Origin of the sequence: Flavobacterium sp. Sr18 (assembly GCF_011064265.1) — a bacterium.
Taxonomy (GTDB): Bacteria; Bacteroidota; Bacteroidia; order Flavobacteriales; family Flavobacteriaceae; genus Flavobacterium; species Flavobacterium petrolei.
This window is the reverse complement of sequence record NZ_CP049329.1, coordinates 1,557,126-1,614,796: the sequence shown is the minus strand read 5'-3', so window position 1 is coordinate 1,614,796 and position 57,671 is coordinate 1,557,126. Positions and strand designations below refer to the sequence as shown.

The window sequence follows — 57,671 nt, the reverse complement described above, 5'->3', positions numbered from 1 at the left end:
GGGAGGCGGCAATGAGCCAATGGGAGCAAGTTATGGCAAATTAATGATGTGGTTTTTTATCGTATCAGATGCTTTAACGTTCTCTGGATTTCTGGCGGCGTATGGTTTTTCTCGATTTAAATTTATTGAAACATGGCCATTGGCTGACGAAGTGTTTACACACTTTCCGTTTATGCATGGAGTATCTGCTCCGATGTATTATGTGGCCTTAATGACTTTTATTTTGATTTTCTCATCAGTAACAATGGTTTTGGCTGTTGATGCAGGTCATCAAATGAAAAAAAACAAAGTGATTTTGTACATGTTCTTAACCATTATTGGAGGTTTGATTTTCGTAGGATCTCAAGCTTGGGAATGGAAAAATTTCATCAAAGGTGAATATGGTGCTATTGAAACAAAAGGAGGTAGTTTACTTCAATTTGTGGACAAAGATGGACATCGTGTAGCATTAGCTGATTTTGCTGCAACTTTACCTGAGGAGAGAGAGCAACTAACAAGAAACAAGGCGAAATGGTTTATGAGTGAACCAGCGCTACCATCGTACTCTGTTGCAGAAGTTCAAGCGGGTTTCAAAGCTCATCCTGAACTTTTAATCAGAACTGAGGTTGTTACTGCTGAAAAACAGAAAACAATTTTATCAAGAGCAGAATCTGAAGCAAGATTGAGTCAAGCTCATTATGTGGTGGAAGGTGCTAACTTGGTTAGAAACGAATACGGCAGTAAATTATTTGCTGATTTCTTTTTCTTTATTACTGGATTTCACGGATTTCACGTTTTCTCTGGAGTGGTGATAAACATTATTATCTTTTTTAATGTGTTAATTGGAACTTATGAGAAAAGAAAAAGTTATGAAATGGTAGAGAAAGTTGGTCTTTATTGGCACTTTGTCGATTTAGTTTGGGTTTTTGTATTTACAGTTTTCTATCTAGTTTAATTTTCAAATAGTAATTATCATGTCACACGAACACGTATCTAATATAGGTAGAATCTGGAAAGTTTTCGGAATATTGTCTGCCGTTACAGTAGTAGAAGTAATTTTAGGAATTTTGAAGCCTGAAGCGCTACACATGAACAATCTAATGGGTTTGAATTTACTGAACTGGATATTCTACGCTCTTACTGTTTACAAAGCGTATTATATTGTTTGGGCTTTCATGCACATGGAGGGAGAAAAAAGCACTTTAAGAAATGCAGTTGTTTTTCCTCTGATTTTTCTGATATTATATATACTCTTTATTCTCTTGACTGAAGGGGATTATATTTATGAGGTTTTTAAAAATTCTACTATAAAATGGAATTTTTAACAAGATATTAATTCAAAAAGAGGGTACGCATTGCGTACCTTTTTTTATTTTTGTACTATAAAAGTATCATTACAATGAAAAAAAATATTGTCCTTTTCGTTCTTTTTATTTTGCCTATAGTTGCCTACCTTTTTTTTGCTTCTGGCGTAAATGGGTTTACTAAATTACCAACATTAACTCCCAATACTGCTGATTTTGGCAATTGGCAATCTTTAGACGGACAAAAAGTTACTTTGAATGGAAAAGTGACTATTTTGGGTTTTATGGGAACAGAGCTATTAAAAAACAGAGGAAATCTTTTCAATTTAAATCAGAAGATTTATCAAAGATATCACGAGTTTAAAGATGTTCAGTTTGTGATGGTTTGTCCAACCGGAACTGAAAAAGATGCGAAGAAAGTGGTGGATGCCTTAGGAGCCTTTACGGATGTTGCACAATGGCGCTTTGTTTTTGCTTCTCCTGTTGAAATTCAGGCTTATTACAATCAATTAAAATTAGTAGAGAAATTAGACGATAAATTGGGAACTCCAAAGGTATATATTGTTGATAAGAAGAGAAATCTTCGCGGTAGAAAATTGGTAAAAGATGCTAAAGAAGGATATAGTACATTTCACCCAGCGGAGTTGAGTAACGAAATGCTCGATGATTTCAAAGTGATTCTATATGAATATCGTGCAGCACTTAAAAAGAACAATAACGCCACCAGAAAAATATAATAGTTTATGTTTAAAAATAAATCATATATAGGTATCTCTTTTATTATTTTGATTTTTGGAATTTATGCTATTCCAAAAATTGTAGAAAGAATTAAAAATGATAAGGTGGTTCAAGGCGACAGGCTCGATAGTGTTAATCCAACAACTACAGAAGAAGGTGAATTAATTAAAATAGGCCCTGCGCCGAAATTTGAATTAATCAATCAAGACAGTAAGAAGGTGACCAATGAAACATACAAGGGTAAAGTATATGTTTTGGAGTTTTTCTTTTCAACTTGCCCAACGATTTGTCCGAAGATGAATGCAAGTATGCTTCTTATTGAGAAAAAGTTTTTTGGAAATCCTAATTTTGGAATCGTCTCCATCACTATCGATCCGGAACATGATACTGCAAAAGTATTAAAAGAACATGCCAATCTTCTTGGAGTAAAATCCACTAATTGGAATTTCTTGACTGGTGATAAAGCCTACATATTTAATCTTGCTAATAAAGGGTTCAATCTTTACGCAGGTGAAAATAAAAAAGTTGCAGGTGGTTTTGAACATTCAGGATTGTTCGCCTTGATTGATAAAAATGGAAATATTCGTTGCAGAAATGATGAATTTGGAAACCCTATTTTATATTATGACGGTTTAGATAAAATGGGAGTAAGAAACTTACAACAAGATATTAATATTTTATTAGAAGAATAAAAATGGAAAATGTTTCTCTTGAAAAAAAAATGAACAAATTTATAATAGCAGTATCCATCATAATACCGGTTGCAGTTGCTATTCTTTTTGGTGTCAAACTAAAAGATCTTGGATATAATGTAGCGCCTCTATCTTTTTTACCTCCTATTTATGCTACTACTAACGGAATTACGGCTGTTTTATTAATTGCTGCCGTTATAGCAATTAAAAATGGTAAAAGGAAACTTCACGAAAGATTAATGACTGGCGCAATCGCCTTGTCTGTTGCTTTTTTGGTGATGTATGTGGCATATCACATGACTTCTGTTTCTGCAGTTTTTGGTGATGCAAATCATAATTTAATATTAGAGGATTCTGAGAAATTAAACATAGGATCTATGAGGATCTTTTATTTGGTAATTCTCATTACGCACATTATACTATCAATTGCCATAATTCCGATGGTTTTAATAACTTATGTTAGGGCTTTGGCACAAAATTTTGACAAACATAAAAAGATTGCGAAAATTACATTTCCAATTTGGTTGTATGTTGCTGTTACCGGAGTAGTTGTTTATTTAATGATATCGCCTTATTATGTATATTAAATCCAATAAAAGCTCAAAAGCGGGCCATACATTTAAGAGGTTAAGTTTTTTTATATTTCTTTTTGTTTGTAGTGTTTTTACATCAACTGCAAATGCACAATGTGCTATGTGTCGCGCTGCATTAACAAGTGAAGGCAATGCAACGCAGGCAGCGGCGGTAAATGACGGAATTGTGTACCTGATGGTGATTCCTTATATTTTGGTTGCAGGAATTGGGTATGCTATTTATCGAATGAAAAAGAATAAATCGTAATAGATACTATCAGTATCAAAAGGGAAGCGATAAAACAGCGTACTTAAGTTTTAAATATGCAGTTTGTTGATCATTAAAAACTGATGACGGAACAATTCTACTTCAATCCGTCAACGGAAACACTTACAGTTCCTTTTACTTTTATAAAGGCAATTATAGCCTGATTCGTTAATTGGATTTTTTGAAATTGAATGTCTTCCATCTTTCCATTTACAAAAACACCTTGCATTGGAGAATAGTTTTTTAAATAAGTCAACATACTTTTTTGACCTTCTTCTAGGTTTGGTTTTATAGAATAACGACAACTTTGTTCGATTTTTTTGAGCACCAAACCTTGGGCTAGCCAATTTGCAGTTCGCATCAATTTGTTTTTTGTATCTAAAGCGTAATCCAATTGATCAAAAAATACTTCCTTAGTTTTTTCGTTATACTGGGGAAATCCGGCTAAATAGATAGTTCCATTCACAGACCCTAATACATCTAACGCAATTATCATTTTTCCTTTTTTGTGCCAAATTGCTACATTTTGAACTTTTACTTTCTTTGAGCCGGAACCAAATTCTTGACCGGCAAAATTTTTGGTCATGATTTTTGATGCTTCCTGATACGTTGAAATGGCAACAATGTTGGCCGTAATGTCTTCAGGAATTTTAGTAACGGGTTTTAAGATAATTTTGGATGCATTAAATTTAGAATCCGGTTGTTTTCCAATTAAGGTTTCCATGTTGCATTTCATTCCCATATCTAATACAAAAGTGTCATTTTTCAGTTTCGCGTTGGTCGAATAAATTTCTAGTGGTACTATTCTAAGCCAGCTTTCATATGTGTCATTCATTAGAAAAGGAACGCAGATTTTCTCTAAGGCCGCCAGAACATTTGGTTTAAAGTCCAGTGATTTTGCAATAGCATCGTCAATTTTCCTTTCAATTTTTGATTTAAATAGTTTTACGGCAGGATTAATTAAATAAGTAAGCGGAACGTTTTTTCCAAAAACGGTCATCGTAGGACTCTCATTCCAATCCAATGATTTTAGTTCCGTTTTTGTGTTTAGTTTCCAATTGATCAAGGTAACATCACTTACTAAAGTCACAACTCCATCAAGATGAAATTCTCGGGTATCGTACATTTCGATTCCCAATTTTTTAGTGCCAATTCGATATTTGACAATAGCCTTTAAAGGTAAAATGGTTCTAATTTTTTCTCCTTTTTCTCCAATATCATTTTTGATCGTAATTGGAGCGAGTTTCCAAACCTTCATTTCGATGTCATCGTCTTCAATATTATTGTCTTCGTAAATCAATCCGCTCAACAATGCATTAGTTTGGTTCTCAATATCCTTTAGTTTTACGCTAATTGGCATATTGATAAATGAAGGAGTGTTTTCATAAATCAATGGGGTCGCATCATCTGGTTCTGGTTTCAGAGCACCTATTTTACTTGTTGTAGCACAGCTTGAAACAAATAGAATCGAACAGATTATTAATAGATTGGAAGAGAATTTAAGCATTTTGACAGGAGTTAGAAAAACAAAATTAACAAAACTATTCTTTTTTTATGAATTTTTGTAACAAATGCTAATTTCTAAAGTCTAATTGTTTTATAACGGATTTATGAACAAAATATTTTTTATTAATTCATAGATTTTTAGTAGAAAAAGTTAAATTTGTTTGCAGCTATGCTGCGCTTTTATTCAAAAATATATGGAAAAAAGAAGTTTTCTTAGTTTAATGGTCATGCTGGTTTGTTGCGTAACAGCTCAAGCACAATCAAAAGTTTGGACCTTAGAGGAATGCGTGAAATACGCCATTCAAAATAATATTTCCATCAAGCAGTCTGAATTGGATTCAAAAACAGCACTTATTGGTAAAAAAGATGCTATCGGGAATTTCCTTCCTTCTCTTAACGCTAGTGCTTCCCACTCTTGGAACATAGGTTTGAACCAGGATATAACTACGGGTTTATTAAGGAATCAAACAACCCAGTTTACTTCAGCTGGCGCTAATGTAGGTGTTGATATTTATAAAGGATTGCAAAATCAGAACACGCTTCGTAAAGCCAATCTTTCGATAGTAGCTGCCAAATATCAATTGTTAAAAATGCAGGAAGATATTGCCTTGAATGTTGCCAATGCTTTTTTGCAGGTTCTTTTTAACAAAGAAAACTTAAAAGTACAGAAGGAACAATTGGGAATTAATGAAAAGCAATATGCGCGTTCAGAAGAATTAGTTAAAGCGGGATCTATTCCTCGTGGAGATTTATTGGATATAAAAGCGACCGTAGCGCAAAATAATCAGAATGATATAGCTGCGGATAATGCTTTATTAATTTCAAAATTAAGTTTAGCGCAGTTGCTACAGCTAAAAGATTTTGAAAATTTTGATGTTGTGGATGACACAAATATGAGGGATGAGAATAATATTATGGCACAAACTCCAAGTGCTATTTATGACAAGGCGGTAGAAGGCAGAACAGAATTGAAAATTGCCCGAACTAATTTAGAGATTGCTCAAAAAGATGTGGAAATTGCAAAAGGAGCTTTTCAGCCTACTTTGCAGGGTTTCTATAGTTTTAATAGCAGGGTTTCATATGCGGATGTTCCTGTTTTTGATAACATGGGAAATATAATTGGCACCCGAAATTCAGCGCCGTTTTTCAATCAATTTGGCGACAATAAAGGACAATCTTTTGGTGCACAATTATCTATTCCAATATTTAATGGGTTTTCAGTTAGAAACAATGTAGAGCGTTCCAAAGTAAGTTTAGAACGATCAAAAATTGCTGTTGAGCAACAAGATTTGGATTTACAAAGAAATGTTTTTACTGCATTTACAGATGCCAAAGGAGCGCTTAACGCTTATGAATCATCAGTTGTTGCGCTTGAAGCCAGACAAGGAGCGTATAATTATGCTAAAGAAAGGTACGATGTAGGTTTGATGAACTCATTTGATTTCAATCAGTCGCAAACCTTATTGACCAATGCACAATCAGAAGTTATCAGAACCAAGTACGATTATATTTTCAAAATTAAAATCTTAGAATTCTATTTTGGAATTCCTCTTATCAAAAACTAATTTATTATGTCTAAAAAAACAATTTATATTCTAATAGGTGGGGCAGTTGTAATTATTGCGGCTCTAGTGATACTTTCAAAATCTGGCGTTATCGGTAATAAAGATAAAGGAACTGAAGTTGAAATAGCCCAAGTTAATCCATCTACAATCGTTGAAACGGTTTCTGCAACAGGAAAGATTCAACCGGAAATTGAAGTGAAAATTTCATCGGAAGTATCCGGAGAGATTATTTCTTTGAATGTAAAAGAAGGTCAAGTGGTAAAAAAAGGAGATTTATTAGTTAAAATAAATCCGGATTTATATACATCAGGTTACAACCGTTCGGTTTCGAACTTATCTGGAACAAGAGCAAATTTGAGCCAAGCAGATGCCTCTTTCAAAGAATCAAAATCCAATTATGACAGAAATAAAACTTTATTTGAAAAAGGAATTATTTCAAAATCGGACTGGGATAAAGCAATTGCATCCTATGAAGTAGCTAAAGCAGCAAAGCAAACTGCTTATTTTAATGTTCAAAGTGCTTCGGCAACAGTAAATGAAGCCAAAGACAACTTAGGAAGAACTACAATTTACGCACCCGCAGATGGAACTATTTCTATGTTGAACGTAGAATTAGGAGAACGCGTTTTGGGGACACAACAAATGACTGGAACAGAAATTTTGAGGGTAGCTAACTTGAACAATATGGAAGTTGAAGTGGATGTGAATGAAAATGATATTGTAAAAATTAAAGTAGGAGACGAAGCAAATGTTGAAGTAGATGCGTATTTAAAAAAACAATTTAAAGGAACTGTAACCAGTATTTCAAATTCGGCTAGTTCTGCCTTGACAGCGGATCAAGTAACTAATTTTAAAGTTAAAGTAAGAATTTTGAAGGAATCGTACCAAGATTTATTGGAAGGAAAACCAGATACATATTCGCCTTTCAGACCAGGTATGACGGCAACTGTGGATATTATTACTGAAACAAAAAGTAATGTATTATCAGTGCCAATTAGTTCTGTTGTCATAAAATCTGACACTGCCGCTGTAAAAGAAATTGTTGTAGTTGATCCTAAAGACGAGCAAAAAGGAGCAGCGCCTAAAAGCGATAAAAAATTCGAGTGTGTATTTGTAAAAGTTGGAGATAAAGCTAAAATCAGAGTCATCAAAACAGGTATTCAGGATGATACTAACATTGAGGTTTTGACCGGTTTGAAAAAAGGAGATGTGGTAATTACAGGACCTTATTCAACGGTGACGAAAGATTTGAATTCTGGCGACAAAGTCATGCTAAAAACAGATAAAGATAAAGGAGAAAGTAAAAAGTAACCTATATTAGCAACTATTTTGAAATCACAATCATAAAATCTAATTTTGTGATTGTGATTTTTAATTTAAAATAAATTCTGAAATTGAGCTATATACTAAACATTGAGACGGCGACCAAGAATTGTTCTGTCGCTCTTGCAAAAGATGGAAAAACAATTCTTTGCAAGGAAATTGCAGAAGAAGGATATTCACATGCGGAACGACTTCATGTTTTTATTGAAGCAATAATAAAAGATGCCGGAATTGCTCTTCAAGATTTATCTGCTATCGCAGTAAGTCAAGGTCCTGGCTCGTACACGGGATTGCGAATTGGCGTTTCTGCAGCAAAGGGATTGTGTTATGCATTAGATATCCCTTTGATTGCGGTGGATACTTTACAAGCTTTGGCGGCACAAGTAACTATTTCGAGCGGATTGATAATCCCTATGATTGATGCGCGAAGAATGGAAGTGTACAGTGCCATTTTTAGTCCGACTTTAGAAAAAAAGCGAGAAGTGCTTGCCCAGATTATCGATGACAATTCATTTGAAGATAGACAGGAAACACTTTATTTTGTAGGTGACTGCGCCGACAAATGCAAGCCGGCTTTAACAAAGGAAAACCATGTTTTTTTGGAGGAGATTATATATCCATCTGCCAAAGAAATGAGTGCTATAAGTTTTGAAAAATTCAAAATAAACGACACAGTTGATGTCGCTTATTTTGAACCGTACTATCTGAAAGATTTTATGATCACCGCTCCAAAGAAATAGAGCATTCCTGAATGTATTGATTATTCCAGCTGTTCAGTTGGGTTATTTTTTTTAGAAGATTCTTTGACAAATGGCTGAATGACAATTCCTGCCTCATCAAAAGCTTGTTTGCAATTTTGTAGTGTATCAGCATAAACACCCCAGAAATCCTCATTTTTTGCCCATGGTCTTACAGCTATTTGTATAGCACTATCAGTAAGGTTTTTTACAGAAACTTCGGCAGCTGGTGTTTCTAATATTTTTGGATTATTCTTTAAAACAGCAGTAATAATGTCTTTCGCTTCTTTAATATTTGTGTCGTAAGAGATGGCAACAGTCAAATCAGCTCTTCTGATTTTTTCCAATGAATAATTGATGATGTTTCCGTTAGATAGGGAGCCATTTGGTATAAAAATAGTTTGATTGTTGGCTGTAACTAATTTGGTTACAAATATTTGTATTTCACTCACAGTTCCTATTACACCTTGTGCTTCGATAGTATCACTCATCCGAAAAGGTTTAAAAAGGATAATTAACATTCCGCCTGCAAAATTAGATAATGAACCTTGCAGTGATAAACCTACTGCGAGTCCCATTGCACCAAGAATGGCCACAAATGACGATGTTTCAATCCCAAGTTTGGAAATAAAGGAAACAAACAAAATTATTCTCAAAACCCAAAGTAAAATATCAGCCAGAAAACGGGTCAGTGTAGGATCTAGATTTCGTTTTACCATTATTCGTCGGATAAACCTGTTGATAAGCCTGATGATATAAAGACCTGCAAAAAGAATTATGAATGCAGAAATTAATTTTGGAGAATAGTCAATTAACACTTTGATAAAAGTATTGGCGTAATCAGTAATTTGCTCTGGATTTAAATTCATTTTTTTTAAATAAAAAACCTTCTCAAAGGAGAAGGTTAAGTTTGAAGCACAAAAATACGAATAAATTATTTTTCTATAAATTAATCTGCGTCTTCTTCTATTTTATTTGTAGTTTCTTTAGCAATTTTTTTCGCTTCTTCTTCGCCGTCTTCTGCAAATGAGCTTACTTTTTCAGAAACATTTTCAACAACATCGGTAGTTTTTGTTTTAGCTTCATTGACTAAATCTTCTACTTTTTCAGCTGTCGTTTCTGATTTTTCTATTACGGTTTCTACTGTGTCTGAAACGGCAGTTTTGGCTTCGCTGGCTAAGTCTTCTCCTTTTTCAACTGTTGTATTCGATTTTTCTTTGACACTTTCAATTGTGTTTTCTAAAACATTTGTTGCTTTTTCGGAATATTCACCAGCAGTTTCTTTAGCATGGTCTGCAAAATTTTCTACTTTTTCGATTATTGGTGCAGCCGTTTCTTTTATTTTATCAAAAGTATCTTCGGCAAAAATCTCTGCTTTTTCAAGATAAGGTGCTGCGGTTTCTTTTGCTTTTTCAAATGTTTCTTCTGCGAAATTCTCTGCCTTTTCAAGATAAGGTGCTGCAGTTTCTTTTGCTTCTTCGAAAGTTGTTTCTGCTTTGTCCGCTAATTCACTAGCTGTTTCTTTGGCTGAGCCAAATAATTTTTTAAAAAATGAAGATAGTCCCATGGTATTTTTATTTGATTAGTCCTACAATAATAGTCAATTTTTTTTAAGATTACTTCATTAAATCATTAATAATTTGTTGGTAATCAGTATTTGGGATGAGGCAAGTTTTGTTTTGACAGAGATAAAACAGTGTTTCCAGGTTTGAATAACGAGAATCTAAAAATGGAAGTGTTGATTTATTCTGTGATCCAGCGATAACAACATTAGGAATATAAAGACTGTTTATTTTTGTACAATACTCCAAAGCTCGTTCGCCACAAACGGCTAATTCTTTATTTTGTTCCGAGTAATTTAATGCTAAATCCATCCAATTTGAGAAAGCAGATGGATAATCAATTCCAGGTAGTATAACCAGCAACATTTGATGGCTGACTTGTTCATAATAGGAATTATTATAGTAGATGCTCATTTGCAATAGGTTTTTTGCCATCACTGAATTTGAAGCTGGAATCACATTGTCTTCGGTTTCGTAATGTGTTGTAATTAACGCTTCGTCTAGATTTGACGTAAAAGCAAACAAGGATTTTTTATTGTCATAAAAATGGTCCAGACTATAGTCCATAAGTAGTTTCGCATCGTGAAGCCATTTTTCATTCAAAGTTGCTTCATAAAGGGAAATGAATGCTGCAATCACGAAACAATAATCTTCCAGATACCCATTGATGCTGCTTTTTCCGTTTTTATAATTGTGGAATAAATTCCTTTCACTAGACCAGAGATTTTTGATTATAAAATGGGCATTTTGTAGTGCGATATCTAAATATTTTTGGTTTCCCAAAGCCTTGTACGCATCAACATATCCTTTCAACATTATTGCATTCCAAGAAGTCAGACATTTGTCATCGAGTCTTGGTTTTTGTCGTTTTTCTCTTTCGCTATAAAGCAATTTTTCCCAAAATATTTTTTTACTTTGAAGTGCTGAAACGGGAATCTTATTATGTTCCGCAATACTTTCTAAAGTTTGGTTTTGAATTAAAACGTAGTTTTCGTCTTCCCACAATCCAAAAGTATTGCAATTGAATACTTGACTGAATAAATCAAAATCTTCTTTTAGGATTGCCTTTAATTCTGGAATTTTCCAGACATAAAAGGCGCCTTCCTGAAGTTGATTATCGGAGTTTAAACTATCTGCATCCAGTGCTGAATAAAAGCCGCCTTCCGGATTCATTAATTCTTTCTCGATAAAACGAAGTGTTTTTTCGATCACTTCTTTATACGACAGGTTTTTGGTTAATTTATAAGCATCACTGTATAAAGAAACTAATTGGCCGTTATCATGCAACATTTTTTCGAAATGAGGAATATGCCACTTCATATCTACAGAATAACGCGAAAAACCACCGTCAACAGTGTCAAAAAGCCCGCCATACGCCATTTTTGATAACGTTAGATTCACGAAGTCCAGCAAATCGGTATCTTTCGTTTGATAGCCATACCGCAACAGAAATTGGTAATTATTAGGCATCATAAATTTTGGTGCTCTGGCTATTCCGCCAAATTCCGAGTCGAAACTTTTTTTCCATTTTTCGACTAAGGGTTTCAGTCTGTTTTGGTTTACTTCCGTTTCTGTGTTATCGTTTTGAATTAATCCAATTTCTTGAATTCCCTGATGTAATTTTTCGGCATAATCAATCATCTTTTCAGGGGCAGATTGATAGAGTTCCTGTAATTGGTTCAGAGATTCTATCCATTCTTCTTTTTTAAAATAGGTTCCGCCCCAAACGGGCCTTCCATCAGGAAGCGTCACTATGTTCAGAGGCCATCCGCCGCGACCGGTAATGATTTGAATAGCTTTCATGTAAACAGCATCAACATCTGGGCGTTCTTCCCGATCGACTTTTATGGGTATAAAATGTGCATTCATTACCTGAGCGACTTCTTGATTTTCAAAACTTTCGTGTTCCATTACATGACACCAATGACAAGCGGAATAACCAATACTTATGATGATAAGTTTATTGTTTTCCTTAGCTGTTGCCAATGATTTTGGATTCCAAGCTTTCCAGTGTACAGGATTACCGGCGTGTTGCAATAAGTATGGGCTGGTTTCTAAATGTAGTTCGTTCATAGGGTCGTTTTTAGCCCCGGTAGTAGAGGAAATCCTTTCTGGTCCTGAGCTTTTTCAGGGCAGGAAAGATTGCAACGGATGACGGGAAATAGCTTCTAAAAAAAAAGCGTCTCGAATGAAACGCTTTGATTTGTTTTTGTTAAGTTCTTTATTCGAGTTCGAAAGTCAATTTGAGATTTACTCGAAATTCCGCAATGGCACCATCACTTACTGTTGCACTTTGTTCATGAACATAGACAGAACGGATGTGTTTTACGGATTTTGACGCTTTAGCAACTCCTTTTCGAGCTGCATCTTCCCAACTAATTTCTGAGCTGGAAAGTATTTCAATTACTTTTAATATTGACATGATTTCTATTTGTTAAGTGAAACATAAATTTACCAATTTTTTTAAATAGAACATTCAAAAACGATAAATATTTAACGTAACATAAAGGTTTTCAAGTAAATAGTATTTATTTTATGCGTTTATTGCTTCAACTTTGATGCTTTCGTCATTAAGCATACTTTTCAACATGTTTTCGATACCGCTTTTTAATGTAAAAGTAGAAGAAGGGCAACCACTGCAGGCACCTTGCAAAATTACTTTTACGGTTTTGTCATTTTCGTTGTAAGAGTCAAAGGCGATATTTCCGCCATCGGCTTGTACGGCAGGCTTTACATATTCTTCTAAAATATTGATGATTTGTTGCGAAGTTACATCCAGATTATCAAATTCTTTTGCCTTAACTGTTTCTTCTGCGGTAACTGCAGCAACATAATTTTCATCTAAAACGGTTCCTCCGTTTTCAATATATTGTTTGATGAAACTTCTTAGTTCTAAAGTGATTTCTTGCCAATCATTGATTTCATATTTGGTTACAGAAATGTAGTTTTCATCAATGAAAATTTCTTTTACGTAAGGAAATTTGAAAAGTTCTTTGGCTAAAGGTGAAGCAGCTGTTTGATCAATGTTTTTGAACTCTATCGCATTTTTAGTTAGCATTTTACTTACTACAAATTTTAATGCTGAAGGGTTTGGAGTAGTTTCACCATAAACTGTGACAGGCTGTTTCTTCGTTTTATTTTCATCTATAGTGATGATTGTTCCACCATCGTTGACAAATTTTTCCATTTGTTCTGCAACAGCATCTTTGACATCGTCCCATTCTACGATACTGTATTTTTCGATTGCGATAAAATTCCCGGATATATAAACTGTTTTTACAAACGGTAAATAAAACAATTGTTGTGCTAATGGAGACGTTTTTGCTTCGTCGATATTTTTAAATTCAAAACTTTCATTTTGAGTGATGAAATCTTGAAATTCAAACTTTAATATCGTTGGGTTTTGTGTTTCTTTTGTAGTAACTTTATTCATGATTTTTGAATTTTTTACAAATTTACTAAAGTTATTTTCTATGAATAACTATATTTGATTTTTTAATGAATAAATTAACTTTAGTTTAGTTTTTAAAGTGTGGAAATCATTATCTTAAATATCTTAATGTTAATTTGGAATTATTCATTTTGCTTAAAAATATTTCAATGTATCATAAAATTAAAATTCTAGTGGCACTCTTATTTACAACACATTATTCTTTTGCTCAAGAAGGAATCCCTGTGTATTCGGATTATTTATCAGACAATTATTATCTGATACATCCGTCTATGGCTGGCGCTGCAAATTGTGCTAAATTGAGGTTAACCGGTCGTAAGCAATGGTTCGATCAAAACGATGCTCCTGAATTGCAAACATTAAGTTTTAATGGAAGAGTAGGGGAAAAAGCAGGAGCTGGAATTATACTTTTTAATGATAAAAACGGTTACCATTCCCAAAAAGGAGTCAAATTTACGTATGCGTATCATCTTATGTTTTCCAGAGATGAAATTGATTTAAATCAATTATCTTTTGGTATGAGTGCTGGTTTGATTCAAAGTCAATTGGACGAAACGGAATTTAGACAATCTGGTGATTTTGATCCAATTATTGATGGAACTGTTGTGCAAAAGGATTCTTACTTTAATGTAGATATTGGTGCTTCGTATAATTTTCTAGATTTTTATGCGCATGCAACCGTGAAAAATGTCATAGAGACCAGAAGAGATATTTATACAGAATATGAAAGTGATAATTTGAGGAAATATTTATTGAGTGCTGGTTACATTTTTGGCAATAGAGACAAAATATTGTGGGAGCCTTCTGTTTTATTTCAAATGGTTGAAAAAACAAATGAAAAAGCAATTGACATTAATTTGAAAGCCTACAAAAATCTAGATTTTGGAAGAGTCTGGGGCGGTTTGTCTTACCGAAGAAGTTTTGATGGTGCTGAATACATTGATGGAAATACAATTTCCAAGCAAAAACTACAATACATCACACCTATTGTCGGTGTAAATTTTGATAAGTTTATGTTTGCTTATACCTATTCTCAGTTGTCCGGAGCCGTAAAGTTTGATAATGGAGGCTATCACCAAATCACTTTAGGAATCGATTTGTTTTGTAAACCTGTAAAATACGATTGTAATTGTCCGGCAATTAATTAACTCATATCATCATGCTAATAAAATCTGTTAACGGCAAATCGCCTTCAATTCCTGAGGATTGTTATGTTGCCGAAAATGCCACTATTGTAGGCGATGTCTCTTTTGGTGCAAATTGTAGTGTTTGGTTTAACGCAGTAATTCGTGGCGATGTCAATTTCATCAAAATAGGTGATAAAGTAAATATCCAAGATGGAGCTGTTATTCATTGTACCTACAAAAAACACCCAACTATTATAGGAAATAATGTTTCTATTGGGCATAATGCCATTGTACATGGATGTGTTGTTCACGATAATGTACTAATAGGAATGGGAGCAATTGTGATGGATAATTGTGTCATCGAAAGTAATTCGATTGTGGCTGCCGGAGCTGTAATAACTCAAAATACAGTGGTAACATCAGGCTCAATTTGGGCGGGAGTTCCTGCCAAAAAGGTAAAAGATATCAATCAATCTGACTTTGCCGGTGAAATTGAACGCATTTCTAATAATTATGTAATGTATTCGAGTTGGTTTAAGGAAGGGGAGTAGCTGTATTCTTTTAGAATTCTTTCTGTAAAACTGTATATTTATATTCTAAAATTTCACTTAAAACTTTGGGATTTGTATTGGTATAAAAAATAGTCTGCTTCTCCTCAAGGGAAGCGAATCCTACTTTTTCCCGAAGTATATGTTGCGTTTGCTTAGCTACAGCTTCACCCGAATCAATAATATGAATGTGTTCCGGCAGTATTTTTTTTATCTGCGGAATCAAATAGGGATAGTGGCTGCAACCTAAAACTAAATAATCAATATTAGCTTTTATCATAGGTTCTAGATAGGAGTGAAGCAATTTAGTCATTTCTGGCGAATTGATTTCTCCATTTTCAATTAGCTGAACTAATCCGTGACCTACCTGTTCTATTATTTTAGTGTCTTGGTACTTTTCAGTAGTTTTATTAAAAAGTTCACTATTCAGCGTTCCTTGTGTCGCTAAGATTCCTATAATCTGCGTTTTCGAATGTGTGACTGCTGGTTTTATAGCCGGTTCTATTCCTATAAACGGAACGTTATATTTTGCTCTTAATTCCTGAATTGCATTCGTGGTTGCGGTATTACAGGCTACTACTATTAATTTACAATCCATTTCAAGCAAGAAATCGGTATTTTTCATGCTCAGTGCGACAATTTCTTTTTTAGATTTTTGTCCGTAAGGTGCATTTTTACTATCTGCAAGATATATCGTTTTTTCATTTGGCAACAATTGATGAATCGCTGACCAAATGGAAGTTCCGCCAATACCTGAGTCAAAGATTCCTATAGGTTGATTATTGCTATTCATAAAAACAAAGTTACATGCTACGATTTAAATTTCCTATGATTTGTTTTAAACAAAAAAAACTGCTCAATCCCTTCTTAGGGTGAGCAGTTTTTAGTACGATTAATGATTTTTTTTAGAAACCTAAATCTTTCTTAACATCCATAGTCAAGTTTGGACCATCAGCTAATAAAAGAGAAGAACCATCAAGAACATATTGGAATCCTTTTGCTTTTCCTACTTTTTGGATAGAAGCTCTTACTTTTTCCATTAATGGTTTTACGATATCAGATTCTTTTTGTTGTAATTCTTTTTGAGCATTGTCTCTGAAATCAACAATTCTTTTTTGCATATCCTGCACTTCTTTAGAACGATCTCCGTTTATAGCTTCAGTAACAGTTGCAGCTTCAGCTTCGTATTTTTTTAATTTTGCTTGGTATTCTTCAACCATCTTTTTGTAATCAGCATCATAAGTAGTACTCAATTTATCTAATTGTTTTTGAGCTTCTAACATTGCTGGCATTTTTGTCATAATTTCACTTACATCAACATGAGCTGTTTTTGCTTGTGCATTCATTGTTTGATTTGCTCCTAACATTAAAATTGCAGCAATTAGTAGAGTTTTGATTTGTTTCATCGTTTTTAAAATATTAAGTAATTAATTATTGTTTGTTTTTTCTTTTAACTTTTCTTCTTTCGCTTTCCTAGCCGCTTCTCTTTCATCCAGAATTTTTTTTCTTCTTTCTTCTAAAATCTTTTTGCGGTCTTCCAACACTTTTTTACGGTCTTCTAATGTTTTGGCTCTTGCTTCAGCTTGATTTTGTTTCACATCATCTGCAATTGCTGCAGCCTCATTATTTTTAGTTAAACTTGTTGGTGCATCTTCTTTTTTAACATTTGCAGAAACCGTGCCATTTTTTTTAGCTTCTCTGTCAGCTTGAATTTGTTTTCTTTTGTCGTCAAATTCTTTTTTCTTTTGCTCTTGAAGTAATTTTCGGTCTTCTAGAACCTTCTCTCTTGCTGCCTTTTTATCATCTAATAGTTTTTGGCGTTCAGCCAAAGCCGGATTATCATCTAATGCATCTTCTTTACTTTCTCTTTCTTCCGCTTCTTTTTGCTGTTTTTTGGTCAGTTGCTCTCTTTTTTCGGTACGGTTTAAAACACGTAAAACCTGATCGCTAATGTCAAATCTTTTGGCTGCAAAAAGCATTGTCAAGTCGGAAGTTTTATCAAATATGAAATCATATTTTAATCGTTCTGCAATATCTTGAACTGCTGTAAAAACTTGGTCTTGAATTGGTTTTACCAAAACAGATTTTTGAATGATTAAATCTCCGTTAGCACCAAAACGTTTCTGTTGGTAATCTAAATTTTCATTTTCAAGGAAACTGATTTCGGTTTCTCTTTCGTCTATCAATTCTTTAGTGAGCAACGCTTTTTCTGCTTTTAAAGCTTCCTTTAATTTATTGATTTCAATTTTTTTAGCATCAATTTCAGATTTCCATTTTTGAGCTTTTTGCTCCAATTGAATTTTTGCTTCAGTGTAGTCAGGAACATTTTGTAAAATGTATTCCATATCAATGTAGCCCAGCTTATTTCCTTTGGTTTGCGCATTAATTGTTTGCATGGCAATTAAAGCTAAAAACACATATAAAAATTGTTTTCCCATAACTATACTATATTAGAAAATCATAAACCAATTTTTTAGAATTGTTGCCCAATGATAAAGTGGGTTTCCCATCCATTAGCTTTCGCTTGTCCCGGTAATGCGTCAAATCCATGTCCAAAATCGATTCCTAATAAACCAAATGCTGGCATAAATACACGCAGACCAACTCCGGCAGAGCGACTTAATGCAAATGGATTATAGCTTTTGAAATCACTAAATGATGATCCTGCTTCCATAAAAGCCAAGGCGTATATTGAAGCTGATGCTTTCAATGTAATTGGATAACGCAATTCCATTGAGAATTTATTAAATACTGTAGCTCCAATTTGTTCTCCAGCACTATTAACAGGTGTCAACGAGTTATTAGGATATCCTCTTAACTGGATCGTCTCTCTACCATCCATCGAAAAGTTAGCTAATCCATCACCACCAAGGTAGAAACGTTCAAAAGGAACGGCTCCTCTTTCTTGATTGTATGAGCCTAAGAAACCAAATTCAGCTAATGCTCTAAGTACTAGTTTACCATAAATTTTGGTATACGTGTCAGCTTTGAATTTAACTTTATAATATTCTAACCAATTAAATCGCTTTTGATCGACTTTACTTACGTCAGCTGCCGCTAATGAAAAATTAGAAACCTTATTACCATTCGTGTCTATGTAATCTCCTATGTTTACAATGTTTCCATTGGCATCCGGAACATTTTGTCGGTCCACGGTGTTTTTTAATTTATATTCCTCTTGGTCTCCTAACGTGCCATAATCTACACCATTAAGTAAAGAGTAAGGTGGAGTTAACTTTGCTGAAAGACTGAATTCAGAACCATAAGTAGGGAATATTGGATTCAATCCTTTGCTGTTTCTTGTAAGTCCTATAGTATATGCTAAGTTTCTGGAAGTTCCGTTTCCAAATGTAAACAGACCTGTATTATAATTGTTTAAGGCATAATGCTGATAACTGATCGATTGTGATAATACAAAGAAATCATCTGGAACAGTAAGTCTTTTTGCCAGACCAACAGATAACGTCAAGATGTCAAAACTTTTTGTTTTATCTGCACGCTGAGTAATAAAGTTGTTTAAAAACTGCTTACTGTATGAAATAGAAGAGCTAAATGATACTGGTTTTTTTCCTCCAAACCATGGTTCTGAAAACGATACGCTATAGGTTTGGAAAAAAGTACTAGCTTGTAAACGCAAGGATACTTTTTGACCATCTCCCATCGGCAGTGGTTTGTAAGCATCTTTATTTAACATGTTTCTAGCTGAGAAGTTGTTAAAAGAAAGCCCAAGCGTACCAATGAAACCACCACCGCCATAACCTCCTTGAAGTTCAATTTGACTGGAACCTTTCTCTACAAGATTGTATTCAATGTCAACAGTTCCGGCTCCTGAATCTACATTTTTAAATTTAGGATCGATTGCTTCTGGATCAAAGAATCCTAGTTGACCAATCTCACGAATGGTTCTTACTAATTCTTCTTTACTATATTTCTCTCCCGGTTTTGTTCTTAATTCACGGTAGATTACTCGGTCATTTGTTTTGTCATTTCCTACAACTGTAATTTTGTTGAAGTAAGCAATTGGACCTTCTGTAATTCGTATTTCAAAATCTATGGTGTCATTTGCAGTTTTAACCTCAACAGCATTTACATTAGAAAATAAATAACCGTTATTTTGGTATAAATTGGTAATGTCTTCTGCATCTGGTTTAGACTTATCGGCAATTCTTTTTTCAAGAAGAACACCATTATAGGTATCTCCTTTTTTAACGCCTAAAATTCTACTTAAACCCTGATCGGTATAAACGGTATTTCCTAAAAACTTAATGTCTCCAAAATAATATTTATTTCCTTCTTCAACATTAATTTTGATGTTTAACGCATTTTTATTCTTATCATACGTTACAGAATCCGAAAGTATTCGTGCATCTCTGTATCCTTTTTCTTTATAAGTTGCAATAACTTTCTCTAAATCAGTTTTGTATTTATCTTTTATAAATTTAGAAGCTTTTAAAAGTCGAATAGGATTTTTTTGTTTCGTTTCTTTCATTGCTTTACGCAACGTCTTGTCGGATAATTTTGTATTTCCAGCAAAATCAATACTCTGAATTTTTACTTTATCGCCTTTGTCAATAGCAACAAGCATATTGACCTGGTTTACCGTTGCAGTGTCTTTAACGGTATTGATGTTTACTTTTGTGTTGTAGTATCCGTCTTTTTTGTATTTGTTTTCGATGTAGTTTTTAGTAGTCGTAATCAAGTTTTCATTAACTACTTTTCCTTTGTTCAACGAATTATCTTTGATTAAACCTTCCGTTTTTGTTTTCTTAACACCTACAAATTTCACCTCGTTTAATTTAGGTAATTCGATAATGTTTAAGTCAAGATAAATACTATCATTCTGTATTTTATTTATATAAAAAGAGATTTCATCAAAGAGACCTAATTTACCTAATTTTTTTATAGCAGCACTAATTTCCTCGCCTGGAACAGTTATTTCTTGACCTTTTTGCAAACCAGAAAAAGTGACAACGGTTTGCGAATTAAAACTGATATCTCCCACTACGGCTACATCGGCAAGAATGTATTTTTTACCTTGATCAAAAGGAACTCTTTCTTGAGCTTTAACTTGTGTAAAACTTCCGAAAATCAAAACGGTAACGACTATTTTTATGCTTTTATTTAACACTAAAAAATTATTTAATTTGTTCACTTGTTTTTCCAAATCTACGTTCTCTTTTTTGATAACTAATGATAGCCTCATATAAATCTTGTTCTTTAAAGTCTGGCCACAATATGTCAGTAAAATACAATTCTGAATAGGCGATTTGCCACAACAAAAAGTTACTTATCCTATGTTCTCCACTTGTTCGTATTAGTAAATCTACGTCAGGTAAATTTTGCGTGTAAAGATGCTCATTAATAATGGAATCGTCAATACTGTCTATTGAAATTATATTATTTTTAACTTTACTGCAAATGTTTTTTACCGCACTGACAAGTTCCTCTCTAGAGCCGTAGCTTAACGCCAAAGTTAGCGTCATTTGTGTGTTGTCTTTAGTCTTGTCAATTACATCAAGAAGCTCTTTTTGTGCGGATTTTGGTAGTTTTTCCAAATTACCAATAGCATTAAGCTTGATGTTGTTTTTTTGTAAGGTGGTAAGTTCCTTTTTCAAGGAGTTGATGAGTACCTTCATTAAGGTCTCGACCTCTAGTTTTGGTCTGTTCCAATTTTCAGTGGAGAAAGCGTAAAGCGTAAGGAATTCAATGCCTAATTTAGCACTGGATTCTATGATAACCTTCACTGATTTTGTTCCGCTTTCATGTCCCAAAGCCCGTAAAAGTCCTTGCTGCTTTGCCCAACGTCCGTTGCCATCCATTATTATGGCTAAGTGTTTGGGTAATCTTGTCGCGTCGATATGCTGTAGTAAATTCATTTTTTTATTCTCCGCAATAACAGGGTTTTTCTCCAAAAGTATACGTTAAGGTAACTCCTGAAAAAACATACCAATCATTATTATTTATATTTCCAAATTGTTGATTAAAACTTCCGTCTATATTATCTGTCAAAGTATATCTGGCTCCCGTTTCTACTGCTAAAACGAAACTTCGTGTTATGTTTGACTTGATTCCTATACCCATAGGTATTGCTATTGATTTTTTTCTTTCTGTTCTACCTTGTACGGATACATCTGCTTTAGTATTTGTTAAGGTATATTTACTTGAAAAATAATTTACACCAGAAAAAACATAGGGAGTTATTTGAGTACTCAATTTATGAAGATTAAAATCGAAAAAGTTGAATTCAAGACCTAAAGATACTTCTTTTAAGTTATTTTCAAAACGATACCCTCTTTGGTTTCTACTAGCTTCTTCTGAATCTAAATCATTCGATGTAATGTCAGATTGAATATAGGAAAATCGATAAGCGTGTCGGGGACTTTTATTCCATTTGTACAACAATCCAAAAGCAGGCTCGTTTGGCGCAATATAAGTTGTCGGACCTATATCACCAATGTAGTTGCTCCCGCCTAGAAAAACTCCGACCTCATGGATTTGGGCTTGGGCCATCATCAAAGGGAAAAAACAGAAAAATAAGTAATAGATCTTGTTCATTAAATCAAAAATTGCGTGCAAATATAATAATTATCAATTCGATACAATACCCATTCTGTTAAATGTGTGTTTTTTTAGGAATTAGAGCTATAACTAACACTAAATAAGTATTTGTTTCATTAAAACGGGAAAAATCGATAAAATCGTATAACGCTTGAGTAAAATGATTTAATTCCGTTTGTCTTCTCCCCAAAGTAATTTACTTCGAAGTGTTTTTAAAAAGGTTTCTTCGGGAATTTCAACCATATTAATTTGAAATGGGGTTTTCTTTAAAGTCAGTATGGATTCATTTTTTACCGAAGTGACTCTGGAATCTAAGGAAACCAAGTAATTTTCCTCTCGTCCCGAAACTTTCAATCTGATTTCAGTTTCATCCGGAACTACCAGTGGTCTGGCGGTGAGATTGTGGGGTGCAATAGGGGTAATAACTAAGCTTTTTACATCCGGTGTCAAAATTGGGCCTCCACAACTTAAGGAATATCCCGTAGATCCAGTTGGTGTAGAAATAATTAAACCGTCAGCCCAATAGGAATTCAAAAATTCATCATTCAAATAGGTATCAATCGTAATCATCGATGTGGTATCTTTTCGGCTAACCGTAATTTCATTCATCGCAAAATTGATTTCGTCAATCGATTCATTGGGTGGTGAACAGGTTAAGCTTAGTAATGCTCTTTTGGAAATTGTATATTTTTTGTCAATCACAAATTGCATAAATTCAGCAATGTTCTCTTTTTGAACGGTTGCCAGAAAACCAAGTCTTCCTGCATTTATACCTAATATAGGAATGCCGGAATCTCTAACTAATGTTGCTGCTCTTAATATTGTTCCGTCTCCGCCAATGCTGATTAGCATGTCAAAACTGGAGTCGAGTTCCGTATGGGAAGTGAAAGTTTTGTATTTATTTTCGACAATCTTCCTTTCATTAAGCATCAACAAAAAATGAGACTCGATAATCATCTCCACATTGTTTTTGTTAAAAAAAACAAAGATGTCATTTATAATAGGTTCTGTGCTGTTTTGATAATATTGACCGTAGATCGCTACTTTCATCTTTTTTTAATCGTTAATTTGATTATTGGGTTGTTTGAGATGGTGGTTGCAATAACCGAATCATCAAATCTCCGAATAAGCGGTTATATGTTCAGGTATTTGTCTAAATAATCAGACCGTTCCTTTAAGTTGTTAATATAATTGTCTTCTTGATGTTCTGATATGATTTCATAACCGTATCTTCTAAAAGTTTGGATTATTTCGTTCATTGCTCCCAAAGTTATTTTCATAGTCACTTCCACACTATCCACATCGGCTTCTGAAATGAATAAACCCAAAAGCTTGCCGTTATTGCTTTCTACAATTTGAGTAATCTGACTCATCGAATAATCTAAAATTGGTTTTCTGACAATAATAATTCCGCCTGGTTCTTTTAAAAAGGGTGTTTCATGAAAAAATTTCATGATATCTTCTATTTCATAATACCCTACGTACGTATTGTTTTCGTCCAAAACGGGAACTAAATTTGTATGGTTTTTTGCGAAAACTTCTAAAACATCCAGCCAAATCGTATTCGTTCTGGCAAAAAATCCCTCAAGCGTAAAGCGGTAATCGGCTACTTCTTTGTCACTGTCGAAGGTTTCAATATCTTCCGATGCAATACTGCCAATATAAACGCCCTCTTCTACAATTGGAAAATGGGAAAAGTGTAAGTCGCTAAAAAAGTCTTGAACGGCCGCAATAGAATCATGGCTGTCAATCGCTTTAAAATCATTGGTAATATATTCTGTAATTTCTGTCATAAATCAATCGGCAATATTTCATGCAAAATAATCAAAAATAAGCAAAATCTCCTAAGTTTTACTTTGTATTTTTGTCCTGACAAATACAAGTATCAAAATCAAAAAGTGTTCTAATGACAAAATTAAGTGTAAACATCAATAAAATAGCTACTTTGCGAAACGCTCGTGGCGGTAATGTTCCCGATTTATTAAAAGTGGCTGCCGACATTCAAAAGTTTGGAGCCGAAGGAATAACCATACATCCGCGTCCGGACGAGCGCCACATTCGCTATCAAGATGCCCGCGATTTAAAGCCTGTGGTTTACACCGAATATAATATTGAAGGAAATCCAGAGAAAACATTTATCGATCTTATCTTGGAAATAAAACCGACACAGGTGACTCTAGTACCAGATGCGATTGATGCCATAACCTCTAATGCAGGTTGGGATACTATAAAACACGCGTCTTATTTAACTGAAATCGTTCAGGAATTTCAACGCAACGGAATCAGAACTTCCATTTTTGTAGATCCAGTTCTGGAAATGATTGAAGGTGCAAAGAAAATTGGAACAGAAAGAATCGAATTGTATACCGAAGCATTTGCTCATCAATACAGTTTAGGAAATCAAAAGGGAATTTTGCCGTACACTGAATCGGCAATTTTGGCTAATGAACTTGGACTAGGAATCAATGCAGGTCATGATTTGAGTTTGGATAACATTCAGTTTTTCAAACAAAACATTCCAGGATTATTGGAAGTTTCTATTGGTCATGCTTTAATTTCCGAAGCTATCTATCTTGGATTGGATAATGTGGTAAATATGTATTTGCAAAAATTAAAATAGTTTTTTAAACCATTAAGAAATTAAGATAGATTAAGTGTAAAGCTTAATAACCTTAATTTCTTGATGGTTTGTAATTTAAATTATAACGTTAAAATCTAAAATTATATGCTTTTTTCAAAAATAGAGGGCTCAGAAAAACCACTTTTAATTCTTCACGGATTTCTGGGAATGTCAGATAATTGGAAAACACTCGGAACGCAATTTGCGACTGATTTTCAAGTTCATGTTCTCGATTTACGTAACCACGGACGAAGCTTACATTCAGAAGAGTTTAGTTATGAAATCATGGCGCAGGATGTTTACGAGTATTGCAAAGCTCATAACTTAGAAAACATCAATATAATAGGACACTCGATGGGCGGGAAAGTAGCGATGCTTTTGGCCACTACTTACCCGGAACTAGTAGATAAATTAATTGTGGCTGATATTGGACCTAAATTTTATCCGCAACACCATCAGGATATTTTGGCGGGATTGAATGCGGTAGATTTTTCTATAAAGCCAAGCCGAAGTGATGTCGAAGAAATTATGGAAAAGTACATTCCTGATTTTGGAACCCGACAATTCTTAATGAAAAATTTATATTGGCAAGAGCCGGGACAATTGGCTTTCCGATTTAATTTGGCAGTTTTTAATACAAAAATGGATGAAATAGGAATTCCGTTACCAGAAGGATTTATTTTCGAGAAACCAACATTATTCATTCGCGGTGGAAATTCAAAGTATATTTTAGACAGCGATTTCGAAAACATAAAACAACATTTCCCAGATTCAAGCATCGAAACGATTCCTAATGTAGGGCATTGGCTTCATGCTGAAAACCCAGCCGATTTCTATCAAAAAGTTATTTCCTTTTTGAAATAAACGAATCAGATTTAAATTTTTCTTACATTTATTAAATCTTAAAATAAAAAACCATGAATTTACTGATCAAAATTCTTATTACTTCTGGCTTAGTATTGCTTATAGCGAACTTTATGCCTGGCGTTCATGTGGCTGGATTTACTACAGCATTAATTGTAGCCATTGTTCTAGGGTTGCTGAATATATTTATCAAACCAATATTGGTAATTCTTACATTGCCGGTTACTATCCTAACTTTAGGATTATTTTTGTTGGTCATAAACGCGCTTATGATTTTATTGTGCACAAAAATAGTAGGCGGATTTAGCGTGGATACGTTTTTGACGGCTTTGATTTTTAGTGTTATATTATCAGTTTTGCAGTCTATAATGAATGGAATATTAGGAGAAGGAAAGTAAAATATTGTTTTAACACGCATTTGTGATTGAATCAATTTACAGTATTTCTTAATTTTATACCTTTGTACTTCTAGATCAGATAAACAATGTCTAAAAAGTTTTACATAATGTTATTGGTTATGCTTGGTTTCTTTATGACACCGAGCGTAGCTTTTGCATGTGCTACAAAAACGGAGAAGGCATGTTGCAAAAAAGAATCTTCTTCAAAAAAGGACCAGAAAGACTGTTGCAAAAAAGAAAAAAAATCGGATGAAAGTTCGCATGACGGCTGCAAAGGTGCTTGTAAAGATGTTACTTGCGGCAGTTCGACAATTTATTTAGGGTTGACTTCGGCGTTTTATACCGAATTAAACAACCAAGTTTTTAGTTTTTCTACTGAAAAACAAAATTATTATTACTCGGAAATGTTTATTTCTTCCCATTTTCGTTCTATTTGGCTTCCACCTAAAATAAGCTAAATTCTTTCTATGACAGCCTGAAAACTGTCTTTTTCAAAGCAAATTATGCTTTAACAATCATTAAGTTTTAGTCGAATACAAATTGATATGTAGCGGAATATGCTATTTTTTTTAATGCTTTTTGCGACTAATTCACCTCAAATTATTCATATAATGAACTCAATAAAAAAAATATTGATGGCAATAATCCTATTGCTTTCAGTTACAATCGCAAGCGCGCAAATTAAAAATAGCAAGACAGAAACCGTTAAAATATATGGAAACTGTGATATGTGTAAAAGCAAGATAGAAACTGCCGGAAACCTAAAAAAAACAGCAAAAGTGGAGTGGAATAAAGATTCCAAAATGGCAACTCTCACATATGATTCCACCAAAACGAGCCAAGACGAAATTTTGAAACGCATCGCTTTAGCCGGTTACGACAGCGATAAATTTCTTGCGCCGGATGCTACTTATGATGCATTACATGGATGTTGTCAATATGATAGAGAAGCAAAAGTTGCCGTTTCAACAGAGATGAAAATGGAAACTACTAGTACAGAAAATCATGCAAACCACGTCAATCATTCTGATGCTCCAGTTGCAAAACAACAAGTGGATACTAAATTAAAAGTTGTTTTTGACACCTATTTCTTATTGAAAGATGCTTTGGTGAAAACTGAAGGAAAAGCTTCTGCTACTGCAGCGAAAGACGTTCTGACAGCTTTGAATGCAGTAAAAATGGACGAGCTTGCTATGGATGTTCACATGATTTGGATGAAAGAAATGAAGGGTTTAATGGCTGATGCCAAGAACATTTCGGAAACTCAAGATATCAAGCGTCAAAGAGAATTTTTTATTCCTTTTTCAAAATCGATGTATGAATTGATAAAAGTGGCTAAATATGAAACTCCGGTTTATCTTCAGTTTTGCCCAATGGCAAACGACGGTAAAGGTGCCAGCTGGTTGAGTAAAGAAAACGTAGTTAAAAATCCCTATTACGGTTCTCAAATGATGACTTGCGGAAAAACAGTCGAAACGATTCAATAAGCGATTCATAGGAATATAACATGAAAAAAATAATGCTGCTATTCAGTTTAATAATCAGTATTTCAACTGCATCCGCCCAAATGAAAATTGGAGACAGTTTGCCTGATTTAGAACTCAAAAATAATAAAGAGACAACCATAAATTTGGCTTCTCTGAAAGGGAAAACGGTACTGATTGACTTTTGGGCTTCTTGGTGCGCACCTTGTAGGCTGGCTAATAAAAAATTGGCTCCTTTATATAATGTGTACAAAGATGAAAACTTCGAAATTGTTGGGATATCGCTGGATACGGACAAAACCAAATGGATGAATGCCATTCAAAAAGATAAATTAGCGTACGGGCAATTAATCGACGCTAAAGGTTTTGATGCGAAATCTGCACTGCTTTTTGGAGTTGAAGAATTACCTAATTCATATCTATTTGATGCAGCAGGAAAATTAGTTGCCATCAATCCAACGGAGGAAGAAATAATCATGCAAATAAAAAATAAAGTAGAATGAAAAATATAAATTTAAAATTCATTGGTATTGCTTGTTTGGTTTTAATGACAAGTGTACAATCCTATTCTCAAATCTCAAAAGCTGAGATAATGGCGACTGGTTTAACCTGTTCTATGTGTTCCAATGCGATAAACAAACAACTGAAGGCAACCGTTGGTGTGGATAGCGTGAGTACTGATTTGAACACGAATACCTTCACGGTTTATTTTAAAAAAGAAAGTAAAATTATGCCAAGAGTATTGAAAGAAGGTGTTGAAAAAGCAGGTTTTTTTATCGGTTCATTAGTAATTACAATGCCTACAGAAAGCTTAAAAACCGAAGGTGATAAAACCATTTCGGTAAACGGTTCCACTTTCGTTTTATTGAATGGAGAACTTAAAGACAGTAACGGAGAAACAAAAGTAAGGATTTTTGATAAAGGATATGTCACTCAAAAAGAGCATAAAAAACTGCTTAAAACGTTTTCAAAAACTGCGACATATTCTTTAAACAATGATGACGATTACCATATTAAAACTGTATTATAATGAGAAAATTTTTAATCGTATTTACGCTTTTTCTTATTCAAGGAATATCGGCTCAGGAGCTTTTTGTGGTTACTGATCCGGCAAGTAATGTTCCTGCGGGTTCATTAGGAGTTCGTTTGGGACAATCCATTTTTAAGGAGCAAATGCAATCACGATATAATTACCATGTCATGCCCGAAGTTACTTTGGGAATCAATAAAAATTTGATGGTGAGAACATCCATGTTTGTCAGCAATAGAAGCAATCAATTGGTAACTGAAGGCGCCAGTTTTTATACAAAATATCGTTTCCTTTCCACGGATGATTTGCAGAGTCATTTCAGGATGGCAGCATTTGGAAGATTTAGTTTTAATAATGCCGATATCCATCAGGAACAGATAGAAATTATGGGACAAAATACTGGTTTTGAAACGGGAATTGTAGCTACACAGCTTATAAAAAAGGTAGCCATTAGTGCTTCGGTTAGTTTTGAAAAAGTATTCGATAATAATCCGGATTACAAATTTCCTACAGCGCAAAGTGATAACGCCACTAATTACACGTTGTCGTTTGGAAAACTGATGTATCCAAAAAAATACACTAATTTTAAGCAAACAAATATCAATACAATGGTGGAGTTTGTTGGACAGACATTAAACGAAAATGGGAAATCGTATTTGGATATTGTGCCTTCCATTCAATTTATCATTAACAGCCAAGCACGAATTGATGTTGCTTACAGGCACGAATTATACAGTTCTATGTTGCGGTCTGCGCCAAATGGATTTTATCTAAACTTAGAATATAACTTTTTTAATATCATAAAATAAATTGTACGACTTGAATTTAGGCAGTGAATAGCTGATTTAAATAGAAGTCAATATATAATCATAAAAAAAATACCATGAAAAAAATACTGTTTTTGTCTCTGATTGCGACTTTTATGACGGTTTCTTGTAACCAAAAAAACAAAGAAGAATCGACTTTGAATTCTGATAAAACTGGAAAAACGGCTGAACTATACTCTTGTCCAATGCATCCCGAAGTTACTGGTACAGCGGGAAGTGAATGCCCAGAATGTGGTATGGAATTAACTGAGAAAGTGGCGCAAACAACCGCTGCTGATAATGAAGCAACTCCTGTTACTGTTGCTAACGAAGAATCCAGTGCCATAACTGCAACTGGAAATGTGAGCAAAACGGCTTTCCCAACCGATGCAATTGTTTCGAAATACCTCAATATCAAAAATGCGTTAACGAAAGATGATTCAAATAGGGCTGCCGCTGCCGCAAAAGAATTAATTGCGACTTTGAATGGTTCGACCACAACTTCTTTGGATACCAAATCAAAAAATAAGTACAATGGTTTTGTGGCTGATGCCAAAGCGCATGTCAAACACATTGGCGATAATGCCGGTAAAATCGACCACCAAAGAGAATATTTTTCCTTATTAAGCCAAGATGTTTTTGGTTTAATAAAAACATTTGGAACAAAACAAACGGTTTATCAGGATTACTGTCCGATGTACGGAGAAGGAAAAAACGGGTACTGGATCAGTGAAACTAAAGACGTGATTAATCCCTATTTTGGTTCGGAGATGCTGAATTGTGGCAGAAGAATTGGGGCTGTCAAATAATAATGAAGCTTAACATAAAAAATATGGTGTGCAACCGTTGCATTACGGCAGTGGAGTTAGAGTTGGAAAAACTCGGACTTCATGCCGTTTCAATAGCGCTCGGAGAAGTCGAATTAGAAACAGAATGTACCGAAACCCAAAAAAGGGATTTGCTCAAACGCTTACGTTCTTTGGGTTTTGATTTAATCGATGATAAAAAAAACAGAACCATCGAAAGAATTAAAACAGTGCTAATTGATTTGGTTTACAACAAAAATAATGTGTTAAACAGCAATTTATCGGATTATTTATCAAACGATTTGGCACAAGATTATAGTGCTTTGAGCAATTTATTTTCGGAAATAGAAGGAATTACAATTGAGCGGTATTTTATTGCTCAAAAAATAGAAAGAGTCAAAGAATTATTAACGTATGATGAGTTGACTTTAAGCGAAATCGCCATCCAACTTCAGTATAGCAATGTGGCACATTTGAGCAATCAGTTCAAAAAAACAACTGGATTTACGCCAACTTATTTTAAACAATTGAAAGTAAAAACGAGAAAGCAAATCGATGATTTGTAATCACGCAAACCTTTTCCAAAATTGTGTAACAAGGGAATGACGGTATAATCGGAAATTCGTGGTATCAAAATTTGAGTATTATGAAACATACCTATACAATTACCGGAATGTCTTGCGATGGTTGTCGCTCGAAAGTGGAAAAAACATTAAACGCTATTGATGAAATTCAAGCTGTTGTTACTTTAGTTCCACCAATAGCGACGATAACAATGGATAAACACATTCCTACTAAGCAATTGCAGGAGACTTTAACTGCCGCAGGAAACTATACAATTGCAATGAGTACTGGTGGCGATTCTCATGAAAAGACTGAGGAACCAATTACAAAATCATGCTGTGGCTCGAATAAACCACAAGAAAAAGCTACCGTGATTTTACCCAAAAATGCAAAAGGTAAATACTATTGCCCGATGCATTGTGAAGGTGAAAAGGTATACGATAAACCAGGAGATTGTCCCGTTTGTGGAATGGATTTGATTAAAGAAGCGGCGATAGCAAATAGTAAAATAATGTATACTTGTCCCATGCATCCCGAAGTTATCAAAGAAGGTCCTGGTTCTTGCCCTATTTGCGGAATGGATTTAGTGCCTATGGAGCCAACCGATGCCGAAGAAAATAAGGTTTATGATGACTTGGTGCGTAAAATGAAAATTGCTGTAGTTTTTACGGTTCCCATTTTTATTATTGCCATGTCGGATATGATTCCGAATAATCCATTAATGAAAATTATGGATGCTTCAAAATGGAATTGGGTGCAACTAATTTTGTCGCTTCCAGTCGTTTTTTATGCGTGTTGGATGTTTTTTGAGCGTGCATGGAAATCCATTGTTACCTGGAATCTCAATATGTTTACCCTTATCGGAATTGGTTCTGGAGTAGCTTTTCTGTTTAGTTTGGTTGGATTATTTTTTCCAACTATTTTCCCGGAAGAATTTAAAACACATAATGGAGCCGTTCATCTTTATTTTGAAGCGACAACGGTGATATTAACCTTGGTTTTACTGGGGCAGTTATTAGAAGCCAGAGCACACAGCCGAACCAGTGGCGCGATTAAAGAATTATTAAAATTAGCACCAACCGAAGCCACTTTGATTATCGAAGGAGCTGATAAAGTAATATCAATTCACGACATCAAAAAAGGAGATTTATTGCGTGTAAAACCGGGAGATAAAATTCCTGTAGATGGAAAAATTACCGATGGCGAAAGTACGATTGATGAATCGATGATTTCAGGAGAACCTATTCCCGTTGATAAAAAAACAGAGGATGCCGTTATAGCGGGAACCATCAACGGAAATAAATCTTTTGTCATGGTTGCCGAAAAAGTAGGTTCGGAAACTTTGCTTTCACAAATTGTGCAAATGGTAAATGACGCCAGTCGTTCCAGAGCACCAATCCAAAACTTAGCGGATAGAATTGCTAAATATTTTGTACCGATAGTGGTAATTGTTTCTGTAGTTACCTTTTTTGTTTGGGCAAAATTCGGTCCTGAACCCGCAATGGTTTATGGATTTATAAATTCGATTGCAGTCTTAATCATTGCATGTCCGTGTGCTTTGGGATTGGCCACACCCATGTCAGTAATGGTTGGTGTTGGAAAAGGAGCGCAATCGGGAGTTTTGATAAAAAATGCCGAAGCATTGGAAAATATGAACAAAGTAAATGTTCTGATTACTGATAAAACAGGAACAATCACCGAAGGAAAACCTTCTGTCGAGAAAGTATTCTCGCTGCAAAATGACGAAGATTCTTTGTTGCAAAGCATTGCTTCGTTAAATCAGTACAGTGAACATCCTTTGGCGCAAGCCGTAGTCAATTTTGCGAAAGCAAAAAACGTTTCATTAATCGAAGTCAAAGATTTTGAAGCTATTTCCGGTAAAGGAGTTATTGGAACGGTTACCAATAAAAAGGTGGCGCTGGGAAATAAAAAATTAATGGAACAAGTGCAAGCTACGGTTTCTGAAGAATTAGAAAATCAAATTATAGCTGAACAAAAACTAGGAAAAACGGTTTCTTACATTTCAGTGGACGGAATTGCACTTGGATTTGTGTCAATCACTGACGCCATAAAACCAACAAGTGTCGAAGCTATAAAAGAATTAATTCGTCAGGGAGTTGAGGTCATCATGCTTACCGGAGATAATGAAAATACGGCAAAAGCAGTCGCTCAGGAATTGCATTTAAGTTCCTATAAAGCGGGTTGTTTACCCGAAGACAAGCTCAAGGAAATTAAAAGATTACAAGCCGAAGGAAAAATTGTAGCCATGGCGGGTGATGGAATCAACGATGCTCCGGCTTTGGCGCAAGCTGATATTGGAATTGCCATGGGGACCGGAACGGATGTGGCTATTGAAAGTGCGAAAATTACGTTGGTGAAAGGCGATTTACAAGGAATAGTGAAAGCTAAAAACTTAAGTCATGCGGTGATGCGAAATATCAAGCAAAATTTATTCTTTGCCTTCTTCTATAATGTGTTGGGAATTCCAATTGCCGCGGGTGTTTTGTATCCGTTTTTTGGAGTGTTGCTTTCGCCAATGATTGCGGCTTTGGCAATGAGTTTTAGTTCGGTTTCTGTAATTGCAAATGCATTAAGACTGCGAAATTTAAAATTTTAATTATGAAAAAATACCCTATAATTTTAATCTTGCTTTTTGCTTTGAATGCTACTGCGCAAAAGGTAGTTCGCTATGATTTATATGTTCGGGATACAATTGTAACTTTTGGCGATAAGCCTAAAAGAGCGATTGCGGTAAACGGACAAATCCCAATGCCAACACTTACGTTTACCGAAGGCGATATTGCCGAGATTTATGTACATAACGAATTAAATGAAGATACTTCGTTGCACTGGCACGGATTATTTTTACCAAATAAAGAAGACGGCGTGCCTAATTTGACTCAAATGCCAATTAAGCCTAAAACGACGCATAAATATACGTTCCCGATTATCCAACACGGAACGCATTGGTACCATAGTCATACGGGTTTGCAGGAGCAAATTGGGATGTACGGTTCTTTTGTAATGAATAAAAGAAATGAAGATCCAACTTTTAGAGCAGGAATAGATGATTTGCCAACCGTTCCAATTATTCTGAGTGAATGGACCGATTTGAAACCGGAAAATGTGCATCGAATGTTACACAATGCCACGGACTGGTTCGCGATTCAAAAAGGAACTACGCAAAGCTATTCCGAGGCTATAAAAGCAGGACATTTTAAAACCAAGGTCACGAACGAATGGAAACGAATGAACGCCATGGACGTAAGTGATGTGTATTACAATAAATTCCTGATTAATGGTAAAAGCGAAAGTCAGCTTTCGCAATTTAAAGCGGGAGATAAAGTACGTTTGAGGATTTCTAATGGTGGTGCTTCTACCTATTTTTGGTTGAATTATGCCGGAGGAAAAATCACCGTGGTTGCCAGTGACGGTAATGATGTGGAACCAGTTGAAGTCGACCGATTAATAGTTGCTGTTTCTGAAACTTATGATGTTGTTGTAACGATTCCTGCCGATAAAACGGCGTTTGAATTTTTAGTGACTTCGGAGGACCGGACTAAATCCGCCTCGCTGTATTTGGGAGATGGAATCAAGCAATTGATTGCGCCTTTGCCTAAATTAAAGTATTTTGAAGGTATGAAGATGATGAACGGCATGATGAAAATGAATGGCGATTTAGATGATATGGGTATGAAAATGTCACTGAATCAAATGGACATGAACGTGGTGATGTATCCTGAATTATCCTCCCCCAGCCCCTCCGAAGGAGGGGAGGCTAAAAAAACCGACATGAAAATAGATGATGAGCATGCAAATCATAAGAGGTATGATTCTAATTCACTTTCTGATATTGTCACATTGAATTATGCGATGCTGAAATCACCCACTAAAACAACGCTTCCAACTCCCCCTTCGGGGGCTGGGGGGATAAAAGAATTACGTTTTGAATTATCAGGAAACATGAATCGCTATGTTTGGAGTCTGGACAATAAAGTAGTTTCGGAAGCGGATAAAATTCTGATAAAGAAAGGCGAGAATGTTCGAATTGTACTCTTCAACGGTTCCATGATGCGTCACCCGATGCATTTACACGGACACGATTTTAGAGTATTGAACGGTCAAGAAGCATACGCGCCATTGAAAAATATCATCGATATTATGCCGATGGAAACCGATACGATTGAGTTTAATGCAAATGTTAAAGGTGATTGGTTTTTTCATTGTCACATTCTGTATCACATGATGGCCGGAATGGGTCGGGTTTTTAGTTATGAAAATCAAGAGCCAAATCCTTTGATTCCAAATCCAAAATTAGCGCAACGCAAATTATTTGCTGATGACAGAGCCTTTCATGTGATGGCCGAAAATGATTTTGCCACCAATGGAAACGATGGAATGTTGATGATTCAAAACACACGTTGGAGTATTGGTACCGAATGGCGTTTGGGTTACAGCAAACATCACGGGTATGAAACGGAAACGCACATTGGACGTTACATCGGGAAAATGCAATGGCTGATGCCGTTCATTGGTTTTGACTGGAGGTATCGAAAAATGGAAATGGGAGAAATGGAAGAGAATCTTTTTGGTCAAACCAATACCAAAGACAATCGTGCTGTTTTCAGTGCCGGAGTCGAATATACGTTGCCAATGCTCATCAAAGCACAAGCCGAAGTCTACACCGACGGGAATTTCAGGTTGCAATTTGAACGCATGGATATTCCAGTTTCCAAAAGATTGCGCATGAATTTAATGTGGAATACGGATAACGAATATATGGCGGGATTGAGGTATATTGTTAAGAGAAATTTCGGGATTACCACGCATTACGACAGTGATATGGGAATGGGTTTTGGATTGAGTTTGAATTATTAAATTCACAGAGTGAAACGTTTATCTCTTCAAGTACTGATGTCGGCGTAAACTATAAATCATCCTGTGGAGTCTTAAGATACCCATAACATTTAAATTAGAAAATTATGTTGAATAACGATAATGGAGAAATGCATATGGGATCCTACATGTTTATGGGGATACATATTTTTTGGTGGTTTTCAATAATAGTGTTAGGACTGTTATTATTGGCAGCAGCTCATAAGTATAGAAGAAAAAAATGATTTTGAACGGGACATTTTCAATTTAAAAATGTAAAATAACTTATTGATTTGGTTGAAAATGTGGGTGTAGGAACTGGAAAAGTTATCCTAAATATTTTAATGTGTCTTACTATTGTATAACAGTAAGACACAATTAAATCAATCTTTTTTATGTTGTTCTGTGTGATTTTGATTTCCGTGAATCGTATGGTCTCCCACATTCATTCCGTTTGACATTCCGATCATAAAGGCAGTAATGATTAGCATGATTTTTCTTTTTGCCCAAAGAATAGGGCGTTTAGGTTGCTCTAAACGTGCTTTATTGTTGTGTTTATACATGATGTAAATGATTAATAATTAGACATTTGGTATCATCTTTATGCATGGAATTGCATAAATGCGTAGAAAGAAATTTCTAGGCTGTGTATAAACTTTTATAGGAATTTCGGGAAGTAATCATCTCGTTTATGAAGATGTGTTGTATTGCAAATGAACGTACTTTTTGATAAAGCAGTGTTTGTAATTTTAGAAGAACCGGAATTTGAAGACCATAACTATCTTGAAATTGTAGGAAGGCTAACTGAAATAGGAATGACTTTTTTTCAACCGAATTTAGCTGATGGAACACATATAATTTTGAACGCTTATCGTTTAATTCTCTTCTTAGAATTACGTTCGAGAATTGATAATAATCTGCTGAATTTGATGGAGCATCTAAAGTACCATCATTCACCATCAAGCCAAAAGCCAGAAAGAGTGAAAGAAGATATTTTAAATATTTTGTCATCTATTTTGATTGCATTATAACTTCAAAAGTACAAAAGTAACTGTAAATTAGGATTGTTTTTTATCCTTTATTTTCAAAAACGGCATCTTATAATTAGGTTTTAGATTTGTTCTTTGAAAAATCAGCTTGCTGGAAGAACAATCGTATTATTCGTAGGTACTAGCTATGAATTGATTACAATTTACGAATGCATTTGAGACTGTTTTTATTGGAAGGATTTTGGGTTTGGCTTTGTACATCTCAAAAATAGTGTTATTTTTGCATCCTCAATACAAGATATGGCCCGTTCGTCTATCGGTTAGGACGCATGGTTTTCATCCATGTAAGAGCGGTTCGATTCCGCTACGGGCTACAACTCATAAACAATTTTCTTAAAAGCCTCGAAATTTATTTTTCGAGGCTTTTTTTATTGGTTTTGGTTGTTGTTTTTATTAAGATATCAATTCATTCTTTTTTATATAACATGTTATTTAATTTGTCAATTAATACATCAATGTCTTTAATCATATCGTAATCAGTATTCTTAAGTTTTATTATTTCTCGATTAAGTTTTTCTTTTTCAAAAGGAGTTATAGGGTCTTGTCGAGAATTAAAGTTAGTTGTTAGAATTTTAATTATTTTAATTCTAACATCATCAAATATTGAAAATTTGTATTCATCTATAAATGAATCTTCAGTAAAAAGAATATCGTAAAGAATTTTCTCTTGTTTTAATGATGTGAAATTATTCCAGTAACCTGGATTTATGAACCAGTGATCAGTTCCATTGATGATAAAACTTTCAATCATATTCAAGATGTTTATTGGGTCAGAGAAAGAAAAATCAAAATAGTTTTCTATTAAAGTTCTATCTTGTTCTAATCCTACACAAATAATGTCTGTAGTTGATTGATGTGGCATAACATTTATTAAAATACATGCATTCTTTGTTTTATTTTTTTCAATATAAGTTTGATTAGCAAAGCCACAAACTGAAATAGGCAAATGAAAATCAATATTGACAACTCTTACTATTAAGTTGTTTTTAAAAGGTAATTTTAAAATCCAATTTAAAATATTTTTTTCAAATATTTTAAATTGTTCTATCGGTTGTGCAAGATAATCATTCATGTACTTTAATGAATTTATTACCCTGTCGACTCCATCAATTTTAACTTTTTCAATATCGTTAAATTGAGGATATTTAGATAAAATATCTTTTAAGTAATTATGTGCATCTTCATTTATTTTCTGTTTGTATTCATTTTTTATAATATCATTTATTTCTAATTCAATCTCACGATAAGTACGTTCTCTACATATTGTTCTGTAAGTCTGTAATAATGCTTTTTTTGCATTATCAAATTTACCATCTATTTCAAAAGATTTAAATATATTTTCATGTTTTATACAGTATCCTGGAAAAACGGATGCATTATTTATACCAATTTCAACCATTTCATTTTTCGGAAAATCATTTCGAGTATTGAATTCAGGCTTAAAAACATGGCCATTTAGGGCAATATTTTTAAGAATTGAACTTTTTGGTATAGAATGTGATTTTTTAATTGATTCTTCATTACATCCAATGATTGAGCATTTACGTTTTCGTATATGTAAACTTTGATTTTGAAGGTATCTATTTTTTAATATTTTTGAATAGTTAGCAAAATCCTGTGTTATGAAATCTTGATTAGTAAATTTATCAATGACTGTATCAAGAGCTAATTCTATTATTTTTTTATCTATATCTTTCATTAAGTTCTTGAATTCTCCGATTTTGCTGTAAAATTGCAGGTAACGTCCCACTAGTAGGCGATGGTCGGGCTAAGTAAGGACATGTTTTTGGATTATCACAAATTTCCCAAGTACAAAACCATTTTTCCATTAAGCCTAATTCCCGACTATTGCTTACTAGCTGTTAGCTGTAGTTGTTATATTTTTTTTACTATTCTTGTGGGCATTTTGTATGCCATTTCCAAGATTTTACCATCTTCTATTGGATTAAATATTACAAAAGCTTCTCCTTCCTCATCAATAAATTCACCTTCTAATAATACTCCGAATGGCAACTTTTCTGCATTTGGATTTATTATCACATTAACTTTGTCTCCTTTTCGCAGTTTATTTTTCTCAAAACTTTCTTGCTTAATTTGGTCAATAGTTTTAATAATCAGACCTGCTTTAAGCTTCTGATTGTGTGTGTCAAAGAATGGATTTATAACAAATATTAAATCTTTAAAATAATATATATTAATCAAATTGCCTAATTCTAAATCCGACTCTATTATTTTTATTTTAAGGTTATTTATTTTGCAACCACTTTCAGACCAATTCTCAATATAATTTTCCATAATTTCTGGATTAGAAATTAAAGGAATTAAGTTTCCTGTTTTAATTATTTCGTCTTTCTCATCAGTTAAATAACAAAGTGGTGTGTAATCATTAATAAGTGTACTGTCATAAGCTTCATATTGTTTACTATACATTGAATTTTCATAACTAGTTACATATGTAATAGTTTGTCCTGGTTCAATAATTTTTTGAATTATTTCCTTATAACCATTGATACCAGTTTCAGAAATTTTGCAAGGTTTGTCTATTGGAATGCTTTCATTAAATTTATTTAACCATTCTTCAATTTCATCTTCTTTAAATCTTTGTATTTGCTTTCCTAACATTATGAATGAAGGCTCTCCAGAATTATAATTTATTCTAATACAAAATCTACCACTGTTTACATTATTTTCAGGATTCCAAGATAATACATTGATTGGGTTTAAAGTTTTATTTTTGAAAACTCCAGTAAGTTGACCTTGTCCATTTTGAATCATCGAAATCCATTTTTCGTAGTCAAAATTTAATAAATAATTCTTTTCTTTAACATTTTCATAAATGCTTTTGCCTAAAATTCTATCTATCGGTCTTAAACATTGTTCATGCACATTTCCAGCACTAATGTTATATCCAATTTCATCAAATTCTATTAAGTAGCTATTATTATCAGTTATTTTTTCATTACAGTGTAAACAATTCATTTTATTTGAATTATTATTATATAGCTGAATTAAATATTGACTATAATATTTACAGTATGGTGTCTCTTCAATTGTCTCTATGTCTTCGTGTGCTCTTAAAAAAACCGTTTTATTATTTATTAAGTTTTTATTTTTTTCTAAATAATTCATTAAACCCGATACAGTGGCGAATCGTCTGTATACTATCCAGTCTAATTCAGGTCTTTGTTCATCAATAATTGCTCTATTATTTTTAAATCGTAATTTCTTCTGATTATTATCATCAAATCTAAAATTCTCAACAATCATAAGTTCTTTATCGTCTACAATAGATTGCACTATTAAAACTTCCTTACCTGAGGAAAGTGAAGTATCACTAGAAATGTTACCTAAATATTCTTCTTTTAATACCTGACTATTAGGAATTCCAATCGTCTTATTTATTTCAGTTTTTGGATTTTTTGATAATGTAAAAACTAACTCTCCATCTTCATGACCAATTTTATCGATGTAATTAAATTGGGGGTTTTGAATTTTTGATGAATTTATGAGCACTTGTATGTAGTTGAATAGTTCCGTAATAGAAAAGAATTTATTGTCATTTTTATTTAAAAAATCAATTACGATTTTCATAAATGGACTATGTTCATTTTTAACTCCATCAGATACTTTCTCTTCATTTCCGGATGTTATTACCCATCTTGATTTTTTTGACTGTAAATCAAGATATGATTTCTCAATATTGTATGATCTTGTAGTAGTTAGAAATGTTCCAGAGAAACAAGAATCAATAATTAATAAAATATGCTTAGCAGGGCAGTCGCTTAAAAAATTTTTAATAGATGAATTTTCAATCCAAGTACTTTTATCTAATGTAGCATCCGATGGAATCCAAAATCCCTTTTTTGTTATAGGATCCATATTTCCATGTCCTGCAAAAAAAATCACCAAATTGTCATTTTTAGTGATTGTATTGTTCAATGTCGTGAAGCGATTGAATAATTCTGATTTATTACCCTGTGTATTATAAAGATTACCTGGGAATTCTTCAAAGTTATATTTATCAATAAGAAGTTCGGTTATTTTCTTAGCATCAAGTACTGCATTATTTAAGTTCTTCCAATATTCACTCGAATAATTATCAATACCTATTGCAAAAATATAGTTTTGGGATGTCATTGGTTAATAGTTCATTCATTTACAATTACAGCTAACTCGTTTATATGTATGATAAAGTTATACATATCCACTCACCGTTGGCTAGCTTTTATGATAAAAATTATACATTATTAGTAATCCAAATATATAAATAAATTATTACAAAATATTAAAGCGATTTTATATTCTTGAAAACCACGGCCCGCGTGAAGGATGGCAGTGAAAATCCTTTTATGAAGCGAAGCGCAATAAAAGATTATAACGAACAGCCTGACCCGAAGTAGCGAGGAGGAACGATAGCGCCATCTGTAGGGACACGCCCAAATTATTTTCCGTTTCCGGCCTGTGATTTTGTCAAATAACTGCCTAAAATTCAAAATGGTAAAAAGCTTGTTTGGGTTGCAAAAATTTTATAATTTTGCAACCCAATTTTATTATGTAAATTAAAGAAGAAGATGGATATCAAAAGAGTAGCAATAGACGCTGTGAATGAAACAATTGTAATGACTGTTGTTCACATGGATTACAAAGGACAAGTTGCAAAAAGAATAAACGAAAAAATGCCTTTGGCAACTGTTAAGGGATTTAGAAAAGGAGCGGTGCCTAAAGATCTTGTTGAAAAACAATACGGTAAAGCAATAAAACAAGAAGAAGTTCAGAAAGTTGTTGATTTAGCTCTAGAGCGTTTCGTACAATCAGAAAGATTAAACCTTCTTGGAACGCCACTTCCTAAAGTAAACGAAGATTTTTCTTGGGATGCTGAAGAATTGGTTTTTGAATATGAAATTGGTTTAGTGCCAAACTTCACTTTAGACTTAGATGCTAAAAACGACATCGTGAAATATGTGGTTTCTGCTGACGATAAATTAATCGACGGTCAAGTGGAAAGAATCCAAAAACAATTTGGAACTGCAATTCCTCAAGAAGTTGTTGCTGCAGATTCAGATGTAACTGGAACATTCTCTAACGAAGAAAAAGGAATTAACAATGCTACCACTATTGCTGCAGATCTTTTCAAAGACAAAGCAACTTTTGACATGTTCATAGGTAAAAAAGTAGGCGATGTAGTGACTGTAAATACTAAAGGTTTATTTGAAGACGACCACCAATTGATGGACGTGATGAAAGTAAGTCATGATGACGTTCACGGTTTAGATGTTGATGTAAACTTCATAATCGAAGCGATCAACACTGCTGAATTAGCAGAATTAAACCAAGAATTGTTTGACAAATTGTTTGGAGCTGGAACTGTTTCTTCACTAGAAGAATTGAAAGCAAAAATCAAAGAAGATGCTGAAACTCAATTTGCACAGCAAGCGGACCAAAAATTATTAGGTGATGTAACTGAGTTCTTAATCGAAAGCACAAAATTTGATTTACCAGCTGAATTCCTTAAAAAATGGTTGCAAACTGTTGGTGAGAAAAAATTATCTCCTGAGGAAGCTGAAGTGGAATATGCACGTTCTGAAAAAGGATTGCGTTTTCAATTGATCGAAGGTAGAGCAATGGCTCAATCTGACATCAAAATCACTTTTGAAGACTTGAAAACATTCACTACAAAAAATATCCGTCAACAAATGGCACAATTCGGGCAAACAAATCCTACTGACGAAGAAGTTCAAGGAATTGTAGCTAGAGTTTTGTCTAACCAAGACGAAGTGAAAAGACTTTCTGACCAAGTTGTTGCTGAGAAATTATTGGAATTGTTCAAAGAAAAAGCAAATCCTACAACTAAAGAAGTGACTTACGAAGAATTTATTGCTGCTTCTTACGGAGAATAAATTAGTGTTTGTACTGTCGTAAAGTTGAAAGTCATAAGCCCTAAGAGCAAGAGATTATTAAAATTTTATGATTTGATTACAGATACGAAACAATAAAAAATAGTTATATTTGAGCGTCAGAAAAAATATTTTTTGGCGCTCTTTTGTTTGAATTAATTTCAGGAGCTAATCCAGCTGTACGTTTCAAGTTTTTTCTTCCGTTTCTGTTTTTTAAATTCCTGCAAGAGCTTCTTTGAGTCGCTTTGCAAGAATAAAAAAACTAAAAAACGGAATTCAAAAAGCTTTTTACTTCCATCTGGGCTAAAAAATAAGACATATTGACATCATTTATAAAGAGGTATGACCTTTGCATTAAATGGAATCACAAGATATAACGTAAAACTTAGAACAAAAAAATATGAACTACGGTAAAGAATTTAAAAAATTTGCTACAAAGGACCACGGCGTAAACTCCATGTATTACGATAAGATCGTAGGCGCAATGACTCCTAAAAACATGACTCCATATATCATTGAAGAACGTCAGTTGAATATTTCACAATTAGACGTTTTCTCCAGATTGATGATGGACAGGATTATATTCCTTGGAACAGGAATTGACGACCAAATTGCAAACATCGTTCAAGCACAGTTATTGTTCCTTGAAAGCGCCGATGCTTCTAAGGATATTCAGATTTATTTGAACTCTCCAGGAGGAAGCGTTTACGCAGGATTAGGGATTTATGACACAATGCAATACATCAAACCAGATGTAGCAACGATTTGTACAGGAATGGCAGCTTCTATGGGAGCAGTGCTATTGTGTGCAGGAGCTGCAGGAAAGCGTTCGGCATTGCCACATTCAAGAGTAATGATTCACCAGCCATCAGGAGGAGCACAAGGAGTTGCTACTGATATGGAAATCAACTTACGTGAAATGTTGAAACTGAAAGATGAATTATACAAAATTATCTCTCACCACTCCGGACAAACTTTTGATAAGGTTCATACTGATAGCGAACGTGATTATTGGATGATTGCTGAAGAAGCAAAAGCATACGGAATGATTGATGAGGTTTTAATAAGAGGATAAAAATAGTTACAAGTTTAAGATTTAAAGTTTAAGGTTGCTACGGGAACTTTAAACTTTAAACTTTTTAAACTTTAAACAAAAAAAGAATGGCAAAAGTAGTATTAGAGTGTTCGTTTTGTGGAAGAAAGAAACCAGAAACTCAATTGTTGATTGCTGGTATCAATGCACATATTTGTGATAAATGTATCGAACAAGCTCACGGAATTGTTTTAGAAGAATTAAAATCCAGCGGAAGTTTCAAATTGGTTGGAGATTTGATTTTGAAAAAACCAAAAGAAATCAGAGCGTTCTTGGATCAATATGTAATTGGACAGGACCAAACCAAAAAAGTAATGTCGGTAGCCGTTTACAATCACTACAAACGTTTGATGCAACAGCAATTAGACGATGAGGTGGAGATTGAAAAAAGTAACATCATCATGGTGGGGCAAACAGGAACAGGAAAAACATTAGTAGCTAAAACCATTGCGAAAATGTTGGATGTGCCTTTAGCTATTGTTGATGCGACTGTTCTTACTGAAGCAGGTTATGTTGGGGAAGATGTCGAAAGTATATTGACACGTCTTTTGCAAGCTGCTGATTATGATGTAGCCAAAGCAGAACGCGGAATTGTATTCATTGACGAAATAGATAAAATTGCACGTAAAAGTGACAATCCGTCTATTACGCGTGATGTTTCCGGTGAAGGTGTGCAACAAGCATTATTGAAGTTATTGGAAGGAACCGTTGTGAATGTACCACCAAAAGGAGGACGCAAGCATCCGGACCAAAAATTTGTTGAGGTAAATACGCAAAATATTTTGTTTATCGCCGGTGGTGCTTTTGATGGTATCGAAAGAATTATTTCGAAACGATTGAACCGTCAAGCCGTTGGTTATTCGACATCTAAAAATGTGGATAACATTGACAAAGACAATTTGTTGCAATACATTATCCCAAAAGACATCAAAGATTTTGGATTGATTCCGGAGATTATTGGTCGTTTACCAGTATTGACACACATGGATCCTTTAGATAGAGAAACTTTGCGTGCGATTTTGACACAACCTAAAAATGCGTTAATCAAACAATACGAGAAGTTGTTTTTGATGGATGAGGTAACTTTTACCATCACAGATGAAGCCTTGGATTTTATCGTGGATAAAGCGTTAGAATACAAATTAGGTGCTCGTGGATTGCGTTCTTTGTGTGAAGCTATCTTAACCGATGCAATGTATGAATTACCAAGTTCTGAGGATAAAATATTAGAAATTGACGTGGAATACGCCAAAGAAACGTTGAATAAAAATTTATTGAAACGTTTGGAGATTGCATCGTAAAAAATGCATTTTTCTTAAAAATACAAACCTGTTCATTCATTTGGACAGGTTTTTTTATGTAGAATTTACACTATTTGTTATTGTTTGAAAAAAGGAGCAATATTTTTTTTTATCAACGTCAGATTGTCGATTTTTGTCTATTCTAAATCATATAAACATACCATGCATACAGACGAAATAGAAGTAATTTTACTAAAAGTTTCAGGTCAGGACAAACCCGGAGTTACTGCTGGTTTAACATCCATTTTGGCGACTTACGATGCCATTATTTTAGATATAGGTCAAGCAGATATCCATGATACGCTTTCTTTAGGTATTTTATTTGAAATAAAAGCGGGTTCCTCTTCAGGGCCTGTTCTAAAAGATTTATTGTTTAAAGCCTATGAATTGGGCGTGAAAGTGAAGTTTATACCAATTTCTATTCCCGATTACGAAATATGGGTAAAAGGGCAACGCAAACAGCGCTATACCATCAATGTTCTAGGCGAAACCCTGACAGCAGTTCAATTGGCAGCTGTCACTAAAATATTGTCAAACCAAAATTTAAATATTGACGCGATCAAAAGATTAACCGGCAGGGTTTCTATTTTGGAGAAAGAGGAGTTTCCGCGTTCTTGTATACAATTATCAGTTACGGGCACGATTGTAGATAAAACGTTTATGACCGCCAGTTTTATGGAAATTTCCAGAACATTGGATGTGGATATTTCGTTTCAGGAAGACAATATGTACCGAAGAAACAGACGTTTGGTGTGTTTTGATATGGATTCGACCTTGATTCAAACGGAAGTAATTGATGAATTAGCTGAATTGGCAGGTGTGGGTGAGCAAGTAAAAGCAATTACAGAAGCAGCTATGAATGGCGAAATTGATTTTAGCGAAAGCTTCAAGCAACGCATGGCTTTGTTAGAAGGTTTGAGCGAGGATGTACTGCAAAACGTTGCTGAAAATCTACCTATAACCAAAGGAGCACATCGCTTGATGAAGGCCTTGAAATATTACGGATATAAAACCGCTATTTTATCAGGGGGATTTACCTTTTTTGGAAAATACCTGCAAAAAGAATTAGGGATTGACTACGTTCATGCCAATGAATTGGAAATCAAAGACGGAAAACTGACTGGTAACTATCTTGGAGAAATTGTTGATGGTAAAAAGAAAGCAGAATATCTTCAAGCTATAGCCGATAAAGAAGGCATTCACATTAATCAAACTATTGCAGTGGGTGATGGTGCCAATGATTTGCCAATGTTGAATTTAGCAGGTTTAGGAATTGCTTTTCATGCCAAACCTACGGTAAAAGAAAAAGCAGAAAGTTCTATTTCCAGTTTAGGACTCGACGGCGTTTTATACCTGTTAGGTTATCACGACAGGCATATTGATATGATGGAGGAAGAGTAATTGTAATAATTATAAAAAATAAAAAGGGCTGTACCAGAATCATTTTTGTACAGCCTTTTTTATGCTTTAACGGTAAATACTTTTTCAGTTTTTTCTGTTGTTTGTTTTTCGGGAGATTTACAAATTCCTCTGGCACCACAACTCATTCTGTGCGGTCCGCAGGAACTCAATGCAAAAAGTGTAATCAAGATGTAGAAGGTGTTTTTCATCTTTTTAGTTATTTTTATACGCTTTGAAACTGCATGTTTTTCAGTTGTTCCAAGTAATCTCTTTGGTTGGATAATCTTGGTATTTTATGTTGTCCGCCTAATTTGTCGTTTATTGATTGTCAATAGACCCAATTGATGCTAATCTTGCCAATAATCGCTATAAAAATTCGCAGTTTCCATTAACTCCTCGTGATTTCCCTTTGTCGAAAGAGTGCCATTCTCGAGCACATAAATTCTATCTGCTATTTTTTTTAAGGTATTTAAACGATGAGAAATAAAGAAAACGGCACAGTTGGGTTTTATTTTTGCTAATAATGCCATTGAGAAATTCTCAGTGTTCCTGTCCATTGCTGAGGTGGCTTCATCAAGAATTAAAAGTTGCGGTTTTTTATATAGGACTCGAGCTAAGGCTATGATTTGTTTTTGTCCTCCTGACAAATTAATGCCTTCTTCACCAATTATTGTAGTCAACCCTTGTGGTAATTGATTAAAATAAGTATCAAAGCCATATTCAGTAATAAAAGCGATAATGTTTGCGGGACTATCATTTGAACCTAACAAAATATTGTCAATTACATTACCGTTAAAAATACTAATTTCTTGCGGAACAACTCCTATCAATTTACGGTAGCTTTTTAGCTCGATTTCGGATAATTGGTATTGATTATTAATCGTAATAGTTCCATTTTCAAAATTATAAAAACGTTGTAATATTTGACCAATAGTACTTTTTCCGCTACCGCTTTCTCCTACAATGGCAGTTAGTTTTCCTTTTTCGATAGCAATGTTAACATTTGAAAATAATTCGCTTCGTCCCGCAAAACGAAAAGACAAATTAGTTAGAGAAACACTTTTAATTTCATCTATCTGGATTCCATCTTCCTTTTCCTTTTCAATTGAAGCAAATTCAAACATTCTATTAAACGCAATTTTTGCTTCATTTATGGGAATTGAAATTAAGGCCAAGTTAGCAATTGATGGCAACAAAGAGCCAACAATACCCAGGATCGCCATCAACTCACCTAATTTAATTTCGTTGTTAAAAACCTGAATTGAAGTGTAAATTAAAACTCCCGTCAAAAAGAAAACACTTGCTATTCCTGATTGCCACGACAAGCGAATATTTATTTTACCCAAATGAAACATTTTTTCTTGAAAGTTCCCAAACACCAATTCATTAGTTCTGCTAAAAACAGCTTGTTTGTTGTCGTTTTTTATAGTTGAAATGCCTTGAATCGTGTTGATATAATTACTCTCGTTAAAGGCGTAACTTTGCATCACTTCTTTTTGAGAATCGATAATGGCTTTGTTGCTTCTATAGATTATATAAAAGTAAACCGGCATGGTCAATACTGAAATTAAACCTATTTTCCAAGAATAGGCAAACAGGAAAATTAAGGATATTAGTGAAACCAAAATGTCAATAACTAAATTGCTCGCCAACATTTTAATGACTCTTTGAACTCTTTGCGTATCATTTAATCGAGCTACTAATTCTCCTATTTTTCGAGTATCAAAAAAAGGTTTTGGAAGATGCAATAATGAAGAGAAAAATTGGCTATTGATGCGATTGTTGAAATCTTTAGATTGTTGCAGCAAAAAAAATTCTCTCAGCACCGAAATTCCAACTCGTGCTAAAAGCAAAATAGCCAATAATACAATTCCTGAAATTAGTTTGTTAATATTGTGCGAGGGCAAAATGTCATCAATTAGTTTTTGAGAAAATAAAGACATTGCCATTCCTAAACCTGCCACAAACACTCCAAGCAGAACGCTGATCCAAAGCAGTTTGTGATCAGGTTCTAGTAAATTTACAAACCACTTTTTTTGAGCATTTTTAACTTCGGTTTCTTTTATGAAATTTTTATTAGGCTCTAATGTTAAACAGCTTTTTGAAACCCAAATTTTGTCTAATTCAGCAGTCGATACATAATAAATTCCTTTGCCCGGATCGCCAATCAAGAATCCTTTTTGTTCATCATACAGGTAGCATACTATATAGTGTTGTAGTTTTTCTTCTATGAGAACGTGGAGAATTACGGGTTGTTTATGATCAATAAGCGCCAGTATATCTGCCTCGCAGCCTTCAGAATTAAAACCCAATTGATTAGCGACTTGATACAACCCAAGTAAGGTTGTTCCTTGTTTAGTAGTTCCGCTTAATTCGCGTAACTTTTCTATAGACTGTAAACCGCCATATAATTTTATAACAGACAATATGCACGCAACACCACAATCAGCTTGGTCCAGTTGTAGCGTATGGGTTTTTTCAATATGTTTTTGGTTCATTTTATTTTGGTTCTGTAATAAACATTTGTTTATCAATAGTCTGCAGTCAGTTTTGTGCTTTCTCTTTGGGTTTAAGGAGTCAATTTCTTTAAAATTGCATCCACTTTAGTTTGTCCTTTTATTTTCTCAATTAATTGTTGGTTTTTATCGTATAAAACTAAACTTGGCAAAGACTGAATATCAAAGGTAGTAGCGAAAGAAACTTTAATGTCACAAACAAAATGAATGTTATCATAATTTAAAAGATTGTATTTCTGAGCAAATGTTTTTATCAGTTCTGGTTTCTCAAATGAAACAAAGACAAGTTGGTAACGATTGAATTCATTAAGACGCTCTTGTATCATTTTTGTTTCTTCGTTACAATATTCACATTCGCTATTAAAGTATATAAAAAGAGTAGGTGTTCCTTTTTTTAAATTTTTATTAGAAAAGGATTCTCCCTGTAAATTTTGATACTTAAAATCGGGAATGGTTTTTATGTTTGCTGCTACTTCTTTTTTGTAGTTGATTTTAGTAACTATTTTGTAGCCCAAAAAAGATACTAAGCTTATAAATACTAATGGTATAAATATTTTAAGGTATTTTTTCATTTTGCTTTTTTAGGAATAATTCAAAGTAAAAAACATAATCACCACTACCCACAGTAATAAAGCACTACCATAACTAGAAGCCACAATTTTTAGACCGCGATCGGTATTGGTTTTAGTGATTTTGCCAATAAAAAATGAAAGAATTAGCCAGTAGGCTAATTCAAATAAATTAATTACCTGAAAAGGATAAATTAACCAAGGTTCTAATCCTTTATAACCAGTTATTGTTAATGCTGAGAATGGAAAAAAATATTTAATATCATCTAGATTATAATTGGTTTGAATAAAATAAAACCATGACATTTTAAATACAGGAACTACTAAAAATACGAACTCTGCATTGAGTACAACCCCCCACAATTGCTTAAAAGTAACCGCTATTTTGCTAAAGAAAAACGTACCCATATATAGCGCACTGGCTATTAAGCTGGTTTTTAAGAACATCATTACAGGAACTATAGCATAACCTACAAATTGCCATTTGTCTTGAAATTCAAAAATTTTAACAATTTCTTTATTAGTAAGTTGTTCTCCTAGTGAATTATATATTAAGCCTCTAATATTTAATACCTTATTTGCAATTTCTGTAAGCACAATTATAGAAATACCAAGTATTAGCAACTTTGCTAAGTTTTTTTTCATTTTTTATAAAGATATTATTAGTTATAAAAATTTAATGATGTACACTTTTTGAGATTTTATCATTAAAAAAAGACTTTTTTAAGCCTTCTGATTCTTTCTCTTCTTTATGTAGTTAATTATATTCCATAACAAATAAATACTTCCTAGAACTTGAAAAATTTTAAAAAAAATGTTTTCATAATAATTCAGCTCAGATAAGTAACTGCTGGTAAGGAAATAAATCCCACAAACAATTAATAGTATTAGTAATCTTTTTTTATATTTTTCCATATGATTATAAGGTAAAAAATGTTTTTAGAAATGAAGTAATATCATAATCTAAAAACACTTTTAGTTAATTCTTAGGTTTAGTTTTTTTTGAACTAAAATCCTACAAAACCTCCATATAAGAAACAACCTACTCCTGCTGCATCTAATATAGGATTTGTTCCTAAAGTTAGAAGAGCTGCGGCTTCAATTCCGTAACAAAATGCCCCCCAGTTCATTTTTCCTGCCTCAATGCTTTCCATTTTAGATATAGATAATTTATTGTCTGTATCCGTAAGACTTATTTTTTTTGTTTTATTTTCTAAATTTTTCATATTTTCTAAATTTTTTATTAAATGCATCCTGAATAAGCTCCAAGTGCACAACCTACTCCTGTTGCAGCCGCTAAACTAGCAAAGGGTCCCGTAAATAGTAAACCAACAGTTGCACCGCATAATGCAGAGGTAACAGAATTACAGTCCCATTTCCCACCTTCCAGATTCTCCATCTGATTTAATTCTAATTTTTTCATAGAGTAATATTTTAATTGGTTAATAATAGTTTACTAACGAAATCTTTAATTACGTGCACATAATTTTTGAATTGTTAGGCTTTTTCAAAACTATCGTTTTAACTTTAAAACATTTTACGGTTTTTATGTTAAAAAAATACGGTTTTATGTGCGATTTAAATTAGTTTCATTTTTTTTGCCTGTTCGATAATTTCTTTATCGGAGCCCTTGTCTTTTAATATTTTAGTTTTAATTGAAGCTTTCCTTTTCTCTATGGTGCTTAGCGAAAGATTTAGGTGTTTCGGCATGTCTTTGGTTTTTATTTTTTTGGAAATTAACTCCAAAATTTGAAAATCAATTGCATCAATATTTAATTTTTTGATAATGGTCTGAATAAGAACTTTACTTATGGTGGCACTATAAAATTTTTGCCCTTGCATTATCGACAGGTATGCTGTTAATAAGGAGTGTGCATTAATATCATTTTTTAAAATAAACCCCTCTGGGTTAATTTTTTTAATAACATTATGGACTAACAAAGTTTCACTGTGCATTGTCAATAAAATGATTTTGCAGTCAGGGAAATACTGACGAATTAGTGTTCCTAGGTCAACACCGTTTTGAATGTTTTTAATTTCATAAGGAGGTAAACTAATATCTAAAAAAGCAAGGTCAATTGTTTTTTGCGATAAAAAGCTTTTTGTTATTTTTACATAGGCTTCTTCGCAGGAAAAGGCTGTAGTAAAATCAATAAATGTATCATTATGATTAGTAAGGATATTCATATACCCATCAATAGTAATAGGATGGTCGTCAACTAATAGTACGTTTGTTCTTATCATTAAATTGTGCTATTTGAGAAAAAGGCTAATTTAACTTAAAAGATAATACTTACAAATATTTTTAGAGTTTTAACTTTATTATTTTTAGTAATTACTTAATAAATTGCTAAGAATTGTAGCGTTATGTAAGTATCAATGTTATATTTTTAGGTATTTAAAAATTATCTCACTGCGATAATGCATTTCTTAAATTGAACAATGACTTAGAGTCACGATTGTTAAAATGTTGAAATAGGATTTTTAAAAATGACTTCTATATCGTTTGAAACTGCATGCTTTTCAGTTGTTCCAAGTAATCTCTTTGGTTGGATAATCTTGGTATTTTATGTTGTCCACCCAGTTTATCTCGGTCTTTTAACCAATCGTAAAACAAATTTTTCCGAGCTACATTGATTACTAACGGATTTAATGTCATGTTGTTGTAGCGTTTCGCTTCGTAATCCGAGTTCAAGGATTGTATGGATTCATCTAATGCTTTCTGGAATTGAGATACATCCGCTGGAGGGTTTTTAAATTCAATCATCCATTCATGAGCACCTTTTTCTTTGCCCTCCATAAATATTGGAGCAACGGTGTAATCAACCACTTCGGTTTGGGTTAGTTTACACGCTTTGGCTATAGCCTGATCGGTATTTTCGACCATCAATTCTTCCCCAAAAACATTAATGTGATGCTTGGTTCTTCCCGTAACCCGAATTCGGTACGGATTCAATGACGTGAAACGAACGGTGTCGCCTATCAAATAGCGCCATAAACCAGAATTCGTTGTGATTACCAAAGCATAATTTTTGAACAATTCTACATCTGCCAATCGAATCACTTTTTGATCCGGTGTCCCTAAAGTATCCATTGGAATGAACTCATAAAAAATTCCGTAGTCCAGCATCAATAATAAATCACTGGAATTATTTAGATCCTGAATGGCAAAAAAGCCTTCAGAAGCATTGTATATTTCGTAATATTTAAACTCTTTTTTAGGGAGTATTTTTTTGTATTGTTCTCGGTACGGTTCAAAATTTACGCCTCCGTGAAAGTACACTTCCAAATTTGGCCAAAGTTCTAATAGATTTCCTTTTCCGGTTTCTTCCAGCATTTTATTCATTAAAACTAACATCCAGGAAGGAACTCCGGCGAAACTGGTTACATTTTCGTTTTTTGTTTCGTTTATAATCGCAGCAATTTTTGTTTCCCATTCGCTCATCAAGGAAATTTTGTTGCTTGGTGTGCTGCTGAACTCCGCCCAAATAGGCATGTTTTCAATTAATATTGCGGATAAATCGCCAAAGAACGTATTGTTGTCCTCATAGATTTGGGAACTTCCGCCAAGACGCAGACTTTTTCCCAGAAACAGTTCGGAATCCTCGTTGTTATTCAAATACAAACACAATAAATCCTTACTTCCTTTGTAATGGCAATCCTCTAAGGCTTCATTGCTTACCGGAATAAATTTACTTTTTGCATTGGTAGTTCCGCTTGATTTGGCAAACCATTTTATAGGTGTTTCCCAAAAAACATTTTGTTCGCCTTTACGGGTTCTTTCTATTAGCGGCTGTAATTCTTCATACGTCGAAATGGGAACTCGCTCTGCAAAATTCGCATAGGATTTTATTGTAGCAAATTCGTATTGCTTGCCTAAAACAGTATTTTTAGAAGAATGAATTAAATTCATAAGCAATTCTTCCTGAACTTCATTGGGATATTTCAAGAATAGTTCGATCTGATGAATTCTTTGTTTGAGAACCCAAGAAGCAAACGAATTGATTATGGTTAGAGGCATTTTTAAATTATGAATTATGAATTGTGAGTTATAACTTTACCAAAAATAACAAAATTTGTTTAACTGTTGCGTTAAACCCGAAACTTTAATCACAATGACATACGAAGGCGTACTTACAAAAATGCAAACCGAATTTGGAAACCCAATTCAATATTATTTGGTTTTTGAGAATGGATTTTTAAATGTGAATCAATTACTGAATAAAGAGATTGAGATCAATTTTGTGGGATACCAATGTTTGAATTGTGGAAAAAAGAAAAAAATATTCCGTCAGGGATTTTGTTATGATTGTTTTTATTCCAGTGCTGCTGTTGGCGATTGGATTATGAAACCGGAGCTGAGTACCGCTCATCTTGGAATTCAGGATCGTGATTTGGCGTATGAAGAAAAAGTACAATTACAACCGCATATTGTGTATCTGGCTTTGTCCAGCGAAGTGAAAGTAGGAGTGACCAGAAAAACGCAAATGCCAACCCGATGGATTGATCAGGGCGCAACACAAGCGATTTCGATTGTGGAAGTTCCGAATCGTTATTTAGCAGGAATTACGGAGGTGGCGCTGAAGAATCATTATGCCGATAAAACAAATTGGAGAAAAATGCTAACGAATAATGTCGAACAAATTGACTTAATCGCCGAGCGTTTAAAAGTAGAAAATTTGATTCCATCGGAAGTTCAGGAATACTTTTATTCGCAAAAGAATGATTTATACGAGATGCATTATCCCGTTTTACAGTATCCAAGTAAAGTAAACAGTTTGAGTTTAGATAAAACACCTCACTTTCAAGGAAAATTGACCGGAATAAAAGGGCAATATTTACTTTTTGAGAATGAAACAGTTTTTAATATTCGTGGTTCCGAAGGATATGTAGTGACGATTAATGTATAAGAAACATAGGTTTTTTAACCATTAAGAAATTAAGTTCAATTAAGATTTAGAGCTTAATTTTTCTTAATTCCTTAATGGTAAAATCTCAAAAGCAAATAGTTTCGTTGTTTAGATTCAAGTATAAAATTCAATAATAAAGAGGAATCTCACTTGGTGAAATTCCTCTTTTTGTTTCATGAAGCGGTCTTAATTTACTTTTGTAGTATCTACTGCTTTCTTTTTCTTTTTAAATAAACCGTTGAGCAAATCGGCAGCTTTCGCTTTTACTTCCTCCTTAGTTACAGGCGTTGTGGGAGTAGCCGTTTTTGTAGTATCAGTTGGTTTCTTGTTTTTATTGATATAATCCGTCAAAGCTGAAGTTCCTTGTTTTACCAGTCTGTCTTTTTGTTGGTTTACTAATTGAGTAGTCAATTTAGTCACCGCACTATTGATGTCTGTTGTAATTTTTGGATTTGTAAAATTACCTACTAATACAGCATTTACAGGAAAGCTTTCTAATTTCGCAGCATCGGCAGCAGATAATTTTGCTATTAATGCATTCGCTTCTGAACCCAGATATTTAGCAGGAACGTCAAATTTTAAATTGTAATTCATACTTTGGTCAAACCCGTGCGTTCCTCCAATAGTTGCTTTGATGTCTTTGTACTTGATGTCAAATGGTTTTACATTTACTTTCCCGTCTTTGAACGTGATTGCCGCTTTCAAATCATTCAAATTGATTTTGCTCACATCAATGAATTTCAAGTTAGCACCTAAAGCGGTCAATAAAGTCGAATTGGTGGAGTTTACAGTCGTAGAAAGCAATTGTCCCAATAGATCTCCAGTTAGCGTTTTCAAGTCAGGAGTAAATTCTGTTGCATCAAGATTTCCGTTCAATTTGATGCTTGAATTTAATTTTCCGTTGATGATTCCCGCAATTGGTGCTATTTTTTTTAACATGTCTAGTTGGGTGAACGACTGCGCAATATCGACTTGATTTAATTTTAAATCCATATTGAAAACTGGCGTTTTTCCTTTTGTGGAAACAGCTCCATTTACTCCAATTGTTCCTCCAAAAATTGATGTTTTCACATTTTCTAAAGTTACTTTTTCGTCCTTCACGATTAGTTTTCCCGATACATCTTTCAGAGTCAAATTATCATATAAAACCGTAGTTGCTTTTGCGGTAAGCGTACAATTTAAGAAAGCAGGAATCTTCATTGCCTCTGCTTTTTTTGTTGTGGTTTTAGTGGTTTCACCTGTTGTCATAAAATCATCAACAGCCAATTGTTTGGAATTCATGTTGAAGTTTCCTTTCAATTCTTGATTTCTAAATATAAAACCGTAAAAATTCTCTAAAACTCCCGTTACACTAATGTCGCTTTTTCCTGTCGTTGCGTTCAGTTGTTTCAAATTGACTTGGCTTGGATTAAACTGAACTAGAGCAGTGCTAATGTTCATTGTTTTGCCGTTTTCATCCACATAGTTGAAACCAGATAAACTCATGGTTCCCGCGTTATTGATGTTTTGGTACTGACTTTTCTCTACAGATTGCATGTCGAATTTTGTAGTCACATCAGCTTTTAAGATTCCTGATAAGGGCTTGTCCAGTTTTATAGGATACGCTTTAGAAAGATTGGCTAGATTGATAGTTCCTTTTAAAGCGGCATCAACGATTGCATTTTGAGTTATGTTTCTAATGTTGGCTTTGGCATTAAAAACATCTTGGTCAATTTTGAAAGAAAGCTTGTCTAAATTGACGTATGTATCATTTAGAATCCCTGTTTCGTTGATGATTTTAGTGTCAATTACAATGTTTTGAACCGATTTTGGCAAATTAGGATATTTAAAGGAGGCGTTATTAGAAGCGATTTCAATGTTGAATTTTGGCACTGTTGTATCAGAATACAAACCTTTTGCAAAACCCGCCACAGTAAAATCTCCAGTTGTTTTCACGTTGTCCAGGCTTGAAGCATATGCTGCGGGAATGATTCCTAAGAAATTTTTGAAAGACGAAGTTGGCGTTTTAAATTTCAAATCATATTCCTGTCCAGCTTCCACCATTTGAATAAAACCATCAAATTCCAGCGGCAATTGATTGATTAATGCTTTATTTTCTTTGAAAGTGTATTTGCTTTTTTCTAAATCAATTCCTAAAACGGCATCCAGAGTCAAAGCAACATTATTCATATAATTGACTTTGTCCATATCCAGCGATACTTTTGCCGTTGATTTGGTAACCAAATCTAATTTTTGTGCTGCAAAATCTCCGGTTCCTTCGTGGTTTAAACTGTCGATTACCATTTTTATTTTTGAACTTTCGTCAAAATAACGAAACTTGAAATTCTCAATTTTATACTCTTGGATTTTTAAGGATAACGGATTACTTTTTCCATCGGCTGCAGTTTTTTCCTCTTTCAAAGCAATGTCATAATTTCCGATCCCATCTTTGTTGAAAATGATATTGATTAATCCGTTTTTAGAAGTGATTCCATCAATAGCGATTGCTTCGTTTTTGCCTTTAAAAAGTTCTTTGATAGACATTTTTAAATTCAATTCTCCCAGTGAAATCAATGTGTCTCCTTCAAAAGGCGCTTTGTTTATAATGACTAATTTTTCTAATGTTACATTCGCATTTGGAAAATTTTTGAATAAGCTTAAATCCGCTTCTACAAAAGAAACTCTGGCATCTACTTTGGCATTGATAGCCTCAGAAATTTTAGCTTTTATTTGATCTTTAAATAAATAAGGCGCGGCAAATAAAGTTAGGATGAGTAGGATAAAAAGTATTCCAATGATTTTTAAAACTTTCTTTAGCATAATTTGATTGTCTTTAGATTTATAAGTTTAGCAAAAACGGTGCCTTGTATTCTTTTACAAAAATAGTATTTTTAGGACAGTGTGCCTTTTGTGGCGTTTTTATAAACAATAATTTAACTATAATGGATGAAAAAATCCGTTTCAGCAAGTGCGAAAACGGATTTAATAGTGGCTCTTATCTTTTTTTAATGCATATTGATTTCAAAAGGCATTATAGCTTGGATACCTTTTCGTGCTTGCAGTTTTTTTATTTCCTGCATCATAAGATAATTTTCTTCTCCAATTTCTTCTTTTATGAAATCAGCTTTCGATTTTGCAAAAGGAAGATTAGCTAAAAGATCATCAAAATTTTTCTTGTATTCCGGATAATTTTGGGTGCTGTAACTTTTTGTTTTTGCCAAAGAAGCTGCTTTTGCAATTGCATCATCAAGACCTCCAATTTTATCTACAAGTCCAATTTTCAAAGCCTCTGAACCTGTCCAAACTCTTCCTTGAGCGATAGCGTCTACTTGTGCAAATGTCATTTTTCGACCCTGAGCTACATGAGCAACAAATGTTTTGTAGATGTGTTCTACACCTTCTAACGTGACAGCTTTGAATTTTTCATCTATGGGAACAAAAGGGCTATAATTAGCGGAATTTTCATGGGTTTTCACTTGTTCTGTGTAAATCCCTATTTTAGTGGCCAATGGTGTAAAGTTTGGTAATATTCCAAAAACGCCTATAGAACCAGTAATTGTGTTTTCTTCGGCAAAAATGGTG

At 33.8% G+C, this 57,671-nt stretch carries 56 protein-coding genes and 1 tRNA gene (2 of these 57 cut by a window edge); 30 read left to right on the top strand and 27 right to left on the bottom strand.

Translation table 11 applies throughout. The features are described from left to right. The 6 genes from G7A72_RS07220 to G7A72_RS16760 all read left to right on the top strand — a co-directional run. On the top strand, positions 1–934 hold the 3' portion of the coding sequence (locus tag G7A72_RS07220) for a cytochrome c oxidase subunit 3 (protein WP_113665038.1). Its footprint begins 44 nt before the window's first position; only the last 934 of its 978 coding nucleotides appear in the window; the start codon falls outside the window, past its left edge; its stop codon occupies positions 932–934. A gap of 19 nt (positions 935–953) precedes the next feature. Beyond that, complete coding sequence (locus G7A72_RS07215) at positions 954–1,304, top strand: cytochrome C oxidase subunit IV family protein (RefSeq protein WP_113665039.1); 351 nt, start codon at positions 954–956, stop codon at positions 1,302–1,304. 74 nt (positions 1,305–1,378) lie between these two features. Next, a complete protein-coding gene (locus G7A72_RS07210) occupies positions 1,379–2,020 on the top strand; it encodes a hypothetical protein (RefSeq protein ID WP_165151976.1) in 642 nt (213 codons plus the stop codon). A gap of 6 nt (positions 2,021–2,026) precedes the next feature. Beyond that, the gene (locus G7A72_RS07205) at positions 2,027–2,713 is read left to right on the top strand and encodes an SCO family protein (protein WP_113665041.1); all 687 of its coding nucleotides are present in this window, start codon (positions 2,027–2,029) and stop codon (positions 2,711–2,713) included. A 2-nt stretch (positions 2,714–2,715) separates the two neighbouring features. Then, positions 2,716–3,300, top strand: a complete 585-nt coding sequence (locus G7A72_RS07200; protein WP_113665042.1) for a DUF420 domain-containing protein — start codon at positions 2,716–2,718, stop codon at positions 3,298–3,300. 106 nt (positions 3,301–3,406) lie between these two features. Further along, entirely contained in the window at positions 3,407–3,553 is a 147-nt protein-coding gene (locus tag G7A72_RS16760) for a hypothetical protein (protein ID WP_371807560.1), read from the top strand. A gap of 97 nt (positions 3,554–3,650) precedes the next feature. Here the strand turns inward: G7A72_RS16760 and G7A72_RS07190 are convergent, their stop codons facing one another. Beyond that, a complete protein-coding gene (locus G7A72_RS07190; protein ID WP_165151975.1) occupies positions 3,651–5,060 on the bottom strand; it encodes a DUF4403 family protein in 1,410 nt (469 codons plus the stop codon). Between the two features lie 193 nt (positions 5,061–5,253). On the opposite strand from G7A72_RS07190, the gene G7A72_RS07185 reads away from it, so the two are divergent. From G7A72_RS07185 to tsaB, 3 genes are all read left to right on the top strand, one after another. After that, positions 5,254–6,624, top strand: a complete 1,371-nt coding sequence (locus G7A72_RS07185) for a TolC family protein (RefSeq protein ID WP_165151974.1) — start codon at positions 5,254–5,256, stop codon at positions 6,622–6,624. Between the two features lie 6 nt (positions 6,625–6,630). Further along, positions 6,631–7,935, top strand: a complete 1,305-nt coding sequence (locus tag G7A72_RS07180) for an efflux RND transporter periplasmic adaptor subunit (protein WP_165151973.1) — start codon at positions 6,631–6,633, stop codon at positions 7,933–7,935. Positions 7,936–8,018: 83 nt separating this feature from the next. Continuing rightward, positions 8,019–8,687 carry a tRNA (adenosine(37)-N6)-threonylcarbamoyltransferase complex dimerization subunit type 1 TsaB gene (gene tsaB, locus G7A72_RS07175; protein WP_165151972.1) on the top strand — a complete coding sequence of 223 codons (669 nt, stop codon included), beginning with the start codon at positions 8,019–8,021 and terminating at the stop codon, positions 8,685–8,687. Positions 8,688–8,707: 20 nt separating this feature from the next. Here the strand turns inward: tsaB and G7A72_RS07170 are convergent, their stop codons facing one another. The 5 genes from G7A72_RS07170 to G7A72_RS07150 all read right to left on the bottom strand — a co-directional run bounded on the left by G7A72_RS07170 (position 8,708) and on the right by G7A72_RS07150 (position 13,679). After that, positions 8,708–9,553 (bottom strand): mechanosensitive ion channel family protein, encoded by an 846-nt coding sequence (locus tag G7A72_RS07170; protein ID WP_165151971.1) that lies wholly within the window; start codon positions 9,551–9,553, stop codon positions 8,708–8,710. Between the two features lie 80 nt (positions 9,554–9,633). After that, positions 9,634–10,251: a hypothetical protein gene (locus G7A72_RS07165; RefSeq protein ID WP_206531539.1), complete on the bottom strand. Its 618-nt coding sequence runs from the start codon at positions 10,249–10,251 to the stop codon at positions 9,634–9,636. Between the two features lie 49 nt (positions 10,252–10,300). Further along, the gene (locus G7A72_RS07160; RefSeq protein ID WP_165151970.1) at positions 10,301–12,319 is read right to left on the bottom strand and encodes a thioredoxin domain-containing protein; all 2,019 of its coding nucleotides are present in this window, start codon (positions 12,317–12,319) and stop codon (positions 10,301–10,303) included. Between the two features lie 148 nt (positions 12,320–12,467). Then, positions 12,468–12,668 carry a dodecin family protein gene (locus G7A72_RS07155; protein ID WP_113665049.1) on the bottom strand — a complete coding sequence of 67 codons (201 nt, stop codon included), beginning with the start codon at positions 12,666–12,668 and terminating at the stop codon, positions 12,468–12,470. Positions 12,669–12,779: 111 nt separating this feature from the next. Next, positions 12,780–13,679, bottom strand: a complete 900-nt coding sequence (locus tag G7A72_RS07150; protein WP_113665050.1) for a NifU family protein — start codon at positions 13,677–13,679, stop codon at positions 12,780–12,782. Between the two features lie 167 nt (positions 13,680–13,846). Here G7A72_RS07150 and G7A72_RS07145 point away from each other — a divergent pair, with 167 nt between their 5' ends. Both G7A72_RS07145 and G7A72_RS07140 read left to right on the top strand, forming a co-directional pair. Further along, a complete protein-coding gene (locus tag G7A72_RS07145) occupies positions 13,847–14,845 on the top strand; it encodes a type IX secretion system membrane protein PorP/SprF (protein WP_165151969.1) in 999 nt (332 codons plus the stop codon). 11 nt (positions 14,846–14,856) lie between these two features. Then, entirely contained in the window at positions 14,857–15,375 is a 519-nt protein-coding gene (locus G7A72_RS07140; RefSeq protein WP_165151968.1) for a gamma carbonic anhydrase family protein, read from the top strand. Positions 15,376–15,385: 10 nt separating this feature from the next. On the opposite strand, the gene murI is transcribed toward G7A72_RS07140, so the two are convergent. The 8 genes from murI to G7A72_RS07100 form a co-directional block, all read right to left on the bottom strand. Then, positions 15,386–16,165 carry a glutamate racemase gene (murI, locus tag G7A72_RS07135; protein ID WP_165151967.1) on the bottom strand — a complete coding sequence of 260 codons (780 nt, stop codon included), beginning with the start codon at positions 16,163–16,165 and terminating at the stop codon, positions 15,386–15,388. Positions 16,166–16,277: 112 nt separating this feature from the next. Beyond that, complete coding sequence (locus tag G7A72_RS07130; RefSeq protein ID WP_113665061.1) at positions 16,278–16,778, bottom strand: OmpH family outer membrane protein; 501 nt, start codon at positions 16,776–16,778, stop codon at positions 16,278–16,280. 21 nt (positions 16,779–16,799) lie between these two features. After that, positions 16,800–17,810, bottom strand: coding sequence for an OmpH family outer membrane protein (locus tag G7A72_RS07125; RefSeq protein WP_165151966.1), 1,011 nt, complete (start codon positions 17,808–17,810; stop codon positions 16,800–16,802). A 35-nt stretch (positions 17,811–17,845) separates the two neighbouring features. Next, complete coding sequence (gene bamA, locus G7A72_RS07120) at positions 17,846–20,575, bottom strand: outer membrane protein assembly factor BamA (protein ID WP_165151965.1); 2,730 nt, start codon at positions 20,573–20,575, stop codon at positions 17,846–17,848. Further along, positions 20,508–21,248: an isoprenyl transferase gene (locus G7A72_RS07115; RefSeq protein WP_113665479.1), complete on the bottom strand. Its 741-nt coding sequence runs from the start codon at positions 21,246–21,248 to the stop codon at positions 20,508–20,510. Before G7A72_RS07115 ends, bamA begins: the two co-directional genes overlap by 68 nt. A 4-nt stretch (positions 21,249–21,252) precedes the next feature. After that, a complete protein-coding gene (locus G7A72_RS07110; RefSeq protein ID WP_165151964.1) occupies positions 21,253–21,927 on the bottom strand; it encodes a DUF6089 family protein in 675 nt (224 codons plus the stop codon). 168 nt (positions 21,928–22,095) lie between these two features. Beyond that, the gene (locus tag G7A72_RS07105) at positions 22,096–22,980 is read right to left on the bottom strand and encodes an NAD kinase (RefSeq protein ID WP_113665065.1); all 885 of its coding nucleotides are present in this window, start codon (positions 22,978–22,980) and stop codon (positions 22,096–22,098) included. 83 nt (positions 22,981–23,063) lie between these two features. Beyond that, positions 23,064–23,723, bottom strand: coding sequence for a CBS domain-containing protein (locus G7A72_RS07100; RefSeq protein ID WP_113665066.1), 660 nt, complete (start codon positions 23,721–23,723; stop codon positions 23,064–23,066). A 113-nt stretch (positions 23,724–23,836) separates the two neighbouring features. On the opposite strand from G7A72_RS07100, the gene G7A72_RS07095 reads away from it, so the two are divergent. The 12 genes from G7A72_RS07095 (at position 23,837) to G7A72_RS07040 (ending at position 35,380) form a co-directional block, all read left to right on the top strand. Continuing rightward, entirely contained in the window at positions 23,837–24,550 is a 714-nt protein-coding gene (locus G7A72_RS07095) for a pyridoxine 5'-phosphate synthase (protein WP_165151963.1), read from the top strand. Between the two features lie 105 nt (positions 24,551–24,655). After that, the gene (locus G7A72_RS07090; protein ID WP_165151962.1) at positions 24,656–25,414 is read left to right on the top strand and encodes an alpha/beta fold hydrolase; all 759 of its coding nucleotides are present in this window, start codon (positions 24,656–24,658) and stop codon (positions 25,412–25,414) included. Positions 25,415–25,467: 53 nt separating this feature from the next. Beyond that, positions 25,468–25,812, top strand: coding sequence for a phage holin family protein (locus tag G7A72_RS07085; protein ID WP_113665069.1), 345 nt, complete (start codon positions 25,468–25,470; stop codon positions 25,810–25,812). Between the two features lie 86 nt (positions 25,813–25,898). Further along, entirely contained in the window at positions 25,899–26,270 is a 372-nt protein-coding gene (locus tag G7A72_RS07080; protein ID WP_165151961.1) for a hypothetical protein, read from the top strand. A 153-nt stretch (positions 26,271–26,423) separates the two neighbouring features. Continuing rightward, positions 26,424–27,299, top strand: coding sequence for a DUF3347 domain-containing protein (locus tag G7A72_RS07075; protein WP_165151960.1), 876 nt, complete (start codon positions 26,424–26,426; stop codon positions 27,297–27,299). 20 nt (positions 27,300–27,319) lie between these two features. Next, positions 27,320–27,799 (top strand): TlpA disulfide reductase family protein, encoded by a 480-nt coding sequence (locus tag G7A72_RS07070; protein ID WP_165151959.1) that lies wholly within the window; start codon positions 27,320–27,322, stop codon positions 27,797–27,799. Continuing rightward, positions 27,796–28,326: a heavy-metal-associated domain-containing protein gene (locus G7A72_RS07065; RefSeq protein ID WP_165151958.1), complete on the top strand. Its 531-nt coding sequence runs from the start codon at positions 27,796–27,798 to the stop codon at positions 28,324–28,326. The genes G7A72_RS07070 and G7A72_RS07065 overlap by 4 nt, the downstream gene beginning before the upstream one ends. Further along, complete coding sequence (locus G7A72_RS07060; RefSeq protein WP_165151957.1) at positions 28,326–29,135, top strand: hypothetical protein; 810 nt, start codon at positions 28,326–28,328, stop codon at positions 29,133–29,135. The genes G7A72_RS07065 and G7A72_RS07060 overlap by 1 nt, the downstream gene beginning before the upstream one ends. Positions 29,136–29,209: 74 nt before the next feature. Then, a complete protein-coding gene (locus G7A72_RS07055) occupies positions 29,210–29,941 on the top strand; it encodes a DUF3347 domain-containing protein (protein WP_165151956.1) in 732 nt (243 codons plus the stop codon). A gap of 2 nt (positions 29,942–29,943) precedes the next feature. Then, positions 29,944–30,504 carry an AraC family transcriptional regulator gene (locus G7A72_RS07050; protein WP_113665076.1) on the top strand — a complete coding sequence of 187 codons (561 nt, stop codon included), beginning with the start codon at positions 29,944–29,946 and terminating at the stop codon, positions 30,502–30,504. Positions 30,505–30,584: 80 nt separating this feature from the next. Then, on the top strand, positions 30,585–33,119 hold the full coding sequence (locus G7A72_RS07045) for a heavy metal translocating P-type ATPase (RefSeq protein ID WP_165151955.1): 2,535 nt from the start codon (positions 30,585–30,587) through the stop codon (positions 33,117–33,119). A 2-nt stretch (positions 33,120–33,121) separates the two neighbouring features. Further along, positions 33,122–35,380: a multicopper oxidase domain-containing protein gene (locus G7A72_RS07040; RefSeq protein ID WP_165151954.1), complete on the top strand. Its 2,259-nt coding sequence runs from the start codon at positions 33,122–33,124 to the stop codon at positions 35,378–35,380. Positions 35,381–35,760: 380 nt separating this feature from the next. On the opposite strand, the gene G7A72_RS07035 is transcribed toward G7A72_RS07040, so the two are convergent. After that, complete coding sequence (locus G7A72_RS07035) at positions 35,761–35,940, bottom strand: hypothetical protein (RefSeq protein WP_113665079.1); 180 nt, start codon at positions 35,938–35,940, stop codon at positions 35,761–35,763. A 150-nt stretch (positions 35,941–36,090) separates the two neighbouring features. Between G7A72_RS07035 and G7A72_RS07030 the strand changes: the two genes are divergently transcribed. Both G7A72_RS07030 and G7A72_RS07025 read left to right on the top strand, forming a co-directional pair. Continuing rightward, positions 36,091–36,408, top strand: coding sequence for a hypothetical protein (locus tag G7A72_RS07030; RefSeq protein ID WP_165151953.1), 318 nt, complete (start codon positions 36,091–36,093; stop codon positions 36,406–36,408). 260 nt (positions 36,409–36,668) lie between these two features. Beyond that, a tRNA-Glu gene (locus G7A72_RS07025) sits at positions 36,669–36,740 on the top strand. Between the two features lie 92 nt (positions 36,741–36,832). On the opposite strand, the gene G7A72_RS07020 is transcribed toward G7A72_RS07025, so the two are convergent. Together G7A72_RS07020 and G7A72_RS07015 are read right to left on the bottom strand one after the other, a co-directional pair. After that, positions 36,833–38,125: a hypothetical protein gene (locus G7A72_RS07020; protein WP_165151952.1), complete on the bottom strand. Its 1,293-nt coding sequence runs from the start codon at positions 38,123–38,125 to the stop codon at positions 36,833–36,835. A 176-nt stretch (positions 38,126–38,301) separates the two neighbouring features. Beyond that, positions 38,302–40,563 (bottom strand): caspase family protein, encoded by a 2,262-nt coding sequence (locus G7A72_RS07015; RefSeq protein ID WP_165151951.1) that lies wholly within the window; start codon positions 40,561–40,563, stop codon positions 38,302–38,304. 434 nt (positions 40,564–40,997) lie between these two features. On the opposite strand from G7A72_RS07015, the gene G7A72_RS07010 reads away from it, so the two are divergent. From G7A72_RS07010 to serB, 4 genes are all read left to right on the top strand, one after another. Next, on the top strand, positions 40,998–42,323 hold the full coding sequence (locus G7A72_RS07010; RefSeq protein WP_165151950.1) for a trigger factor: 1,326 nt from the start codon (positions 40,998–41,000) through the stop codon (positions 42,321–42,323). 397 nt (positions 42,324–42,720) lie between these two features. Continuing rightward, positions 42,721–43,395, top strand: coding sequence for an ATP-dependent Clp endopeptidase proteolytic subunit ClpP (clpP, locus tag G7A72_RS07005; RefSeq protein ID WP_073351820.1), 675 nt, complete (start codon positions 42,721–42,723; stop codon positions 43,393–43,395). Positions 43,396–43,481: 86 nt separating this feature from the next. Next, positions 43,482–44,714 carry an ATP-dependent Clp protease ATP-binding subunit ClpX gene (gene clpX, locus G7A72_RS07000; RefSeq protein ID WP_165151949.1) on the top strand — a complete coding sequence of 411 codons (1,233 nt, stop codon included), beginning with the start codon at positions 43,482–43,484 and terminating at the stop codon, positions 44,712–44,714. 162 nt (positions 44,715–44,876) lie between these two features. Further along, positions 44,877–46,115, top strand: coding sequence for a phosphoserine phosphatase SerB (gene serB, locus G7A72_RS06995; RefSeq protein WP_091165569.1), 1,239 nt, complete (start codon positions 44,877–44,879; stop codon positions 46,113–46,115). Between the two features lie 59 nt (positions 46,116–46,174). Here the strand turns inward: serB and G7A72_RS06990 are convergent, their stop codons facing one another. The 8 genes from G7A72_RS06990 to G7A72_RS06955 all read right to left on the bottom strand — a co-directional run bounded on the left by G7A72_RS06990 (position 46,175) and on the right by G7A72_RS06955 (position 53,221). Continuing rightward, positions 46,175–46,324, bottom strand: coding sequence for a hypothetical protein (locus G7A72_RS06990; RefSeq protein WP_165151948.1), 150 nt, complete (start codon positions 46,322–46,324; stop codon positions 46,175–46,177). 138 nt (positions 46,325–46,462) lie between these two features. Further along, complete coding sequence (locus G7A72_RS06985; protein WP_165151947.1) at positions 46,463–48,613, bottom strand: peptidase domain-containing ABC transporter; 2,151 nt, start codon at positions 48,611–48,613, stop codon at positions 46,463–46,465. 71 nt (positions 48,614–48,684) lie between these two features. Then, on the bottom strand, positions 48,685–49,203 hold the full coding sequence (locus G7A72_RS06980) for a redoxin domain-containing protein (protein WP_165151946.1): 519 nt from the start codon (positions 49,201–49,203) through the stop codon (positions 48,685–48,687). A 9-nt stretch (positions 49,204–49,212) separates the two neighbouring features. Beyond that, positions 49,213–49,845 (bottom strand): hypothetical protein, encoded by a 633-nt coding sequence (locus G7A72_RS06975; RefSeq protein WP_165151945.1) that lies wholly within the window; start codon positions 49,843–49,845, stop codon positions 49,213–49,215. Positions 49,846–50,207: 362 nt separating this feature from the next. Further along, positions 50,208–50,426 (bottom strand): hypothetical protein, encoded by a 219-nt coding sequence (locus G7A72_RS06970; protein WP_165151944.1) that lies wholly within the window; start codon positions 50,424–50,426, stop codon positions 50,208–50,210. Between the two features lie 17 nt (positions 50,427–50,443). Next, positions 50,444–50,599, bottom strand: a complete 156-nt coding sequence (locus G7A72_RS06965; RefSeq protein WP_165151943.1) for a hypothetical protein — start codon at positions 50,597–50,599, stop codon at positions 50,444–50,446. Positions 50,600–50,778: 179 nt separating this feature from the next. Beyond that, positions 50,779–51,444, bottom strand: coding sequence for a response regulator (locus G7A72_RS06960; RefSeq protein ID WP_165151942.1), 666 nt, complete (start codon positions 51,442–51,444; stop codon positions 50,779–50,781). A 253-nt stretch (positions 51,445–51,697) separates the two neighbouring features. Beyond that, positions 51,698–53,221 carry a GH3 auxin-responsive promoter family protein gene (locus G7A72_RS06955; RefSeq protein ID WP_165151941.1) on the bottom strand — a complete coding sequence of 508 codons (1,524 nt, stop codon included), beginning with the start codon at positions 53,219–53,221 and terminating at the stop codon, positions 51,698–51,700. A gap of 94 nt (positions 53,222–53,315) precedes the next feature. Here G7A72_RS06955 and G7A72_RS06950 point away from each other — a divergent pair, with 94 nt between their 5' ends. Next, on the top strand, positions 53,316–54,110 hold the full coding sequence (locus tag G7A72_RS06950) for a DUF2797 domain-containing protein (protein WP_113665091.1): 795 nt from the start codon (positions 53,316–53,318) through the stop codon (positions 54,108–54,110). A 186-nt stretch (positions 54,111–54,296) separates the two neighbouring features. Here the strand turns inward: G7A72_RS06950 and G7A72_RS06945 are convergent, their stop codons facing one another. Together G7A72_RS06945 and sppA are read right to left on the bottom strand one after the other, a co-directional pair. Next, complete coding sequence (locus G7A72_RS06945) at positions 54,297–56,909, bottom strand: AsmA-like C-terminal region-containing protein (RefSeq protein WP_165151940.1); 2,613 nt, start codon at positions 56,907–56,909, stop codon at positions 54,297–54,299. Between the two features lie 185 nt (positions 56,910–57,094). Further along, positions 57,095–57,671 carry the 3' portion of a signal peptide peptidase SppA gene (gene sppA / locus G7A72_RS06940; protein ID WP_165151939.1) on the bottom strand. 1,184 nt of this gene lie beyond the right edge of the window, so 577 of the gene's 1,761 nt are visible here — the last part of the coding sequence; the start codon falls outside the window, past its right edge — the gene reads right to left on this strand; it ends in the stop codon at positions 57,095–57,097.

What these genes read in the sequence shown, in the direction of transcription:
- G7A72_RS07215 (WP_113665039.1), top strand. Translation starts at nt 954, where the DNA reads ATGTCACACGAACACGTATCTAATATAGGTAGAATCTGGAAAGTTTTC.
- G7A72_RS07210 (WP_165151976.1), top strand. Translation starts at nt 1,379, where the DNA reads ATGAAAAAAAATATTGTCCTTTTCGTTCTTTTTATTTTGCCTATAGTT.
- G7A72_RS07205 (WP_113665041.1), top strand. Translation starts at nt 2,027, where the DNA reads ATGTTTAAAAATAAATCATATATAGGTATCTCTTTTATTATTTTGATT.
- G7A72_RS07200 (WP_113665042.1), top strand. Translation starts at nt 2,716, where the DNA reads ATGGAAAATGTTTCTCTTGAAAAAAAAATGAACAAATTTATAATAGCA.
- G7A72_RS16760 (WP_371807560.1), top strand. Translation starts at nt 3,407, where the DNA reads ATGTGTCGCGCTGCATTAACAAGTGAAGGCAATGCAACGCAGGCAGCG.
- G7A72_RS07190 (WP_165151975.1), bottom strand. Translation starts at nt 5,060, where the DNA reads ATGCTTAAATTCTCTTCCAATCTATTAATAATCTGTTCGATTCTATTT.
- G7A72_RS07185 (WP_165151974.1), top strand. Translation starts at nt 5,254, where the DNA reads ATGGAAAAAAGAAGTTTTCTTAGTTTAATGGTCATGCTGGTTTGTTGC.
- G7A72_RS07180 (WP_165151973.1), top strand. Translation starts at nt 6,631, where the DNA reads ATGTCTAAAAAAACAATTTATATTCTAATAGGTGGGGCAGTTGTAATT.
- G7A72_RS07170 (WP_165151971.1), bottom strand. Translation starts at nt 9,553, where the DNA reads ATGAATTTAAATCCAGAGCAAATTACTGATTACGCCAATACTTTTATC.
- G7A72_RS07165 (WP_206531539.1), bottom strand. Translation starts at nt 10,251, where the DNA reads ATGGGACTATCTTCATTTTTTAAAAAATTATTTGGCTCAGCCAAAGAA.
- G7A72_RS07160 (WP_165151970.1), bottom strand. Translation starts at nt 12,319, where the DNA reads ATGAACGAACTACATTTAGAAACCAGCCCATACTTATTGCAACACGCC.
- G7A72_RS07155 (WP_113665049.1), bottom strand. Translation starts at nt 12,668, where the DNA reads ATGTCAATATTAAAAGTAATTGAAATACTTTCCAGCTCAGAAATTAGT.
- G7A72_RS07150 (WP_113665050.1), bottom strand. Translation starts at nt 13,679, where the DNA reads ATGAATAAAGTTACTACAAAAGAAACACAAAACCCAACGATATTAAAG.
- G7A72_RS07145 (WP_165151969.1), top strand. Translation starts at nt 13,847, where the DNA reads ATGTATCATAAAATTAAAATTCTAGTGGCACTCTTATTTACAACACAT.
- G7A72_RS07140 (WP_165151968.1), top strand. Translation starts at nt 14,857, where the DNA reads ATGCTAATAAAATCTGTTAACGGCAAATCGCCTTCAATTCCTGAGGAT.
- murI (WP_165151967.1), bottom strand. Translation starts at nt 16,165, where the DNA reads ATGAATAGCAATAATCAACCTATAGGAATCTTTGACTCAGGTATTGGC.
- G7A72_RS07130 (WP_113665061.1), bottom strand. Translation starts at nt 16,778, where the DNA reads ATGAAACAAATCAAAACTCTACTAATTGCTGCAATTTTAATGTTAGGA.
- G7A72_RS07125 (WP_165151966.1), bottom strand. Translation starts at nt 17,810, where the DNA reads ATGGGAAAACAATTTTTATATGTGTTTTTAGCTTTAATTGCCATGCAA.
- bamA (WP_165151965.1), bottom strand. Translation starts at nt 20,575, where the DNA reads ATGAGGCTATCATTAGTTATCAAAAAAGAGAACGTAGATTTGGAAAAA.
- G7A72_RS07115 (WP_113665479.1), bottom strand. Translation starts at nt 21,248, where the DNA reads ATGAATTTACTACAGCATATCGACGCGACAAGATTACCCAAACACTTA.
- G7A72_RS07110 (WP_165151964.1), bottom strand. Translation starts at nt 21,927, where the DNA reads ATGAACAAGATCTATTACTTATTTTTCTGTTTTTTCCCTTTGATGATG.
- G7A72_RS07105 (WP_113665065.1), bottom strand. Translation starts at nt 22,980, where the DNA reads ATGAAAGTAGCGATCTACGGTCAATATTATCAAAACAGCACAGAACCT.
- G7A72_RS07100 (WP_113665066.1), bottom strand. Translation starts at nt 23,723, where the DNA reads ATGACAGAAATTACAGAATATATTACCAATGATTTTAAAGCGATTGAC.
- G7A72_RS07095 (WP_165151963.1), top strand. Translation starts at nt 23,837, where the DNA reads ATGACAAAATTAAGTGTAAACATCAATAAAATAGCTACTTTGCGAAAC.
- G7A72_RS07090 (WP_165151962.1), top strand. Translation starts at nt 24,656, where the DNA reads ATGCTTTTTTCAAAAATAGAGGGCTCAGAAAAACCACTTTTAATTCTT.
- G7A72_RS07085 (WP_113665069.1), top strand. Translation starts at nt 25,468, where the DNA reads ATGAATTTACTGATCAAAATTCTTATTACTTCTGGCTTAGTATTGCTT.
- G7A72_RS07080 (WP_165151961.1), top strand. Translation starts at nt 25,899, where the DNA reads ATGTCTAAAAAGTTTTACATAATGTTATTGGTTATGCTTGGTTTCTTT.
- G7A72_RS07075 (WP_165151960.1), top strand. Translation starts at nt 26,424, where the DNA reads ATGAACTCAATAAAAAAAATATTGATGGCAATAATCCTATTGCTTTCA.
- G7A72_RS07070 (WP_165151959.1), top strand. Translation starts at nt 27,320, where the DNA reads ATGAAAAAAATAATGCTGCTATTCAGTTTAATAATCAGTATTTCAACT.
- G7A72_RS07065 (WP_165151958.1), top strand. Translation starts at nt 27,796, where the DNA reads ATGAAAAATATAAATTTAAAATTCATTGGTATTGCTTGTTTGGTTTTA.
- G7A72_RS07060 (WP_165151957.1), top strand. Translation starts at nt 28,326, where the DNA reads ATGAGAAAATTTTTAATCGTATTTACGCTTTTTCTTATTCAAGGAATA.
- G7A72_RS07055 (WP_165151956.1), top strand. Translation starts at nt 29,210, where the DNA reads ATGAAAAAAATACTGTTTTTGTCTCTGATTGCGACTTTTATGACGGTT.
- G7A72_RS07050 (WP_113665076.1), top strand. Translation starts at nt 29,944, where the DNA reads ATGAAGCTTAACATAAAAAATATGGTGTGCAACCGTTGCATTACGGCA.
- G7A72_RS07045 (WP_165151955.1), top strand. Translation starts at nt 30,585, where the DNA reads ATGAAACATACCTATACAATTACCGGAATGTCTTGCGATGGTTGTCGC.
- G7A72_RS07040 (WP_165151954.1), top strand. Translation starts at nt 33,122, where the DNA reads ATGAAAAAATACCCTATAATTTTAATCTTGCTTTTTGCTTTGAATGCT.
- G7A72_RS07035 (WP_113665079.1), bottom strand. Translation starts at nt 35,940, where the DNA reads ATGTATAAACACAACAATAAAGCACGTTTAGAGCAACCTAAACGCCCT.
- G7A72_RS07030 (WP_165151953.1), top strand. Translation starts at nt 36,091, where the DNA reads ATGAACGTACTTTTTGATAAAGCAGTGTTTGTAATTTTAGAAGAACCG.
- G7A72_RS07020 (WP_165151952.1), bottom strand. Translation starts at nt 38,125, where the DNA reads ATGAAAGATATAGATAAAAAAATAATAGAATTAGCTCTTGATACAGTC.
- G7A72_RS07015 (WP_165151951.1), bottom strand. Translation starts at nt 40,563, where the DNA reads ATGACATCCCAAAACTATATTTTTGCAATAGGTATTGATAATTATTCG.
- G7A72_RS07010 (WP_165151950.1), top strand. Translation starts at nt 40,998, where the DNA reads ATGGATATCAAAAGAGTAGCAATAGACGCTGTGAATGAAACAATTGTA.
- clpP (WP_073351820.1), top strand. Translation starts at nt 42,721, where the DNA reads ATGAACTACGGTAAAGAATTTAAAAAATTTGCTACAAAGGACCACGGC.
- clpX (WP_165151949.1), top strand. Translation starts at nt 43,482, where the DNA reads ATGGCAAAAGTAGTATTAGAGTGTTCGTTTTGTGGAAGAAAGAAACCA.
- serB (WP_091165569.1), top strand. Translation starts at nt 44,877, where the DNA reads ATGCATACAGACGAAATAGAAGTAATTTTACTAAAAGTTTCAGGTCAG.
- G7A72_RS06990 (WP_165151948.1), bottom strand. Translation starts at nt 46,324, where the DNA reads ATGAAAAACACCTTCTACATCTTGATTACACTTTTTGCATTGAGTTCC.
- G7A72_RS06985 (WP_165151947.1), bottom strand. Translation starts at nt 48,613, where the DNA reads ATGAACCAAAAACATATTGAAAAAACCCATACGCTACAACTGGACCAA.
- G7A72_RS06980 (WP_165151946.1), bottom strand. Translation starts at nt 49,203, where the DNA reads ATGAAAAAATACCTTAAAATATTTATACCATTAGTATTTATAAGCTTA.
- G7A72_RS06975 (WP_165151945.1), bottom strand. Translation starts at nt 49,845, where the DNA reads ATGAAAAAAAACTTAGCAAAGTTGCTAATACTTGGTATTTCTATAATT.
- G7A72_RS06970 (WP_165151944.1), bottom strand. Translation starts at nt 50,426, where the DNA reads ATGAAAAATTTAGAAAATAAAACAAAAAAAATAAGTCTTACGGATACA.
- G7A72_RS06965 (WP_165151943.1), bottom strand. Translation starts at nt 50,599, where the DNA reads ATGGAGAATCTGGAAGGTGGGAAATGGGACTGTAATTCTGTTACCTCT.
- G7A72_RS06960 (WP_165151942.1), bottom strand. Translation starts at nt 51,444, where the DNA reads ATGATAAGAACAAACGTACTATTAGTTGACGACCATCCTATTACTATT.
- G7A72_RS06955 (WP_165151941.1), bottom strand. Translation starts at nt 53,221, where the DNA reads ATGCCTCTAACCATAATCAATTCGTTTGCTTCTTGGGTTCTCAAACAA.
- G7A72_RS06950 (WP_113665091.1), top strand. Translation starts at nt 53,316, where the DNA reads ATGACATACGAAGGCGTACTTACAAAAATGCAAACCGAATTTGGAAAC.
- G7A72_RS06945 (WP_165151940.1), bottom strand. Translation starts at nt 56,909, where the DNA reads ATGCTAAAGAAAGTTTTAAAAATCATTGGAATACTTTTTATCCTACTC.